The sequence below is a fragment of the Companilactobacillus tucceti DSM 20183 genome, assembly GCF_001434665.1.
Taxonomy (GTDB): Bacteria; Bacillota; Bacilli; order Lactobacillales; family Lactobacillaceae; genus Companilactobacillus; species Companilactobacillus tucceti.
The window spans coordinates 1-41,482 of record NZ_AZDG01000021.1 but is presented as its reverse complement, the minus strand read 5'-3'; the positions used below and the strand labels follow the sequence as shown (position 1 = coordinate 41,482).

General features: G+C 33.2%; 50 protein-coding genes, 1 other RNA gene and 1 pseudogene. 7 read left to right on the top strand and 45 right to left on the bottom strand.

Annotated elements, in window-relative coordinates; all coding sequences use genetic code 11:
* Positions 1 to 68: 68 nt before the first annotated feature.
* A complete protein-coding gene (locus FC72_RS09025; protein WP_057766964.1) occupies positions 69 to 2,663 on the bottom strand; it encodes a glycoside hydrolase family 3 protein in 2,595 nt (864 codons plus the stop codon).
* A 99-nt stretch (positions 2,664 to 2,762) separates the two neighbouring features.
* Complete coding sequence (locus FC72_RS09020) at positions 2,763 to 2,954, bottom strand: hypothetical protein (RefSeq protein ID WP_057766962.1); 192 nt, start codon at positions 2,952 to 2,954, stop codon at positions 2,763 to 2,765.
* Between the two features lie 81 nt (positions 2,955 to 3,035).
* On the opposite strand from FC72_RS09020, the gene coaBC reads away from it, so the two are divergent.
* A complete protein-coding gene (gene coaBC, locus FC72_RS09015) occupies positions 3,036 to 4,241 on the top strand; it encodes a bifunctional phosphopantothenoylcysteine decarboxylase/phosphopantothenate--cysteine ligase CoaBC (protein WP_057766960.1) in 1,206 nt (401 codons plus the stop codon).
* Positions 4,242 to 4,617: 376 nt separating this feature from the next.
* Positions 4,618 to 6,240, top strand: a complete 1,623-nt coding sequence (locus tag FC72_RS09010) for an APC family permease (protein WP_057766958.1) — start codon at positions 4,618 to 4,620, stop codon at positions 6,238 to 6,240.
* Positions 6,241 to 6,435: 195 nt separating this feature from the next.
* Here FC72_RS09010 and FC72_RS09005 read toward each other — a convergent pair whose 3' ends face one another.
* A complete protein-coding gene (locus FC72_RS09005) occupies positions 6,436 to 9,459 on the bottom strand; it encodes an MMPL family transporter (RefSeq protein WP_057766956.1) in 3,024 nt (1,007 codons plus the stop codon).
* Positions 9,460 to 9,754: 295 nt separating this feature from the next.
* Here FC72_RS09005 and FC72_RS09000 point away from each other — a divergent pair, with 295 nt between their 5' ends.
* The gene (locus tag FC72_RS09000; RefSeq protein ID WP_057766954.1) at positions 9,755 to 10,333 is read left to right on the top strand and encodes a TetR/AcrR family transcriptional regulator; all 579 of its coding nucleotides are present in this window, start codon (positions 9,755 to 9,757) and stop codon (positions 10,331 to 10,333) included.
* Positions 10,334 to 10,397: 64 nt separating this feature from the next.
* Positions 10,398 to 10,753: pseudogene (locus tag FC72_RS08995) on the top strand (bacteriocin immunity protein).
* 65 nt (positions 10,754 to 10,818) lie between these two features.
* Here FC72_RS08995 and FC72_RS08990 read toward each other — a convergent pair.
* From FC72_RS08990 to FC72_RS08945, 10 genes are all read right to left on the bottom strand, one after another.
* On the bottom strand, positions 10,819 to 11,007 hold the full coding sequence (locus tag FC72_RS08990) for a PspC domain-containing protein (protein ID WP_057766952.1): 189 nt from the start codon (positions 11,005 to 11,007) through the stop codon (positions 10,819 to 10,821).
* Positions 11,008 to 11,016: 9 nt separating this feature from the next.
* Positions 11,017 to 11,202: a PspC domain-containing protein gene (locus tag FC72_RS08985; protein WP_057766950.1), complete on the bottom strand. Its 186-nt coding sequence runs from the start codon at positions 11,200 to 11,202 to the stop codon at positions 11,017 to 11,019.
* 93 nt (positions 11,203 to 11,295) lie between these two features.
* Positions 11,296 to 11,985, bottom strand: coding sequence for a hypothetical protein (locus FC72_RS08980; protein WP_057766948.1), 690 nt, complete (start codon positions 11,983 to 11,985; stop codon positions 11,296 to 11,298).
* 108 nt (positions 11,986 to 12,093) lie between these two features.
* Complete coding sequence (locus FC72_RS08975) at positions 12,094 to 12,783, bottom strand: methionine ABC transporter permease (RefSeq protein ID WP_057766946.1); 690 nt, start codon at positions 12,781 to 12,783, stop codon at positions 12,094 to 12,096.
* A gap of 2 nt (positions 12,784 to 12,785) precedes the next feature.
* On the bottom strand, positions 12,786 to 13,829 hold the full coding sequence (locus FC72_RS08970; RefSeq protein WP_057766971.1) for a methionine ABC transporter ATP-binding protein: 1,044 nt from the start codon (positions 13,827 to 13,829) through the stop codon (positions 12,786 to 12,788).
* 51 nt (positions 13,830 to 13,880) lie between these two features.
* Positions 13,881 to 14,711 carry a MetQ/NlpA family ABC transporter substrate-binding protein gene (locus FC72_RS08965; RefSeq protein WP_057766944.1) on the bottom strand — a complete coding sequence of 277 codons (831 nt, stop codon included), beginning with the start codon at positions 14,709 to 14,711 and terminating at the stop codon, positions 13,881 to 13,883.
* 26 nt (positions 14,712 to 14,737) lie between these two features.
* A complete protein-coding gene (locus FC72_RS08960) occupies positions 14,738 to 15,553 on the bottom strand; it encodes a MetQ/NlpA family ABC transporter substrate-binding protein (protein WP_057766942.1) in 816 nt (271 codons plus the stop codon).
* A 553-nt stretch (positions 15,554 to 16,106) separates the two neighbouring features.
* A complete protein-coding gene (locus FC72_RS08955; RefSeq protein ID WP_057766940.1) occupies positions 16,107 to 16,625 on the bottom strand; it encodes a hypothetical protein in 519 nt (172 codons plus the stop codon).
* A 22-nt stretch (positions 16,626 to 16,647) separates the two neighbouring features.
* Positions 16,648 to 17,115, bottom strand: coding sequence for a hypothetical protein (locus FC72_RS08950; RefSeq protein ID WP_057766938.1), 468 nt, complete (start codon positions 17,113 to 17,115; stop codon positions 16,648 to 16,650).
* A 67-nt stretch (positions 17,116 to 17,182) separates the two neighbouring features.
* On the bottom strand, positions 17,183 to 17,944 hold the full coding sequence (locus tag FC72_RS08945; protein ID WP_057766936.1) for a hypothetical protein: 762 nt from the start codon (positions 17,942 to 17,944) through the stop codon (positions 17,183 to 17,185).
* 159 nt (positions 17,945 to 18,103) lie between these two features.
* Here FC72_RS08945 and FC72_RS08940 point away from each other — a divergent pair, with 159 nt between their 5' ends.
* Positions 18,104 to 18,445 (top strand): helix-turn-helix domain-containing protein, encoded by a 342-nt coding sequence (locus tag FC72_RS08940; RefSeq protein WP_235805171.1) that lies wholly within the window; start codon positions 18,104 to 18,106, stop codon positions 18,443 to 18,445.
* A gap of 29 nt (positions 18,446 to 18,474) precedes the next feature.
* Here the strand turns inward: FC72_RS08940 and FC72_RS08935 are convergent, their stop codons facing one another.
* Both FC72_RS08935 and FC72_RS08930 read right to left on the bottom strand, forming a co-directional pair.
* Complete coding sequence (locus FC72_RS08935; RefSeq protein ID WP_057766935.1) at positions 18,475 to 19,314, bottom strand: hypothetical protein; 840 nt, start codon at positions 19,312 to 19,314, stop codon at positions 18,475 to 18,477.
* Positions 19,315 to 19,630: 316 nt separating this feature from the next.
* Positions 19,631 to 20,296, bottom strand: a complete 666-nt coding sequence (locus FC72_RS08930; RefSeq protein ID WP_057766933.1) for a LysM peptidoglycan-binding domain-containing protein — start codon at positions 20,294 to 20,296, stop codon at positions 19,631 to 19,633.
* 224 nt (positions 20,297 to 20,520) lie between these two features.
* Between FC72_RS08930 and FC72_RS08925 the strand changes: the two genes are divergently transcribed.
* On the top strand, positions 20,521 to 21,123 hold the full coding sequence (locus tag FC72_RS08925; RefSeq protein WP_083480797.1) for a YitT family protein: 603 nt from the start codon (positions 20,521 to 20,523) through the stop codon (positions 21,121 to 21,123).
* A 52-nt stretch (positions 21,124 to 21,175) separates the two neighbouring features.
* Here FC72_RS08925 and FC72_RS08920 read toward each other — a convergent pair whose 3' ends face one another.
* The 14 genes from FC72_RS08920 to FC72_RS08860 all read right to left on the bottom strand — a co-directional run bounded on the left by FC72_RS08920 (position 21,176) and on the right by FC72_RS08860 (position 32,526).
* Positions 21,176 to 21,487: a rhodanese-like domain-containing protein gene (locus FC72_RS08920; protein WP_057766928.1), complete on the bottom strand. Its 312-nt coding sequence runs from the start codon at positions 21,485 to 21,487 to the stop codon at positions 21,176 to 21,178.
* 247 nt (positions 21,488 to 21,734) lie between these two features.
* On the bottom strand, positions 21,735 to 21,908 hold the full coding sequence (locus tag FC72_RS10840; protein ID WP_157051146.1) for a hypothetical protein: 174 nt from the start codon (positions 21,906 to 21,908) through the stop codon (positions 21,735 to 21,737).
* Between the two features lie 9 nt (positions 21,909 to 21,917).
* Positions 21,918 to 22,781, bottom strand: a complete 864-nt coding sequence (locus tag FC72_RS08915; RefSeq protein WP_057766926.1) for a nucleoside hydrolase — start codon at positions 22,779 to 22,781, stop codon at positions 21,918 to 21,920.
* Entirely contained in the window at positions 22,781 to 23,410 is a 630-nt protein-coding gene (locus FC72_RS08910; RefSeq protein ID WP_057766924.1) for a TIGR04282 family arsenosugar biosynthesis glycosyltransferase, read from the bottom strand. Before FC72_RS08910 ends, FC72_RS08915 begins: the two co-directional genes overlap by 1 nt.
* Positions 23,407 to 24,408, bottom strand: coding sequence for an aminoglycoside phosphotransferase family protein (locus FC72_RS08905; protein ID WP_057766922.1), 1,002 nt, complete (start codon positions 24,406 to 24,408; stop codon positions 23,407 to 23,409). Before FC72_RS08905 ends, FC72_RS08910 begins: the two co-directional genes overlap by 4 nt.
* Before the next feature lies 1 nt (position 24,409).
* On the bottom strand, positions 24,410 to 25,081 hold the full coding sequence (locus FC72_RS08900; protein ID WP_057766919.1) for a TIGR04283 family arsenosugar biosynthesis glycosyltransferase: 672 nt from the start codon (positions 25,079 to 25,081) through the stop codon (positions 24,410 to 24,412).
* Positions 25,082 to 26,068, bottom strand: a complete 987-nt coding sequence (locus FC72_RS08895) for an ABC transporter ATP-binding protein (RefSeq protein ID WP_057766917.1) — start codon at positions 26,066 to 26,068, stop codon at positions 25,082 to 25,084. It abuts the gene before it with no gap.
* Positions 26,068 to 26,862, bottom strand: a complete 795-nt coding sequence (locus tag FC72_RS08890; RefSeq protein WP_057766915.1) for an ABC transporter permease — start codon at positions 26,860 to 26,862, stop codon at positions 26,068 to 26,070. Before FC72_RS08890 ends, FC72_RS08895 begins: the two co-directional genes overlap by 1 nt.
* Positions 26,852 to 27,589, bottom strand: a complete 738-nt coding sequence (locus tag FC72_RS08885; protein ID WP_235805170.1) for an ABC transporter permease — start codon at positions 27,587 to 27,589, stop codon at positions 26,852 to 26,854. The genes FC72_RS08890 and FC72_RS08885 overlap by 11 nt, the downstream gene beginning before the upstream one ends.
* Before the next feature lie 127 nt (positions 27,590 to 27,716).
* On the bottom strand, positions 27,717 to 28,961 hold the full coding sequence (locus FC72_RS08880) for an ABC transporter substrate-binding protein (RefSeq protein WP_057766911.1): 1,245 nt from the start codon (positions 28,959 to 28,961) through the stop codon (positions 27,717 to 27,719).
* Between the two features lie 12 nt (positions 28,962 to 28,973).
* The gene (locus FC72_RS08875; protein WP_057766909.1) at positions 28,974 to 29,627 is read right to left on the bottom strand and encodes a TVP38/TMEM64 family protein; all 654 of its coding nucleotides are present in this window, start codon (positions 29,625 to 29,627) and stop codon (positions 28,974 to 28,976) included.
* Between the two features lie 33 nt (positions 29,628 to 29,660).
* Positions 29,661 to 30,800: a TVP38/TMEM64 family protein gene (locus FC72_RS11025; RefSeq protein WP_235805169.1), complete on the bottom strand. Its 1,140-nt coding sequence runs from the start codon at positions 30,798 to 30,800 to the stop codon at positions 29,661 to 29,663.
* 28 nt (positions 30,801 to 30,828) lie between these two features.
* Positions 30,829 to 31,461 (bottom strand): YdjY domain-containing protein, encoded by a 633-nt coding sequence (locus FC72_RS08865; protein ID WP_057766906.1) that lies wholly within the window; start codon positions 31,459 to 31,461, stop codon positions 30,829 to 30,831.
* A 24-nt stretch (positions 31,462 to 31,485) separates the two neighbouring features.
* Positions 31,486 to 32,526: a sulfurtransferase gene (locus FC72_RS08860; protein WP_057766904.1), complete on the bottom strand. Its 1,041-nt coding sequence runs from the start codon at positions 32,524 to 32,526 to the stop codon at positions 31,486 to 31,488.
* 800 nt (positions 32,527 to 33,326) lie between these two features.
* Between FC72_RS08860 and ssrA the strand changes: the two genes are divergently transcribed.
* Positions 33,327 to 33,693: a transfer-messenger RNA gene (gene ssrA, locus FC72_RS10685) on the top strand.
* Between the two features lie 277 nt (positions 33,694 to 33,970).
* Here the strand turns inward: ssrA and FC72_RS08855 are convergent.
* The 16 genes from FC72_RS08855 to FC72_RS10880 all read right to left on the bottom strand — a co-directional run.
* A complete protein-coding gene (locus FC72_RS08855; protein ID WP_057766902.1) occupies positions 33,971 to 34,156 on the bottom strand; it encodes a CsbD family protein in 186 nt (61 codons plus the stop codon).
* A 25-nt stretch (positions 34,157 to 34,181) separates the two neighbouring features.
* Complete coding sequence (locus tag FC72_RS10910) at positions 34,182 to 34,319, bottom strand: hypothetical protein (protein WP_157051145.1); 138 nt, start codon at positions 34,317 to 34,319, stop codon at positions 34,182 to 34,184.
* A gap of 12 nt (positions 34,320 to 34,331) precedes the next feature.
* Positions 34,332 to 34,577 carry a GlsB/YeaQ/YmgE family stress response membrane protein gene (locus tag FC72_RS08850; protein WP_057766900.1) on the bottom strand — a complete coding sequence of 82 codons (246 nt, stop codon included), beginning with the start codon at positions 34,575 to 34,577 and terminating at the stop codon, positions 34,332 to 34,334.
* Between the two features lie 183 nt (positions 34,578 to 34,760).
* A complete protein-coding gene (locus tag FC72_RS08845; RefSeq protein WP_057766898.1) occupies positions 34,761 to 34,949 on the bottom strand; it encodes a hypothetical protein in 189 nt (62 codons plus the stop codon).
* A gap of 18 nt (positions 34,950 to 34,967) precedes the next feature.
* A complete protein-coding gene (locus FC72_RS08840; RefSeq protein WP_057766896.1) occupies positions 34,968 to 35,432 on the bottom strand; it encodes a type II toxin-antitoxin system death-on-curing family toxin in 465 nt (154 codons plus the stop codon).
* Positions 35,419 to 35,673: a hypothetical protein gene (locus FC72_RS08835; RefSeq protein WP_057766894.1), complete on the bottom strand. Its 255-nt coding sequence runs from the start codon at positions 35,671 to 35,673 to the stop codon at positions 35,419 to 35,421. The genes FC72_RS08840 and FC72_RS08835 overlap by 14 nt, the downstream gene beginning before the upstream one ends.
* Before the next feature lie 1,123 nt (positions 35,674 to 36,796).
* Positions 36,797 to 36,982: a CsbD family protein gene (locus FC72_RS08830; protein ID WP_057766891.1), complete on the bottom strand. Its 186-nt coding sequence runs from the start codon at positions 36,980 to 36,982 to the stop codon at positions 36,797 to 36,799.
* A gap of 26 nt (positions 36,983 to 37,008) precedes the next feature.
* Positions 37,009 to 37,146 carry a hypothetical protein gene (locus FC72_RS10905; RefSeq protein ID WP_125706000.1) on the bottom strand — a complete coding sequence of 46 codons (138 nt, stop codon included), beginning with the start codon at positions 37,144 to 37,146 and terminating at the stop codon, positions 37,009 to 37,011.
* A gap of 12 nt (positions 37,147 to 37,158) precedes the next feature.
* Positions 37,159 to 37,404 (bottom strand): GlsB/YeaQ/YmgE family stress response membrane protein, encoded by a 246-nt coding sequence (locus tag FC72_RS08825; protein WP_057766889.1) that lies wholly within the window; start codon positions 37,402 to 37,404, stop codon positions 37,159 to 37,161.
* Positions 37,405 to 37,532: 128 nt separating this feature from the next.
* Entirely contained in the window at positions 37,533 to 37,949 is a 417-nt protein-coding gene (locus tag FC72_RS08820) for a protein-export chaperone SecB (protein WP_057766887.1), read from the bottom strand.
* Position 37,950: 1 nt separating this feature from the next.
* A complete protein-coding gene (locus FC72_RS08815) occupies positions 37,951 to 38,175 on the bottom strand; it encodes a hypothetical protein (RefSeq protein ID WP_057766885.1) in 225 nt (74 codons plus the stop codon).
* A gap of 22 nt (positions 38,176 to 38,197) precedes the next feature.
* On the bottom strand, positions 38,198 to 38,743 hold the full coding sequence (locus FC72_RS08810) for a hypothetical protein (protein WP_057766883.1): 546 nt from the start codon (positions 38,741 to 38,743) through the stop codon (positions 38,198 to 38,200).
* A 100-nt stretch (positions 38,744 to 38,843) separates the two neighbouring features.
* Positions 38,844 to 39,968: a GH25 family lysozyme gene (locus FC72_RS08805; RefSeq protein WP_057766880.1), complete on the bottom strand. Its 1,125-nt coding sequence runs from the start codon at positions 39,966 to 39,968 to the stop codon at positions 38,844 to 38,846.
* Entirely contained in the window at positions 39,949 to 40,182 is a 234-nt protein-coding gene (locus FC72_RS08800; RefSeq protein ID WP_057766878.1) for a phage holin, read from the bottom strand. Before FC72_RS08800 ends, FC72_RS08805 begins: the two co-directional genes overlap by 20 nt.
* Positions 40,169 to 40,474, bottom strand: coding sequence for a hypothetical protein (locus tag FC72_RS08795; protein ID WP_057766876.1), 306 nt, complete (start codon positions 40,472 to 40,474; stop codon positions 40,169 to 40,171). Before FC72_RS08795 ends, FC72_RS08800 begins: the two co-directional genes overlap by 14 nt.
* A 541-nt stretch (positions 40,475 to 41,015) precedes the next feature.
* Positions 41,016 to 41,482, bottom strand: a 467-nt coding sequence (locus FC72_RS10880) for a hypothetical protein (protein WP_162253530.1), incomplete at its 5' end; no start/stop codon positions are given.

Sequence of the window (41,482 nt, the reverse complement as noted above, 5' to 3'; positions counted from 1 at the left end):
AGAGACAGATTCAACTTTATAATATTTCATCTGTCAACTTGACAGGGACTAGTGCATTGTTCCTTTTTTTATGCCATTAAACTTTTAAATTTATCTGTTTTCATAATAGTTTCAAGTATATGGATCGCTGATTTTTGAATATCGCCTAAATTTAAATCATTGTTATCTTTCCATTTACCTTGAATAATTATATGACTATCATCTAATACTTGAATACTTCCAGAATAAAATAGTTCTTTAACTTTCTCGCTAATTTTATCAGATGATACTTTAACTTTAATTAAAACATTTCCATCTACATCGGGAATAAAGTCATTCCATAATTCTATGGTATCTAATTTCATCTCAGCAGGATTCAAAACTTGTTTAGTCGCAATACTACCATCTTCATTGAATTTTGGTTTTAGATCGTCGATAGCCGCAAATAAAGTATCTTTAGAAGCACCTGGCATAATTAAATCGTTACCAGCATGCATACTTTCTCTAGGATCTGCGGCACTGAACCAGTCAGTCATAACTAATCCTTCAAAGTTCCATTCGTCGCGAAGTATATTAGTTAAAGCTTCAAAATTGGCCCCTGAAAAGTAATTATTGACCATATTATATGAAGACATGATTGCTAAAGGTTGTTCTTCTTCTATAGCAATTTCAAAATTCTTCAAATATATCTCTCTCAATGCCTGTTCGCCTATAATACTGTTACCAGTATTGCGATAACTTTCTTGATTGTTACCCAAGAAATGCTTGATCGTAACTCCCAATCCTGAATGACTTTGAACCCCCTTAGTTTCTGAGGCTGCCATAATCCCTGATAGTAAAGGATCTTCTGAAAAGTATTCAAAATTACGTCCACCTAATGGATCTCGATGAATATTCATCCCTGGAGCTAACCAAAGTGTCACTCCACAACGTTTCATCTCTTCACCAATTGCAGATCCCATTTCCTGGCCCAATTTCGTATTCCACGTTTGAGCTATCAAAGTTCCAATCGGCCACGCAGTATTATTGTAACTTTTATCCAATCGTAAGCCTGCTGGTCCATCAGCATTCACCGTTTCCGGAATTCCACGTTTTTTATTTTCAACAGTTTGCCCAGCAGCTCCTTTTACGAGACTTGAAGCGTTTCCGATTATGCTGTCATTACTTTCTTCCAAGCTTCCTTCCACCAAGTCAACTAATTCTTTGTTATCTAAATTAGCAACAAATGTTTCAATAGAAACTTTTTTATTGTAGACATCTGATAACTTTAAATTGTTTACCTTAGTCTTAGTGATGGTCTTTTCATTAAAATACTTACCTGGCAATTTTTTGTCATCAACTGTATAAGTTACCACTTCAGAAAAATCGTGATACTTGATTGGATCACCCTGATCAAAATTTTCTGATTTTAGTAAAAAGAACGGTACACCTGATGTTCTTTGTAATTTAACTTTATTCTTTCTGAGTTTCGTAGGATCAAATTGTGGACATACTTTATGCTCCACTTTTTTAATGATCGTTTTTCTATCCAATTTCATTTCTGCAACCACTTTAGTATTACGAGAACTATTACCAACACGTAATATATATATACCAGGTGTAAGTACAAAGGCAGCGTTTCGTTCGTCAAAAATTACTAAATCTTCAGTTTTTATCGTAAGATCTAGTTCTTGTGATTCATGTGGCTTTAAAATCTTAGTCTTACCAAATGCACGTAATACCTGATATGGAGTAGGTATATCTGATTGAGGATTAGAAATATAAACTTGCACTACTTCTTGCCCACGATATTTTTCACTATCGTTTCTAACTTCTACTTTTATGGAAATTTCTTTTTCATTAACTGAAACTCTCTTAGTTTTAATATCAAATTGTGCATAACTTAATCCAAATCCAAATTCGTATCTCGATTTAATTTGAAAACTATCAAAATATCTATACCCAACATAAATTCCTTCAGAATACTCTGGATTTTTAACTCCAAAATTATTAATTGCAGGATATTTTTGATAATCCGCCCATGTATCGGATAATTTACCTGATGGAGTCTTAGTACCATCTAGTATCTCTGTGACTGCATCACCAGCTGTCATCCCAGGCTGTGAGATCAACAAAATACTATCTAGTAACGGACAAGAGTCAACAAAACTTGTATCAATTATTCCACCAACATTTAATAGTAAAACACTGTTTTCATAGTATTCACTTAAACGTTGTATATTTGAAAGTTCATTTTCAGATAATTGAAAATCACCAGCCTCATTTTTGCGATCAAAACCTTCACCTGAACTTCTAGAAATTACATAAATTCCGACTGGAGCTTCATTAAAGTCACTAATTTCTGGATCATCCATACTAAATGCTGGAGATAATATATTAGTATCTTTACTATATTCAGCCTCTTTTGCTTGATAGTATCTTTGAAATCGATTCAACCAGGCTTTAGTTGTAACAGTGAATCCTGAATTCTCTAAACCTTCCACAATTGAAGTAGTTCTTTGATTAACATCACCTGAACCTGTACCACCCTTCACTGTTGCAAATGCGCCACTGCCATATACAGCAACTGTTTTTGTTTTTAAAGGTAATACATGATGGTTATTTTGTAATAAAACCATCCCTTCTTGAGCAATTTTTTTAGACAAAACAGTATTAGAGATACCATTTGAATTTGTATTTTCCATCTTCTCACTACTCCTTTGGTGGAAATATATCTACTATTAATTTTACACTTCTCTGTTACAAAAAAAGAGTCATCATCAATAATATATTGATAAGACTCCTTATTTTTTATCAAAAATTTTCTTCAAAATAAATTTATAAATCAAGAAAACAACTAATAAGATAATAATTCCAATTATTACTTCACTTGCCCAAAAGTTTAATCCAAGATTTTGAAAAGTACTTAACAAAAAATTGTTACTAACCATGAATAGCAAAATGGCAATAATTATAACAATAGTTGACGTATACATGCTGATCCCCCTGTTACTAAAAATTTTATCATATAATAAAACATGTATAATAGAGGAAAGAAAAGCTTTTGAGGTGAACATATGTTAAAAGATAAGCATGTAACACTTTACGTTTCAGGTGGTATTGCAGCCTACAAGGCACTAAGTGTCGTCAGAGAATTGATAAAAGCGGAGGCTTGTGTTCAAGTAGTTATGACAGAGGCGGCTCAAAAATTTGTAACTCCGCTGACTTTTGCTACTCTTAGTCAAAGACCAGTTTTAACTGATAATTTCACAGCACAATCTAGTAACGACGACTTTATCCCTCACATTAAATTAGCTCGTTGGACTGATTTAGCAATTATCCTTCCAGCAACAGCTAACATAATTGCCAAAATCTCAAATGGTATAGCTGATGATTTAGCTACTACAACTTTATTGGCAACAGATGCACCCAAAATTGTTTTTCCAGCAATGAATACGACTATGTGGGAAAACCCTGCTGTTCAAAAAAATCTTAGAACGTTAGCATTAATGGATATTACCGTTGTGCAACCTGATTCTGGTTTTCTTGCTGAAGGAGAAACCGGTAAAGGACGATTACCTGACCTTCAAAATATCATGGTAGAGATCTATAAGACTTTTACTAAGCCAGTACTAGCTGGAACTAACGTAATTGTAACAGCAGGCGGAACTCAAGAAGCCATTGATCCAGTTCGTTTTATTGGAAATAGGTCTTCTGGAAAAATGGGAATTGCACTTGCTAACGTAGCTGCTGACATGGGAGCGCATGTTACATTGATAAGCACCGTTCATGATCCAATAAGTTCTCCTAATATTGAAGAAGTTCATGTATCAACCGCAATTGAGATGCAAAAAAAACTAGAAGAAACCTTTGCCATGACTGATGTTTTAGTAATGGCAGCAGCTGTTTCCGACTTTAGGCCCGTCCACAAAGCCGAACAAAAGATAAAAAAGAATAATGATGAAGATATTTACACGATCAAACTTCAGAAGAATCCTGACATCTTGAAAGAAATTTCAAAGAAAAAAACAGATCAATTCGTTGTAGGATTTGCCGCAGAAACAGAAAATCTAATTCCATATGCTCAAAAAAAGTTACATGAAAAAAACGTAGATATGATTTTAGCAAACGACGTATCAAAAGTTGGTTCAGGATTTAATACCGATACAAATGAGATAACGGTAATACAAAATAATAAAGAACCAGTAACTTGGCCTTTGATGTCAAAAGATGATGTTGCTGCTAAATTCTGGAAGTTCTACGAAAAAAATATTAAAAAATAAAAGTTCATACAAAGCAACTGAGAAAGACTAATAAGTTTTGCTCAGTTGTTTTTTTGTGTATACATTAAAACATCCCTTAGTAATTGTGAAATATATATCATTATCATTTATTCAATGAAGTCACACAAAAAATATACAAGCAATGAATATAAATGATAATAAAGATTGAATATACATTTTTGATATTTCTTGTTATCCATTAAAGCTCTTGTCCTAGAGTAATGGAAACGTTTACAACTTTTTGACTTTTTTTAGTAAAATCTATTGTATTAACACTGAAAAATTGATATAAAAATATATGTTGTAACTAATTTGAGACCACAAATTATTTAAACATTAATTCACAAATCTGTTTAAGTGATTGGGGGCTTTCATTATGAAAGATCCAAATAAAAAATACATTAACTGGCCTACGCTTGCATTAATGGGGTTTGTTACGGTTGTTGGGTTCGATGACCTAATTTATAATTTTCAAAATCAAGGATTAAGCGTAATAATATCTTGGATCCTAATGATAGTATTATATGTTGTCCCCTATTCAATGATGGTTGGACATCTAGGGTCAGCATTCAACCATGAAACTGGCGGTCTTTCATCATGGGTACGAGGTACCAACGGCGATTTTATGGGATATTTAACCGCTTGGACTCATTGGGCAGCATCAATTCCTTATATTGTAGATACTGCTAATACGATTGTTATCGGTATTGGTTGGTTGATAAATGGGACTGCTAATTTACAAGATCAATTATCAAATAGTGGATTTGCTCTTTTAACTTTGGTAGTTTTTATCGTCTTTATTTACATTCAATCTAAATTTAAAAATTCAATGGAATTTCTTAGCAAAGTTGGCGGAATAGCAATGTTCAGCATGACTGTTTTATTTGTTGTTATGACTTTTACAGCCTTGTCTATGGGTGGACATATTGAAACAGAGCCAATAACAGCAAAGGCATTAATGCCAAAATTCGACTTCCATTATCTAACAACCATTGGTTTATTGATTTATGGAATCAACGGTGCAGAATCTATCGCTCCTTTTATAACTAAAATGCGTAATCCACAAAAAGAATTCCCGAAAGCCATGATCATGTTAGCAGCAATGACTGGGTTTTTAACGATTTTCGGTTCTTTTTCTTTAAGTGTTTTCTTCAATGCTTATCATCTACCAACCGATTTAAAGATGAATGGATCTTACTACGCATTTCAAGCTCTAGGTCAACATTTTCATCTTGGAAATATTTTTATGTATATTTTTGCTCTTACAGAAATACTTTATTTATCAGCCCTACTTGCAGTCTTACTTGATGCAATGACTAGGATGCTTATTTCAGATACCGGAAGTAAATACATACCAAAAATACTTCAAAAAACTACCGCATCAGGACTTCCAATTAATGGTTACCTCTTAACCTGCGGACTTAGTGCTTTCATCATGATGCTTGGAATATTTTTACCAAGTATGTTGGATGTATTTGATTGGTTACTTAATTTGAACGGAATAATTTCTCCTGGAGTAACTTGTTGGGTATTCTTTGCTTTTATTCAAGTACGTAGAAGAAGTAATGAATTTCCATCCGATTACACTTTTATCAAAAATGACAAAATAGCCCAAATTATTGGTTGGTGGTGTTTGCTAATTACTCTGGCTGCAACTATTTTTGGAATGGGTCCAAAGGATGTACCATCAATGTCAGCTACTTGGTGGTACGAACTAATAATTAATATTGTTGCAATTGCTTCTCTAGTAGGATTAGGCGCTATATTGCCTTACTTAACTAAACGTGAAGATCGTAGTAATAAAGGAGCTGCCTTTACTCAACGTCAATGGATCGGTATCACCATTGCTTTACTTGCTACTATCGTTGGAGACCTTTATATTGGCGGCACACATGCTCGTAATTCTATTTGGCTAATGATTGTTATAACTGTCATCGGATGCACTTTAATATACCTTTGTGGTCACAAGCAACACGATTTAAAAGAAGTCGAGATATAATCTATGCTTACAAAAAATAGGGGTCGTGACATAAGTCACAACCCCTATTTTCGTCTACAAACTTTTATATCCTAAACGTGCAACAAAAAGCTGCAACCTCCACATAGCTACGAACCACAAATGATTGATAGTGCCAATCATTCGTGTCTCTAGGCTATGTTCCGGTGGCAAACCGCCTTTTGTCACACTCCTTATTTAATCAGTTGTTTCTGATTTCTTTTTCTTACGATTATTAATACCTTTTTTAGGTTGAGTTACTCGATGAATTCTATTTTCATGCCAAGTAGTCATACTGATCAATGATGATAGTGTCAATGGAAGGAATATTACTAAAATAATCAATCCAAAGATAACACCTAAAGCAACCTGGATCAAAGTTGTTACGCCTGATGGTATCAAAGCAGCAAATGTACCACTCAAAATAATTGCTGCTGAAATAACGACTGAACCTATAGCGGTTGCGGCATTTAGCATTCTAACCTTCAAATCAGATTCCTTTTCATCCTTGAAACGAACCATTAAGAAGATACTATAATCAACACCTAAAGCCATTAACATAATAAATGTAAAGAATGGTGTATTCCAACTCAACATTGAGTCTCCTAATGCTACACGAGATACAAAGCGAGTTATTCCCATTGAAGCTTCATATGTTAATAACAATGTTCCAATAATCGTCATTGGTTGCAAGATCGACTCTGTAACAACTATCAAAGCAATCCCAATACCAATTGTCATAATAATTGCTGTACGTCCAAAGTCTCCGTTAGCTAACTTACGTAGATCATTGTTTTCAGAAGTTTGTCCACCAACTGCAACTTTAGCGTTCTTTAGAGCACCATGTTTTAATCTAGACTTCATATCCGATTGAATAGTCTTCAATTGTCCAGAAACTTTTTCACTATTTGGATCACCCTTAAAGACAAGTGTCAATTCAGCAATCTTACGATCCTTATCCATATAAGCATCTAATGATGGTTTAAAGACAGGACTCTTAATAGAAGCTTTTGGAAGATAGAAATCATTTCCAATATATGACTTTTGCAATTCGCCTAAGTATGATTTCATACTTGAATTACCTTGTGCCAAAGTATCAAGACCATCACTAGCACTTGTTAGACCATCTTCTAATTCTGTAATTTGTGCAGCCATTGCTTGAAGTTGAGTATTCATTTGTTGAACACCACTATTAACCGTTGCAGCTCCACTAGCAACACTTTGACCACCACTTGTTAATGTTGGACTTGTAGCTGCCAAAGTACTTGTACCATTTGATAAAGTAGACATACCAGAAGTTAATGCTGGTACTTGACTTTGTAGTTGTGTCATACCACCAGAAATTGCAGCAGAACCAGATGATAATTGACTAATTGCGCTTTGCAAAGCACCCATTTGAGATGCCATAGCAGAAGTATTTTGTCCTGAACTTGCTAACATAGCCATAATTTGACTAGCTTGAGCAGATAATCCACTAACTTGGCTTTGTAATTGTGACAAACCTGAAGTTAATTGTTGAGAACTGCTTGCCAAAGTTGATACTCCGCTTGTCAAAGCTGGTAATGAACTATTAGCACTTTGAAGTCCACTATTTACACTTGAAACTCCACTAGTATATTCATTAATACCGCTTGATAATTGTTGAGCACCACTTTGTAGTTGACTAGTACCATTAGCCAATTGTTGTACTTGAGCTGTACTTCCACTAATATTTGAAGCTTTTAGTTGGTTATTAGCAGAATTCAAACCAGCTTTTATTTCTGCAATACCTTTTTCTGAAGCAGTTAAACCATTATTAATAGTATCTAATTGATCCTTTAGATACATACTCTTAATTTTACTACCACCTGGTTGTGTAGCTGAGGCTACAGTTTTAACACCAGGTTCTTTTTTAAGATATTGAGTTAAATCATCAATAGCAGCAAGTTTTTCTTGAGTATTCAACTTAGAATCACTTTGAATATAAACTGTTGCTGGAGCTGACATTCCTTTACTAAAGTGATCTTGAATAACTTCATAACCACGTTTTGCTTGATATGTATTTGGAACCTCATCGGCATTATTAAAGTTCAAATGTGAATTTGAATTTATTAAGAATGGAATACCCATTACAGCAACAACAGCAATAATAACAACTGGATATGCTAAAGCTGAACGAGATAATCCATACCAGATACGACTCTTACCAGAACCGCTACCGATTTTACTTGGCCAAAACATCTTAGCGCCAAGCGTTTCCATAAAGAACATGTTCAAAGTTAATAACACTGCTAGTAATACTAGAACACCGATTGCAACGGCAACCGCACTTTGATAGAACTCGAATTTAGCTAATGCTAAAACCGTAAATCCAATCAAAACTGATATTCCACTGTAGAGGATCGTACGTCCACCGTGTCGCTGCGCATCATGAGCAGCTTCTACAGCCGACATTCCTCTAGAAAGCGCACCCTTAAAGTAATTATAGAGCAAGATATTGTAATCAGTACCAATTCCGAATAGAACAACCACCAAGAATACTTGGGTAAAGTTAGAAATTGGAAAATTAGCCTTTTCCGCTAAATTCATTACGATACTCAATGCGGTAATAAATGAAACACCAACATTTAATAATGAAATCAAAGGTACAATAGGTGATCTGAAAACTAAGATCAAAACAATGAAGATAAAGATAACCGCGATGACCTCAGTCTTTTGGATACCCTTTTCAGTAACTGTTGTAAAGTCATCATTCAAAGCATCAGAACCTGTAACATATGTCTTGATACCAGAAATCTTTAATTGACTTTGTAATTCATCAACTTGCTTACTTATCTCTCCACTGCTCTTAACAGTAATTTGTGCTAATTGTGTTGTCTTATCCTTAGCAATCAATTGCTTTTTAGTTTGAGCATTATCGCTTGGACCCATTACCTTATTGATCTTAAGATAACTTGTATTTTGTAATTGATTTAATTTGTCAGTAATATCTTCAGACTGTTTTTTAGATAATTTTGTGTTATCCGTATCATTAAAAACAGCTGTATAAGTCCTTACTGACTTATTTCCATTAGCCTTTTTCTCAATCTTTTTAGCCTTTTGGCTCTCAGTATAACTTGGTAATGTAATTGCACCATTATCACGAACTAACTGAGAAACATTTGGCATTGCAAAGATTGCGGCCAAAACAACAACGACCCATAAAATCAGTGCTGCTGTATATTTTTTAGTAATCCACTTCATTCCTATACTCCCAATCCCATAATCAATTCAAGTGTAAAATAATTGACAGTTGTCAAACACAAAGATAATAATAAAATTATTTTCTACTATAGGCAAGGGACAATCACTAAATTACTGTTAAAATTTAGACATATTTATCCAAAGTGCAAAAAAGTGAAAACCCTTTTCCTAGTTAACTTGAAAAATCAAAAATTTATTGAAAATTTAAATCGGTTACATTTTTGCACTTGTAAAAATATAAACATATGTTAAGGTCAAATTATTGAGATATATTTATATTAGGGTGAGATGAAAAATGAAAATCGACGTAACTCAGCACCTGACACTAGGCGCAAAGCGAACACTTAAAGCCTTTCGCGTGGCTCTATTTGAAGCGTTAAGCGAAAAAGAATTCGACAAAATAACCGTGAATGATATTTGCATAAAAAGTGAATATCCACGTGCCACTTTCTATAATTATTTTGATGACAAGTATGATTTACTCCAATACTTTTGGTCTTATATTGGAAAAGATATTCTGTCTAAAATTTCAGACGATTCAGATGATGAAGAAGGAATCACGAGCATATTCAATTTACTATTAGATTTTTTCAACCGTCATCAAAATTTAGTAAAAAACATAACTAAAAATAATGGTGTCGATTCAAATCTTTGGCACAGCATGTCAGGATACTTACGTCAAGAAGCAAACAATCTTGTTTACGATTACTGTGAAACAAATACTCAAATAGAGGTACCAGCAAAATTACTTGCACGGTTTTATAGTGACTTAATAATTGCTGTATTAGAGTGGTGCCTATTTGAACAACCCGATATTGATACTAAAACTGCTGACAAATATTTAGTTTCATTATTAAATGGTGACTTTAGATAAATTGATTAATATCAATTTTTATTTTAAAATTAGTATTGGTATTGCATAAATCCATAGGGGGAAAATTATGACTGAAGTAAAAACCAGTTCAGATGCAAAGTTAGTAATCGAAAGTCTAGTTAAGGGGTTATTATCATACGAAAATCAATCACCTAAATTACTAGATATTATCGATGTTTTAAATCAGGTAGAAAAAAAATCGATACGAACAAAAATCCTGAATCACTAGTTATCAAAATGATAAATTACATCCGTAGTATGGCTTTAAAGGGTAAAATTCATTTTCTAAAACCAGAAGAAGATCTTATCATTGACCTTGGATATTTTGGTCAAAAGGCTGGACTAAACGGACAATACATGGCTGACTTCTCGGATAAATCACAATTCTATAGTTTCACTGAACAAATACCACATCACTAGAAAAATAAGCACGGTCAATAATTCAAAAAATTGAATTATTGACCGTGCTTATTTTAATAATTATTTTATTCTGGTTTTTCCATCAAAAGCCATAGTAATAAGTAAACGATAATTCCAGGAAATACAGGTGTAATCGTCAATACTACATACAAAACTCGACCAATTGCTGGATCCCAGTCATAGTGTTCACAAAGACCAGCTACAACTCCACCAAAAATTTGATTTGTTTTTGAACGTTTAATTGGAATATGCATGATTACCTCCTATTCTGGATTCTCCATTAGCATCCATAGAACTAAATAAGCAATAATTCCTGGAAGTGGTGTTAGGGCAATTATTACCCAGAGTACACGTGCAATTGCGGCATTCCAGCCATAATGTTCAGCAATACCACCGACAACACCTGCGATAATTCTATTATTTTTTGATCTCTTAATTGGAATATGCATAATTAAATCCCCCTTGTCTTTATTAATAATATAATTGATTCAGTAGTCTAAGTACATTCAAGACACTTACAATCGTCTTACATTTTTGTCACATTATTTAGTTTTGACAACAACTTGTCCTGACCCACTATTTATCTTCAATTGATGATTTTTGTGGTCATTATAAGTTTTGTTGGAACTTATTTTTTTTACTCCATTTAAAGTAAAACCACCATTTTTGATAGAAACTGATAATCCATTAACATTTACTCCATCTAAAGAAGTTTTACCATTCTTCTTAGTAATTGTACCTCTATCATCTATCTTTAGATTATCAGCTATAGTTGAACCATTTTGATGATCAATCGCTAAATTTTCAACTTCTAAATCTTTAAGATTTAAAGTCCCATTTAATTGATTTATCTTAATTCTCTTCAAATTATCAGGAACTGTAATAGTAATTTCTGATGATTTACCAATTTCTAAATTGTGAGTTGAACTATTCTTTTGCACAATTGTTAATTTATGATTATCGTTTATAACTTTGTATTGATCATCCGAAACATTTTTTAAACTGAGTTTTAAAGCATCCCCACTAACAATCTTAACTTTAGAAGTCCGCGTTGTTACCGAAATACTATCCAAATTACTGGAAAGAGCATACTTTCTATCAGTCAATCTACTAATCGAAAAGTCATTTATATTCATTCTTCTATTAGTATTGGTAGTCCACATTACTAGTCCTAATATTATTAATACTAAAGCAACAATAATTATTAATCCCTTTAACATTATATTTTTCATCTTACCCTCCGCAACTTAATGAATGAATTATAATTATATTCATTCATTAAGTCAACAAAAAAACTAGCAATTAAATTGCTAGTTTTATTTTTCATTCTAAATTTTAAATTAATGTTCTAACTTGCGAACCAGTAGATCACCAATTCCTTGAATAATAAAGACTAATATCAAGATAAAGATCATCGAGACAATGGTTACATCATTTTCAAATCGTTGATAACCAACAGCAATAGCCATGTTACCAAGACCACCACCACCAACAGCACCGGCCATGGCAGTTAATCCAATCAAACTAATAGTTGTGAAAGTTCCAGAACGAATTAGTTCAGGAAGACCTTCTTTTAAATAAACTCTAAAGATGATCTTCATAGGTGATAATCCCATGGCTTCAGCAGCTTCGATAACACCATGATCAACTTCAACCAATGCTAATTGCACTTGTCTAGCAAAGAATGGAGCTGTACCAATAATCAATGGTACTAATGCACCCTTTGGTCCAATTGTTTGACCCACTACTAATTTAGTAAATGGTCCAATTACAGCTAGTAAGATAACGAAAGGAATCGAACGGAATAGATTGACTAACTTATCTAAAACATTATAGAAATTTTTGTGAGGTGTAATTCCATCATCTGTTGTAACTACTAATAAGATACCAAGAATAATACCGAAGATACCGGCAAATATAGCACTGACAAAAGTCATATATAATGTTTGCCAAATTGCAACTACAAATCCGTTATCTCCTTCCCAGTTTGCTACAACATTAGGAAGATATGTATTAATAAAATTGGTCACGTTTAGTCCTCCTCACTTTCTGTAATATCAATTTCTTTAACATTAACGTTTAAACTATTCAAATACTCGATTGCTGCACTGACTTTATCATCGTCACCAGTTAAAGCAAACAACATAATACCAACTGTTGTACTTTGTAATCTTTCAATGTTACTAAACAAGATGTTAGCTTCAACATTGAACTTCTTATATAGCTCAACAACTAATGGTTCATTAGTTACGTTACCAATATAATTCAATTCAACTAGACGACCAGAAAGTGATTTAACAATTCCGCTTTCTTTTATTTCATCTAATACTGAACTAATTTGAGTTGAAGTATCAACAAAGTCTTTAGTTAACTTCTTCTTTGGACTACCAAAGATAGTTAACAAGTCACCCTCTTCAATCAATTTACCATCTTCCATAACTGCTACTCGATTACAGATCTGTTTGATAGCATCCATTTCGTGGGTAATGATAACAATTGTAATCCCTAATTCTTTATTTAAACGTCCCAAAAGGTTCAATATTTCAGTCGTCGTTTTAGGATCTAGGGCACTTGTTGCCTCATCTGATATTAGGATTTCTGGATCACTGGCTAATGCACGAGCAATGGCTACACGTTGTTTTTGACCACCAGAAAGTTGTGAAGGATAATTATTAGCACGATCTTCCAGTCCAACCAGACTTAATAACTTATTTACTTTCTCTTTACGTTCTTGTTTTGATAATTTAGAATCTCTCAATGGAAAATCTATATTGCCAAAAACTGTTAATGAGCGCATTAAATTAAAATGCTGAAAAATCATACCGATATTTTTACGTTCTTTACGTAGATCTTTGACACTTAATTTAGTTAAATTCTTATCATTAACAATAACTTCACCTGACGTGGGTTTTTGCAATAAGTTAATAACACGTACTAAAGTACTTTTTCCTGCGCCGGAATAACCAATAACGCCAAAGATATCGCCTTTATTTACGTTAATGGATACATTCTTAACAGCTTCGATCGTCTTTCCTTCGTTATGGAAAGTAACATCAATATTTTTAAGCTGAATTATTCCGCCTTTTTCTACCATCAAATTACTCCTCACTTAATTTCTGATAATATATTAAAACTTGTAGTTCCATGCTGCATATGTTGATCCATTATAAACTTCTTTGATCTTCTTAGCAGTAGCTTCAGTTTGATAAGCTTTTACAACTTTCTTATATGTCTTATTGTCCTTATTCTTCTTAGTTGTAGCAACAATATTTACATATGGTTTTGATTCTTTAGTGATTTTTTCCTTATAAATAGCAGAACTTGGTTCCAATTTAGCATCTTGGGCAACATCATTATTAACGACTGCGATTGCAACGTCAGTAAGTGAATGTGCTGTTTGTGCTGCATCTAGTGGTGTTATCTTTAATTTCTTTGGATTATCAGTTACATCTTTGGTAGTTAAAAGCGATGATTTATCCTTCAACTTGATCAAACCTGCTTGTTGTAGAACTCTTAATCCACGATCTTCATTTGTTGAATCACTAGGAATAGCAACTTTTGAACCATCTTTTAATTCACTGATATTCTTTAATGATTTTGAATAAACTCTCAATGGTGCAATATATGTATCACCGATCGAAACAATATCACCTTTATTGGCCTTGTTCCAATCATTCATGAAGTGATAATTTTGGAAAGCATTAATATCTAGTTCTCCAGATTCCAAAGCTTTATTAGGAGTATTGTAATCATTAAATTCAACTATTTTTAAAGTGATACCTTGCTTCTTCAACTTGCTGACAATTGGTTTCCAAACACGATCATCTGATCCATAGATACCAATTTTAACCGTCTTATTTGCTGAATCTTTTTGTTGTCCACAACCTACTAGTGCGAAAATTGAGAAAAATGAAATTGCTAGTAATAAAACTTTTGTTAGTTTATTTAACTTCTTCATATTTAGTTCCCCCTATTTAAGGTCATCTATTTTAAATCATTGTTCCAGGCTGGAATTGCGCTTCCGCCATAAACTTTTTTAATTTCTTTAGCAACAGCTTTTGTTTGGAATGCTTTAACAACTTTCTTGTAATCTTTGTTATCTTTGTTCTTCTTATCTACAACGATAATATTGATCCATGGTTTAGATTTATCATTAACTTTTTCTGTATAAATTGCTTTTTTAGGATCTAACTTAGCATCACTGGCAACATTTCCGTTAACAATTGCTACGTCAACGTCATCTAATGAACGTGCTGTTTGTGCTGCATCTAAAGGTGTAAATTTAAGATTTAATTTATTTTGCTTAATATTCTTAGTTGTAGGCATCTTTACACTGTCGTCCAACTTGATGATGCCGGCTGATTCTAGTAATTGCAATGCACGACCTCCATTAGAAGCATCGTTTGGAATTGCAATCTTAGCGCCCTCCTTCAATTGGTCTAGATTGGTTATCTTATGTGAAAAGGCAGCCATTGGTTGAATAACTGTATCTCCAATTGGAACTAGATCTGTATGATGTGACTTATTCCATGAATCAAGGAAGTATCTATGTTGATAGGCATTCATATCAATTTCACCTTGTGCAAGTGCTGTGTTTGGTTGATTATAATCACTAAACTCAACGATTTTAAGATTGATTCCCTTTTTCTTGGCATTTTTCTTAACAACTTTCCAAATTTCAGTATCAGAATTGTTAATCCCTACCTTAATAGTTGTTTCTTTATTTTGATTTCCACAACCAGCTAATACAAAAACGAATACTGCTGTAAAAATTAATAATAATACTTTCTTAAACTTCATCTTCTTATCCCCACCCATATAAATTATTGTCAATAAATCATTAACAGAAACAAAAAAAGCCGCTTCTGTAAAACATCAATTGATGTTTTTAGAAGCGACTGATCGCGGTACCATTCTAATTCAAAATAAGCTTACACTTATTTTCTCAACAACACACGGAAATTATCTATGTGCGTGTACTGTAAAGGGTACCAACCATTACGTCTTTATCCATTAGGACTCAGAGTACCAATCACAGGTCATTTTCATTTAAGTTGTAAGTCCTCTTCTCAACAGCCGAGGCTTTCTGTGCAAACAACTGTAAATTACTTCCCCTGATCTCTTTGTTTGAAGTTATTGATTTATTAATCGTTGACAAGATAATACAATCTACGAATTAAAATGTCAACTGGTTTATTAGAAATAATTAACATTAAAGTTATTTGTTATATTAAATATAATCATTTTAAAGTTCTAAATTGCCGCTATAACGGGATTCAAAGATTTTCAATCAAAATTAAAAAATACAAATTTTCAATAGGTATAAATTTGATTTATTAAAATAAAAATAGGATTAAGCATGTAGTGTGAATTCCTTTGAATTGGACATTTCAAAATTATCTTCTATGTCACTTAAAGTTATTTTACCTGTATCAAAACCATCACCAATTCCAACTATTTCATTATCATCTTTTATTTCTTTATAAAAATATCCGTGTGCTTGCGTAGAAACAAATACATAAAAATATCTGTCCGCTTTTGGAACTTCAATTTTAGCTAAATAAAATGTAACGAGTGGTGAACTCTGTCCACTTAATGTTAAGGAAAATTTATATGAGTCTTCAGAGTCGTTATGCATTAATGTAGCTTTAGTTTTAGTAATATTTCCATACTCCGCAAGTACAAATTGACCATTAAATGCTGAACATTCATCAAATCTATCTATTGCTTTTTGAGCTTCTCTTTCATCCTTACTTACCTCTGGATCAGCAGAGGTTGCACTATTACTTGAACTGTCTGATTGACTTGAACATGCTGTTGTCACCAACATCAACAACATAACCATTATTACTCCCCAAACTCTTTTTTTCATTAACATCCATCCCCTTTATACATTATTTTTTCAAAGTTAAAACGTAATCTTTTTCAGTACTTTTATCCCCAAATGAATAAATAAAACGCGCTTTCTTGTTACCATCAGATAATCTTAGTTTGACGCCCGTAACATCGTTCTTGTAGTTATCGTAAACATCGTCACGATCAATCACTAAATCGTTTCCTTCCTTTGAGTAATAAACCGTTCTAAAATCAGAATCATCATAGTCATTCGCAAAATTGACTGACATCTCATTATTGCTTAGGATCTCAACTTCATATCTAGGTTGATATTTAGAATAATATTCATTACCAATGATGTATGTCTTGTTGAGAGCAACTTGCGATTTAACACCTATAAGTAAAGCCATCAAAATCACCGAAGTCATTATCTTTTTTAAGTTTGGACTTTCATCGTAATAAGCGTTTGCTGCAAATACTATGAATATCAAAACCACCCATAAACCTATACTATATACCCAAAACATATTTCTATCCCCCGTTATTTTTAGCTATAAAAAAATTGTGTTATCAAACTAACACAATTTTTTAAGTCTATAGACCACCTACATTAGGATTGATATTATTTAATCTTCTGCTTAAGTCTCCAATATCGCTACCACTATAATTTGATATTGTAGATTGTTCATTGATAACGTCATCTGGAATTGACTCTAGAGCATCCCAATCACAACCCATTTCATATAATGCTTCTCTCATATCATCTGCAGATTCTCCCTGATACTCACCAATTGGTCTGAATCCGTATACTTGTTCAACTTTGCCTAAGTTACCCGATACTTTAACTAAATCTCCGACCATCCAGCCGTGTGTTGAAACTTGATAGTATACTAATCCTGTATCTGATTGAACGATTCTTCCAACTTTAAAGGCAGAACCTGCTGGAGCATTAGTTACTTCTTGAGTTCGATCATCAAATATTGGTGCCCCCCATGGTAAATCTACACTAACTGTGACACCGGCATTTGGATTTTGATCATTATTAGGCTTTTCTGTAGGTGTTGTTGAATTAGGCGCCTCATATGTGACGCTACCTTCTTTAACAAATTCGTTTGTCGAAACTTGATATAAGGTCTCGCCGTTAACTTGAATAATATCTCCAACTTGCCATGGAGTATTTGGTGCTAAGGCTCGAGTATTGATCATTTCCCCAGTTCTTGTAAAAAGAAATGTTGTTGCATCTTTTGTATGAACCACACCACTAGCTGAGACATTAGTGACATTGTTAAAAACTGCAAAAGACGTTGCAGCAATTGCTCCTGTAAAAACACTTAATAAAATACGTTTTTTATTCATTATTAATTACTCCTCTTTTTAAATATTTAATTAAATACTATATTTCTTCATTAAATAGGTATTATTTTGCATATAAAATCAAAAAAAAACCAATATTTTCTATTCAAAATGCCTTCACCCTCAATTATGCTTTGCTAAGAAGTAAATTGAGGTGTTTATATGACCAATGAATTTAACCCTATGAACAAAATAGGTATGGTAGTACGTTTTAAGCGTAAATCTTTAAATTTAACTATCGAACAATTAGCAGAAAGGGCAGATGTCAGTGAAAGTTTAGTTTCACAAATAGAACGTGGTGTTAATAACAATATTTCTTTAAAGAAGTTAGATCAAATATTAACTGCTCTTAATTTAAAAATATCTACGATTTTTTCTGAATCACATGACAGCGGAATTCATTACTTAGAACTAATCAATTATCTAATATCAAAGCCAATGGATAAAAGAGATGAACTATCAAAAAGAATTGTAGATTTGCTTAAGTATATGGACGAAAATTAGAAACTCTTCGGGGTTTCTTTTTTTATATCCTAAAAGCCTGAATCATCAGAATCAGATGGAGAATTATACGAAGAATTAATCACACTTCCATCATATAAAATTGTTTCAGATGTAGTACCACCAAGTGCATCAGTGGTGTAAACATAAAATCCTCCATTAACTGGTTCAGCATAAACATCTCTCATTGGCATATGCCAATCTTGTTTAAATTTTGCAATTGCTTGATCTGATGTATTAATAACATTAACTGAGGAATTATTATCTTGTGAATTCGTCTGTTGACTATTTTGCTGATTAGTATTCTCAGTCGTTGTGGAAGAATTAGTATTATTAACAGAATTATCAGTAGTACTTGCTTGTGAGTCATCATCAGCTTTTTTCTTGTTAAACTTTTTAGCTGCACTATCACTTAAATTATCTGAAATGGCACCTTTATCACTGGTTGAATCATAGAAATATGCCAATCGGTAATTCTTATTCAAATAATAATAGGCTCCTTGACCATCAATAACATCTTTTGAGACATTCTCAAACATTTGTTTGATGGTCTTTTTTTGTCCAGACTTTAATGTAATAGTTTGTTTCTGACTTGAAGTAACCTTGGTCTCTTCATCATATGGATTCATCATAAAGAACTTCGACAAACTTAATTTAATACTCTTAGTACCATTGTTCTTCACTGTTGTATCAACAATGTAATTTGTATTAGAACCATCAGTAGAATCGTCTTCTACTGCTTTAAAAGTAAAATCGATTTTTTGTCTATCTGACTTAGATAAATCCTGATAATACTCAGTTTCTTCTTGTTGTGTATCAGGCTTCTGAATACTCTCTTTAGACTGATTAGAACAAGCTGTTGCAAAGATCATCAATGCTGCTGATATAATTATTCCCTTAAAAACTTTTTTTAATTTTATAATTATCCCCCCTTGTCTTCAAACAATACTATAATACTTATGTTGTTTGTTATAAAGTAATACTTTATTACTATAGTTATTAATTTCTATGAATTCGTTACTTTGTTACCGATTTCATACCTTTTCCAATTAATACTTTACTACTGAAAACAGATTATTAATAGAGATTTTATGTAAAATAATACTTTTTTTTAGAATTAATAAGTATTATTAAACTTAAAAGAAACAAAAAAAGAACTCCTTTCGGAGTTCTCATTAATTTAATCTATTAAACAATTTCAACTGTGGCTGTTGTAACACCATATGAAGGAATTGATGAACTTGGCATAGCAACATCTAATTGTTGTGAGTTGCTGTTAGCAAATGTACCTGTATCATTAACCGTTCTGTACATTACAGTACCATCTGACAATGTGATCTTAAGTTGTGTTCCCTTAGGGAATACTGATAAGTTAGCGGCAACACCACTGTAACCCATATTTGAACCTAATACGGCTGGATCATAGAAACTGATCTTAAATGTTCCTTGTGATGTACCTGTTGTACTTGATTGTGTTGTTGTATTAGCAGTATTTACTTGTGTAGATTGTGTTGCTTGTGATGCTGTATTTGTTGTATCAGTTGTTGCTTGTTGTGTTTGTGTTGCTTGTGTATTTGTATTTTGTGTAGATGAAGTATTTGATGTTGCTGATGGTAATGTTACTGTTTCACCAGGGAAGATCAAATCAAATCCACCGACTTCTTTATTATTAGCTTGTTCAAGTGCTGAAACTGAAACGCCATTTGCTTCAGCGATACTCTTAAATGAATCACCTGATTCAACTTTAACATGTGTACTATCAATTGTAGTTGCGGCATCGACTGTATTTGATGTTGCTCCAATTGCTGTTAGTGCTACTGTACTTAATAATGCGATTGATAATAATTTTTTCATAAATTTATTTACATCCTTATATTTAATATTTATATTTTGTTGCTCATCAACTTAACGATACCTATACTAACAGGCTAATGTTACATAGCCACAAACACAGGGTTACAATTTCGTCTATTTTTGTAACCTTAGTAACATTATTGCAACAACAACCGCTATAAGTCTTGGTACACAGGCAATCTTCATTATTGTGTAAGTCCTATATACTATGGTATATTTTTAATATGACGAATAAAAAACTTAGAATTATCGCGAAAATCTTCATAATGTTCATTGCATTGGAGCTTATAGCCTTCAGTTTGAACATGTTTTTTGAACCAAATAAAGTTGCAGCAGGAGGTGCTACAGGAATTGCCATTCTCTTATATGAAGGATGGTCGATACCAACATCATTATCTGTTTTCATTATCAACATCATCATGCTTATCTTCTCTTACTTCCATTTAGATAAGATGACAACTGTTAAATTAGTCTTTGGTAGTTTTATGTTGCCAGTATTATTATATTTAACACCGGTTTACAATATCATCCCTGGAAATAGATTAGTTTCTATAATAGTAGGAAGTATCATTTTCGGTATTGGTGTAGCCATTTTATACACCTTGGACATGTCTAGTGGTGGGACTACTGTTCCTCCAATGATCATTCATAAGAGTTTTGGAATTGATAAATACATTAGTCTTTTTGTTATCGACGGTCTAGTTTGCTTTGGAAACATAGCTTTAACTGGATTTATGTCATTCTTCCTTGCCCTTATGTCAGTGGGAATTTCTAGCGCCGCAATAAAACTAGTTACTATAATAGAAGACAAGTATGCTGATGCTTAATAATGAAAAAGGAGTTGATCAATATGATCAGCTCCTTTTATTCATCAAATTTTTATGCTTCTTTACCTTTGTTAACTTCATAAGGCCATTTGATCATACCACCTACGATATTAACAACGTCATAACCTTTGGCTGTTAATTTCTTAGCGGACTTAACACTGTTAACACCTGAGTGGCACATGATGTATGTCTTCCCCTTAGGTACAAAGTGCTTAATAGTCTTATAAGGGACATTGATAGCCCCAGGAATATGTCCGGCTTCGTATTCTTCAGGAAAACGAACGTCGATCACATTTGGATGTTCTGGTAATAATTTATGAAAGTCATCGATTGAGATATTATCTATTTTTGTAAAAATTGACATGTTAAAAACCCCTTTTGATTGATTTTCTTATTTTAAATACTAGTAACAAGTTAATGAGAGCTATGACACTAAAACACATTAGGTCGTAATAATATAGTGGACTTTCGCTTCCAATGTGCAAAATACCGAAGGTGGATAATCCAGTTATCAAAACGATCCAAAGCTCCATAAGATATGGAAATGCTTTTTTGACTCGTCTTTGTCTTGTAAGTTCAATAAAGCAAATCACCAACGCCACCATCAAAATTCAAAATATCCATTTACTAACACTGACTGGATAAGACTCGTTCATAAATAAAATTTGTCTCATAAACCCTAGTCTTGTGTCATACAGATCTTGAAATTCCATTGGCAACCATAGTAATACAACTTGCAAGATCATAGCCAAGCCATACAAAAATCCACTAATTATTCTCTTCATACAAACACCTTAATATTTATTTAATGTCTCAACTAACATTGAATTCAATTTAGCTAAATCTTTGATTTCAGTTAAAACCTTTGCAGGCCGCTTATCTGGAAGGTCAGTTTCTTCGATCAATCCTGTTTCCATATCAGCTGCACTCGTTCTTAGTCGAGTATCCTTAAAGACAAATTCTTCCGGATTTAATAGAGCAAATGCCGTAATACCATCCCAATTAATAAAGCCATCGACATCCCAAATACCCTTGGTGTAGTCGATCCAATCTTTAATAACCTTCTTCAACCAAACAAATTTTTCTTCAGTTGAATCCTTGATGGTATCAAGATCATCATAACTGAATAAAGCTCCAGCAATATACTGACCACTAGAAACAATTAATTTAGCGTTACTATTAACTACTTTATGAGCAGCTTTATCTGAAATTGAAAAATTCAATTCCGTTACAGCTGTTTTATTAATATACATTTGGCCAAAGCGACCGCCCATAACGACGATCTCTTTAACTAAGTCAAAAAATTTAGGTTCAATTTCTGCTGCTTCTGACAAGTTATTCAAACTTCCGGTAGCCAAAATAGTAATTTCATTAGGAGCATCACGAACACTTTTTGCTAAAAATTCGGCTGCTGGTGAATGTTCTTTTTGTGAATCATACTTTTCTTTACCGCGATAAGTTTCCACATTAAGTGAAAAGAGTTTTTTCAGATTGTCAGTCTGCTGGACTACTTGTTCAACCGTTCCGTTACCAAAGGTCAATGTGACTCCCAGTAATTCCACATTGGTCTGTTGATAGAGATAGAGCAGTGTTAAACCATCATCGACATCTTTACCATGTATACCGATAGTATTGTCGCAATCATAGATTAATTTCATTAATTTTCCTTTATAAATTCGATATTTTTATCTAAATCAGCTTTAAAATCGACATCTAAAAGTTTAGGCATCAATTCTACTGTCTTACCATCATCTTGCAAAAGCTTAATAGTGGTATCCAAAACACTAGCTGTACTCCAAGATATATCAGCATCTAAAAATTCTTCAACTGATAATTGACCTGCACCAAACATATAATAACCACCATCATATGATGGGCCTAAAACTACGTCATGGTCTAATAACGCTTTTTTAGCATCTTCAATTGTCTTAGGAGTAAGTTGCGGTATATCGCCACCTGTCAAAATAACTCTTTTGTACCCTTGTTCTTGAACCGTTTCAATCGCTCCACTCATCTTTTTACCTATACTTCCTTCCACTTGTGGAAAAGAATGGATCCATTCAGGTAGGTTGTTCAAAAATTCGGTGGTTATTGCATCATCATGCCCTTTATACACAAAGAAAATATCCGTTGAACTCTTAATTTTTTTACTCACGCTAATTAATTTATCCAACATCAATGCTTGAATATTTGCAGCTTCTACTGCCGAAAGATCAGGTTCTAGCCTAGTCTTTACATATCCAGCTTCTGGTATTTTGGAAAAAATAATGTATGCATCTTCGATCAAAGGATCACCCCGTATTTTTGTAGTAATGGTAAAGCAAAATCTGGTTTTAAGTACATTTGGCAACGATTGTAAATATATTCATTCTTGATAGGTTTATCATCGTACGTACTTATTAACATACCACACCATGATAAAGCTCTAAGTAATAAGAATGGCATATATATTTTAATATTCTCTTCAATTCTTTCAAGATGCTGCCCTGTTAACTCGGCATACTCCGTCAAAAAATCTTTGATCTGTTTCTCAGATAATTTTTCATCAGTTCGCCATAAAGTCGTAGTATCTGACATAAATTGAGTTAAGTCTTGAACTGCATTACTTATAACAGGCTTTTCCCAATCTATCAACCAACCATAATCAGAAGTAATTAAGAAGTTATTAGAATTAACTTCAGTATTAACTAAACATTGATTTTGACCGATGAAATGTTCATCAGCATTATGCGACTGACACCAATCATAGAGATCATATAAAATTTGTGCACTTTCAGGTGCTAATTTTTGATTCTCTTTAATTGGTTTTAGTAACTGCCAGGCTTCATGCAATCGGTCTGAACAGATACTATTTTCAACAATCAATTGTTTATAAGCCGAATCATCTAGTTTTAGATTATGAATTGAAGCAAATATTTGTGCCGCTTTCTTTAAATCACGGCGATAAACGAGTGGCTCACCTGGTAAAAATTTTTCAATTAAAATATCATGCTCAAAGAAATCTTCTGAATCATCTAACCAAAGCGGCTCTGGAGTATGATGACTGTTCGATAATATCTTTAAAGCTTGATACTCATAGCGAGCTTGCTTTTTAACATTTATTTGCGAACCATAATTGATTCTAAAAACCACTTTTTGATTATTTTTATCAGTAACCAAAAAATTACGATTATATTCGCCTTGAGCCAAAAAAGAAATATCTTTTAATTCAGCTAAGTTTAATTTATTTAAAATATCATTCTGATCGAGATAGGTTTGAATTTTTTTTATAACTTCTTCTGTCACTTTATCCTCTCCTGTAATACATTCTCTTCAGAATTTCTGGATCGATACCCATTCTATAAAAGAATCTTATTTTTTGCATTCTAAAAAATGTTTTAAAATGCCCTTCATTTTGATATTTTCTAGCACTGGTCATAATTGGCATATTAAATTGAGTAAAATCAATATGAAGTTTACTTAAATTACGACTAAATTCATAATCTTCCATCAATGGCAAAACTGGAAAACCACCTGCCATTTGGTAAATTCTCTTAGTCACAAATAAACCTTGATCCCCAAATATAAGTTTTAACTTTTTAGCCCTGATATTTGAACTAAATGCCAGTACTTTAAAGAACAATGCTGAATCATCAAAATGAATTCTAAAAAATCCAATCTGTGCCGTTGTTTTCTTTAACAATTTTAATGGAGACCCATTGATGAAGTGAGAATCCGCATGTAAAAATAACAACTTATTAGCTTGAGCCTTTTTTGCTCCCAATTTCAATTGATAACCTCGATTAGCTTTACTACTCAAATAAGTTACCATTTCAGGAAGCCAAGTAGGCCGAGTTCTTTTTTCACCATCAACGACAATAACTTCGACGTCTTTTGGCTGCCAACTTTTTATTTCATTAATGATTTTTTTTAATGATTTATCATCATGATAAGTTGGAATTATTATTGTTAACCACATTTAAAACACCACTGGTAATTTCGAAAAGTAAAATTGATAAACTTGATTTTCAGAAACACTCTCTGAAGCCAAATCACAATATACCGTCTCTTGATTAATTTTTATCGTAACACGTTCCAAATTACTGCCCATCCATTTCTTTTCTACAACGTTACCTTTAAAAGCTGGATAGTCAGTTTGATCTAATTGTAATTGTCCAGAAAACGGTAAATATAATTTACCCTCTTCTGCCACAACATTGACCTTACCTGAATAAACAGGCGAACTAAAGTTATCACTAGACAAACTACCCTCAATAAAATTAGCTTGTCCCAAAAACTTAGCCACGTCAAAGTTTTGTGGATTACTTTCCAATTTTTTTGGAGCATCGACTTGCATAATCTGACCGTTGATCAAAATAGCAACTTTATTAGATAGCATGTAAGCTTCAGTTTTGTAATGAGTAACAAAAATGATCGTTAATTGAAATTTTCGCTGTAATTCTTTAACAAAATCAAGCATTTCAATTCTTAAAGCCTCATCTAAACTAGAAAAAGGCTCATCCATCAAAAGTAATTTGGGATTAAGTATCAAAGCGCGAGCTAAAGCCACTCTTTGTTGTTGACCACCAGATAATTCATCAGGATAACGATTGATCAATTCAGAAATACCCATGGTTTTCATAATATTTTCTGCTCGTTGTTTTATCTCCGAGTTTTTTGCTTTTTTAACTTTAAGTCCAAAGGTGATATTTTGGAAAACAGTCATATGTGGAAAAAGCCGGTAATCTTGAAAAACCATGATTCCTTTTTCCACTTGTCCATCTTCATTTAAAAAATTACCGTCAGTTGGACGATCGATCCCTGCCAAAATATTTAACAAGGTCGTTTTACCACTTCCAGAAGGCCCCAGAATAGCGAAAATACTGTTTTCATCAATATTTAAATTGATACCGCGCAGTATTTGAGTATTTCCCTTTTTTTGAGAAATATTATCTAAATGATACATTAAGCTATCTTCCTTCCTTTATGTGTGACCCAAATATCGATCAAATATAGAGGTATTAACGTTACTAGCATAAACGTTATTCCATAAACCGCTGCCATCCGATATTTCCCAGAGGTTGTGAATGGAAACATTCTGACTGATAAAGTTAAATAGTTGCCGTCACCGATCAAAAGAGTTGAAAGGTACTGTGTCATTGAAACAATGTATGTCATCATGACCGCACCTTGTAAACCATTTTTATTCATAGGTACTGTTACTTTGAAAAATGTTTGTAACGATGAAGCACCTAGATTACGACTTGCTACCTCATATTTGTCTTTCCATAATATTAAATTATCATATAACAATTTAACTGCATACGGTAAACAGAATAACGTATGCACACTAACCACACCAAAAAAACTTCCATTTAAGCCATATTTGATCATAATAAAATCCATATTTGTTAATAGAGCAATGCTAGGTATTATTAAAGGTAGATAAACTAAAACGTTCAACAACTTTTTACCTTTAAAATCGTAATAAGACAAAGCCATTGCGGTTGGATATGCAATAGCTATCGTCAAAATCACGGTTCCTATTGCTAATTCCAAGCTAGAAATCAGTGAAGACTGTACTTCCTTACTTTTGAATAAGAAACGGAAATAATATCCCCAATCGACCCATTTAGGCCAAAGTGATGGATAACTCCAAGTTTTACTAATTGCCAGCATGAAAATCACAAATAACGGCATTAAAATCAATACAGCAAATATTAGATAAACTACTAATTTAGTGATTTTCTTAGATTCCACCTGTATGACCTCCTGGTAAATGTTTACTCAACCACAAAACTATTCCAGCAAATGCAATTGAGAAAACAGATAATATCAAGTTCAAACTCATGATCATTGGCAACTGTGTATAGTCACCTTGAACATAGAGGTCATAAATATAAACTGGTAGCAATTCTTTAGTTTGATTTCCTAATAAATAAAGAACTTCATATGCACCAAAATTAAACGAGAAGTTAATAATAAAAGCATTAACTATCGCCGGCATGAGTAAGGGTAACGATACCCTCCAAAATGTCTGCCACTTGGTTGCTCCTAAGTTTTCAGAAACAATGCGATAACGATTATCCATTTGTCGTAATACCAAAACTAATGACACTATAACAAAAGGAACCTCCTTCCATAAATATGTCAGGATAATTCCTATTTGCCACTGATCGTTCAATAGTAGTGGAAAACTATTATAAGAATGTATAATACCAATTTTAGTCAACAAACTTGATACTAAACCTGTTTGACTAAGTAACTGCAATAATGCCAACACGATAAAAATATGTGGCAGCATTACTGGTAATTGGGCGAGTTTAAAGAAAGGCTTAGTAAAGGTATTATCATTCTTTTTAAACAAGAACGCCAATACAACCCCAAAAAAGCACGCCATTACTGCACTAAATAAAGCAAAGATAAATGTTCTAAAAAATATTTTCAAGAAGACTTTGTTATTTAATGCATCAGTATAATAATGCAAACTAAACTTCTCCATCCCCATCAACGGATAATAACCAAAACTAGTTATTAAAGATTTAGCTAGGGCGCTGAAAAAGAAGAATAACATAAACAGACAAAACGGACTTAGCAGCAAAATAAGTTTTCTTTTAGTCAGCATTCAAAACATGTTCTTTCCACAAGTCTTCAATAATAGGAATCTTCTTAGCAGAAACTTCTGGAACACGTTTCTTAGATAATTCATCCATTGTCAAAGTATTGTTTTCTTTAGCTTCACCATTTAATTCATTAGTGATGCTTGCTGGAACTTTACTTCCAGAATATGGAGGAATACTTGAACCATATTTAGCTTTTAGACGTTGTGTTTGAGCTTTTTTACTCAACATTGTATTAATAAGAACAGCCGCAGCAGCCTTATTATCGGATGTCTTTGGAACAGCAAGATAACTGTAGTTACCTACGGTACCTTTATCAAACACGAATGTTTGAGCATCATCAGTAAACTTGCCATCAGCTCTTTGAGTTGCGGCATACATTTGATTGTACGAGAATGTCATAGCAATTTGATGATCAGCAAACATCTTATCCATTTGAGCACTTGTCTTAGGATAAGTCTTACCTTCTTGCCATAGATATGGTTTCAATTCATTTAAGTAATCCAAACTTGGTTTGATTGCCTTATAAACTCCAGCTTTAGTTGCTGGTGCTTTATTAATAGCATCAAATCCAACTGTTTCATAAATAATATTTCTAATGAAGGCACTACCAGTGAAATCTGGTGGAGCAACATATGTTAATTTACCAGGATTTTCCTTAGCCCATGAAAGTAATTTTTCTGAACTAGTTGGATAATCTCCATTAAACATTTGTTTACTACCAATCATAACTAATTGAGCATTTCCAAAAGGAACCTCCATGTTATTGATCTTAGTACCCATATCACTCTTAGCATCAGGATCATTACCTGAAATATAAGTCTTCATATTTGGAATCAAAGAATTATCCAAATTGCCAGATAATAGTGATAATTTCTTAGCTGTATAGAAGTTTTCACCATTTATCCAAACAACATCAATATTTCCAGACTTCTTGTTGGCCTCTTTTTCATTAGTCAACTTCTTAAGAATATCTTCGATATTCATTGGAACACGTTTAACTTTAATACCTTTTTCTTTCATCATTGGAGTAACAACGTCGTCAACCCAACGATTCTGTGTATCTGAACCACCGTAACCATAAAATGTCACAGTTTTACCTTTTGCTTCTTTCAAAGCTGTTTTATAACTAGTTGGCATTTCTGATCCCTTAGAATCATTACTCTTATTAGAGCAGCCTCCTAGTACCAACAAAGGAAGTAAAAATGCTAATAACACTATTAGCTTTTTGCCTCTCATAATATCCCCTCACTATATCATCTTTTTATGTTGTCCAATTTTCTTTGGAATATATGTTAACAAGAAGAGAATTATGCCAAAAATAGCAAATTTGATCGACAACGATGTCGACAATCCTTCCGTCAGAATATCTGAAGCCATGTAGGCATAGATAAAACAAGCCGGTAACATTGTTAAACCAGATATCGTTGAAAATTTCCAAAATCCCATAGGCGTTAGTGCGTAAGCATAGCTTTGCAATGCGTATGGAAAGATAGGAACTAATCTTGTCAAAATCAAAAATGAAACACCATTTTCATTTACACCATTCATAATCTTATTAAAGGTGGGTTTATCACCATATTTTTTTATTACTTCATCTCTAAGCAAGGTTCTACCCAGAACAAATGAAATACTTGCCCCTACTGTGCTGCCAATAACGGTCAATAGTCCGCCTAAGAATCCACCATAGGCGATTCCGGCAACGATAGCCAATAATCCTCCTGGTAGCATAAAGACGGCAGTAATAATACACAATAGAATGAACGCAAAGTATCCCAGAAAACCTTGCTGCTGAAACCATGTTTGCATAGCTGAAACATTTTGTAATTCATCTATCAAACCTGTTTCATAAAAGAAGATAATTCCTACGATCATCAAACCGATAAAAATTACTACTTTTTTCATTCCTACACCTCATAATTACAGTCACACCATCAATTATTTGGACATATTTAGCTTTTTGTTTTGTTGTTTATTCATCATTACTTTACGTACGACCATTGAAACCACGATCAAGATAATAAAGGCAATCAAACCAATAAACATCATCATCTTGCTTCCACCTAGGCTTCCGCCGACAAATGAATAGACAATAGTAGCAGGAAGTTGACCAATTCCGGTAGCTATCAAGAACTTACCGACCTTCATATCGGTAAAACCTGCACCATAACTAACTTCGTCAAAAGAAACAAATGGTAGTAAACGTAAAATCACAATCGTATAATCACCATACTCATCGAAAAATCCATCCATTTTTGCTAGAGCTCTTTTAGTGATTATTTTTTCAGCTAATGGACGGCCAATACCTCTGGCAATGTAGAAGCACAACAATGCACCTAACATAGCACTACCCCAGGATAATGCTGCACCAAAGTACCATCCATATAGATACGCATTAGCGAATGTTAGAACAAACGCTGGAAGTGGAGCTAAAACAGATTGGAAAACCATCAATAATGTTGAAATGAAAGGTCCCCACATACCAAAGCTATCGATATAATCTCTAACACCTTTGATATCTAATTTTGCTAATAAAGCAGTCATTGTATCAATGAAATCCTTATAAGCGGGAATCCAATAATAAAAGCCAATCAAAAGACCCAAGAAAACAATTGTTAAAACCAAACTGATCTTACTTTGAGTAGTTAATTTATTGATCTTATCTCCTGATTCGATTTTTGCAATTGGATGTTTTCTACTATCAACATATAAAGCAATCAACCAAACGATTAAGACGGCAAAAACAATTCCAGAAGTGATTCCAAACGACCACTGTGCATGGAATATCTCACGAATAGTTGCTCCCAGTACAACAACAAGTGGTTGCCATCTATATGTCATTAATAATATCAGAAATGAGACGACTGTAATTCCTAACGTTTCTGGGAACCTAAAGATTGCCCAGTTTTGTTGCAGATGCTTACCATAATAAATGTAGCAAAGGTAAACAATAATCGCCACGATAGGTATGATCCATCCTAAAGGAATACGCATTTGAAGCCAAGTCGACTTCCAAGCCATTAAAGAACAGAGAATACCTATGACGACTCCGTTATAAAGAATTCGTAACCTCGTCATCTAATTTTCCTCACTTTATTAAATTACATTATTTAACTTGCATAATAACTTTAACTTGTTTGCCATCCTTTGGTAGAACACTTGATTTACCAGTGAAATGTTCACCATATTCTGTACCATACTTAGAACCTGAAACAGTACCTACAGCACAACTATCGAAACATAGAACACAACCAGTCTTCATCTTGTTATTCATAGCCATGTTTCCACCAAACTTGAAGTCAAGATTCTTTACATCTTTACCATTAACTTGAACAGCTTTTTCTGCTCTCATTTTCTTACCGTTGATTACGAAATAAACTTTAACTTTTGTACCCTTAACTTTTGTACCTGGTTTTGATTGTTTTGTAACATTGTCACCTGGTTTTGCACCAAGTTTTTTAAGATCTTTATAAACTTGTTTTGGTTGAACATCAGTCTTCAAAAGTGACTTGTTACCATTTGTACCATCAGAGTTAACAATTACGTGACGCGTACCTTGTGTAAAGTATGTACCGTTAACTGTTGTTAACATAGTGATAGTCTTTTTCTTTTTATTCATTTGAATAGGATTATCTGATGATAATTTTGCTGCCGGTGCAGTAACATCTGAAACTGCAAACATACCAATAATTACTAATAAACTAGCAAAAAAACTAATTAGAAGGCTCTTTTTTTTCATTATAATATTCCTACCTATATTATTTTATTTTAAGATTTTAACGTCTTTTGAACGTGGATCTCCTACTTGAACTTGATACTTAGATGGATTCTTCTTATGAGCTTTGTCCCATGCGAACCAGCCTCCATCGTATACATGAACGTTCTTCCAGCCTGCTTGATATGTAATAAAGAAGGCTGTAGTTGCACGCCAACCAGTACCACAATAGAAATCAATATTACTGTCTGGTTTGATACCCCATTTTTCCCAAGTTGGAGCAATTTCTGAAGCTGATTTAACAGTTCCATCTTTATGTAATAAGTAAGCTACATCAGCACTTGTTTTACTTGATTTAGCATAAACAGCGCCTTTTGGTTCACCCTTATCTTTAATATATGAGTAACCACTTGTCTTACCAATAAATTCTTTCCATGAACGAGTACTTGCTAAAATAACATTAGGATCTTCTTTTTGTTGCTTCTTGAAATCAGCAGGTGTCTTGATTTCATATTTAGCGTTATCTGAGTTCTTTACGCCAAAGTCTTTAGCTGCTTTGACATTCTTGGCAGCACCTTTTTGTACTTTATAATTGCTCTTTGTCCATCCTTTGTATCCACCATCAACGATCTTGATATTATCAACACCAGTAGTGAATGCAGCAAAAGCAACTCTTGAAGCAGCATTGACATCTGTTGAATAAACGATCAATGTTGTCTTGCTTGTTACACCATTCTTCAATAGAAGCTTCTTGATCTTATTAGTTGAAAGAAGGTTCCATTGATTAGCTTCTGACTCTACAGAGTTAGTGTTAATGTGGATAGCACCAGGAATGTGACCTTTCTTGAAAGTCTTGTCATTACCATATGATGCTTCAAAGATCTTATAGTTCTTGACATCGGTCTTTCCTTTTATTACTTTGTTGGTCCATTTTGGACTAACAAATACTCTTGGACCGTCGGTTTGTTCAGTGTCGTCATTAGATGCAATTGCATCGGCATTAACAACACTGGTGTTCAATGCTGCAGCCAAACCAACACCGGCCAAAAGTAATGTTGCAGTTACGAAAAGTTTTTTAAACTTTTTCATAAGCCATTCCCCCAATTTTTTAATGTACATTACAAAACAAGAGATTCACAATATCTGCTAACATATCAAAAAAACACTTAATGATTTACCCAGATTTAAACCAAAAAATATTGTACTTGATTAGTAAACATACATTGTTAATTTCTTCATTTGTAGCGCTTCCATTATATCATTGTCAAAAATATTTTTATATAGTGTAAGCAAATTAATTGACAATTTGTCATTTTTGAACATTCTGACTGAACAACTTTCCATATAATAGAAACCGGTCAATAAAAAAGGAAAAAATATTACTTTCTTATATAGAGAATATTTCACATTCTGTGTAAATAGCGTGAACACTTGATTTAATAGATCTTATTTCCCCTTTTATTTCAAACGATTTCGCAGTTTTTATTTTAAACGATGATAATTTACATAGTGAAATTGCGAAATGAAAATGATATTTTGAGAGACTCTGAATTATAAAATTGTAAATTTAAATATAACTAAACAAAAAAATATAAATCGACATTTTCAAATTTCATCAACTTTTTTCTTCTCTTATGAATCATATTTCAAATATTTTTAACAATTGACTTAATTGTGAATTATGCATACAACTTGGATGTAAGATTCTATTGTTATTATCAAATTTGTTCAAATTTCCGGTTGTGTTTTTAAAAGAAAACCTCAAGATATTATCAATATACAATAGTGAAAATTTGTACTTTTATTTATTTTGATTAAATTGAATAATTCCTAAATTCTTTTTATTTGATTAAATTCTAAAAATTGAGTATTATAGTAGGGAACATCTTGGGGATGTTCTGGATTCGACATGTGTGATAGCGTGTAGACTGCACTTCGGTTTTCGTGTCCCGTAAAAACACACAGTTTATTATAACTGCAAAAAATAATAATTCTTACGCATTAGCTGCCTAAAAACAGTCTAAGCGTGATCCGTCTGATTTTGCTCAAGGGTCAGAGCCGGGTCTCAAATTAATTGAGCTACGTTTAAATTGTGCAGCCTGAACAGTTTAAAAAGAGATAATCGGGGTTAGTCGCTATGGCTAGCCAGGTTGTGCGGCGTTCATAGTGGCGAAATTAAAAATAGTACAACTATGAGTGTAGAAGTTTACATTGCATCATGCTTGGACAGGGGTTCGATTCCCCTCATCTCCATTTTTTACATTTCATTACGTTTTATAAGGGCGCAAACCCTTGATAACACAACGTTTTTATTTTTTGAGGTTTTACGAAATTTCGTAGAATTTCATACTCATGGTACTCAAATGGTACTCAAAAAAATAGTAATGTGGGAACAGCGAAGCAATAGCGAATGAAAAACACGTCTAAAATAGGCGTGTTTTTTTGTTTCAATTATTAAAAATAGTGTTAACATGAACAAAGTTGCACAAACAAAAAATCCACATCTATATTAGTAGATGTGGCTGATTTGATATTACTTCTCAGACCTGTTGTTAATTTTTTCAGCAACTTTATCAACTATGTCATCTGTCTTTTCTTTTGCTTGACTAACCTTTTCTTGTATCTTGCCTTTTAATTCCTTTTTATCATCGCCAGTTGCTTTACCGACCGTCTCATTTGTTTTACCTTTGATCATATCTTTTTTACTATCAATACTCATTTTAAAGTCTCCTTGTCTATATATTTTAGTGAATTTTTTCTTGTAACTTATCTCCAGCAGAATCTACACCCTTTGCTGCAATGATTGTGCCTGCAACTAGGACACCTCCAACTATTAAAGTGCTAACTGCCATGAAAGTAAAAGCTCCTTTTAATACATTCATCTTTTATCCTCCTCATGCTATTTTTTTAGTAACAAAGGATACAATTAATACAAGTACGATTGCTCCGAGTAATGAAGGAATGATTGCCATTCCTGCAAGTTGTGGTCCCCATGATCCAAGTATTCCTTCACCAATAAATGATCCAACGATCCCCGCTGCAATATTAGCAATCCATCCCATGGATTTTCCTCTATTAGTGATGGCTCCAGCAATTGCTCCAATAATCGCGCCTACAATAAGAACCCATAACCAATGCATAAAATCACTCCTTCTCTTTAATTGTATTTAAATATTATTATATTACGAAAATTATTTCAAATTATATGCACAAAAAAATACCCACACCTAAATTGGTAGGTGTGGGATATTTTTATAACATTTCTGAATTTATTAATATATTTATTTGTTTTTTCTATCGTTAAATACTAGGCATAAATAGAATTATATCTCTGAAAGTCTTTGAACAACTGATGAAACTCTGGGATTCTTTAAAATGTCATTCACATTTTCTTCAATGTCTTTTCGATTATTAGGAGACTTTTGGGAAAAGTTTAAAACCTCAAATTGAACTATCTCGCCCTTCGTTAAAGGAGTTTTTAAATTAATCGCAGGCATCTTTACTTTTTTCATAATCATATTCCTCCCTTTTTAGTGTATTATACTATCTGAATTTGTAAACACAAGTGCTTGAGAATAACTAAATTCACCGCTGTCCAATGTACTTGCCATGTTATCATAATTTAACGATATATGACTATTAATAAATTTCTCTATATAATTTGCATTTATTTTCTTATTTGCCGCTTGTAACGATATTTCATACATCAAATTGGCATCAGTCACATCAAACGTATAAAAATTCCCAATGAGCAAATATAAAGCCGATAGAAAGGCGGTTCTTTTATTACCATTTTGAAAAAATTGGTTAGTAGCTATTTTATACCACAACGCTGCAGCCTTAGATGAAACAGTAGGATATGGGTCATATGCACCAAAGCCTCCGTAAATAGAATTATTTACTCTATCTAGGCCATTTTTATCTTTAATTCCATAAATTGTTTCTTCTTTAAATAATTTTTCCGATTGTTCGTTTAAAACTTCATAAATATTCATTGTCAATTTGAATGATTGTAAAGCAACATAGAAATGCCCAACAAGCTCTTTTTTTTACATAAACATCTAATGTATAAGCATCACCTTTTTTAGATAATTTTCTCATTTGCAAATGTCGTTTGTCTTTTTCGACACCCTGAAGATTATCAGCTGTAAACAACCGTTTAAATTGATTTATTTGCCTTTTAGAATTCCCGGAACAGATCAAAAATCCATCGAAAGTATCATCATGTTTATTCATAAGATCCATCTCTTTCACTCAACTGTATTCATATCTTAGTTTATTATACAGTAATAAAAAAGCCCACACCTAAATTAATAGATGATGGGTTTTTATTTAACTAAAAAAGCCACGCATCAGCGTGACTTTCCAACAAACGTGAGGTGTTAACATATAACACTTACTATTATAATAGCTCATTGCCTGTTTATCAGAGTTTTCTCTGTACAACTATCATAAGCTTTTTTTTCTAAAATATCAATAAGGATCCCTCCAAAGGATCACATTACATTCTTCGAATATTTCTTTAAGAATGGTAGTTTCATCACGATAATGACAAAATTTAGTATTTGCTAATAAATCTGCAATTTGTATTTCACAATAAAATTGATATCTTTTTGACTATCAATTATTAATCGATTTAACGGAACATCTTGAGAATTAAACTTCATATACTTTCCTTAAAAAAATAACCGCCCTTCAGATGAAAGACGGTCAATAATTTACGATACCGAATTGGAATAGTCTCCAATTGGGACTAGGGGTAGATTTAAGCCTCTACCTAGCAACGTAGCGTATCGCCAACTACATTATATACTGAACGACATTAAGCAAGAGGCATTTATAAACGACTTGCTTCAACAAACATATTAACAGGTAGTTAATCAATTTTCAAATTTTTTTGATCATAAACGTTACACTGATGAACAAAAAAAATCAAGAAATTATCCTCAATTCAAGTTTAATAAAACTCTCATCACTTATATAACAAAAAAAGACCCACACCTGAATTTATAGATGTGGGTATTATAATTGTTCAAATAAAAAAAGCCCGACTTGACAACAGCATATGGCAAGCTAGGCTTCTGAAACGGGCAAGACTACTGAGCTTTGTAGTCAAGAGGTACTAAACATTCAAAACTTAATACAATTTTTTGTTACACATTGATTCGAGTTGTTCACATTTGGCATAGCTATCATTGCCGAGTTATTAATCGCAATTTTTATTCATTAGTCAGCAGTGCGGCAGATGTGGGATTGAGCCCCCGCATCTGCTTCTTTTGTGTTGACACAATAACACATACTTTAATTTATATCCAATAAAAAAACCAAACCTAATTTAATAGGTATGGTTAATTCAATATTACTTTTCAGACTTCTTGTTAATTTTTTCAGCAACCTTATCAACAATATTGTCGGTTTTTTCTTTGGCTTGTCCAGTCTTTTCTTGAATCTTACCTTTTAACTCTTTCTTATCATCGTCAGTTGCTTTTCCAACTGTCTCATTAGTTTTTCCTTTAATCATATCCTTTTTGCTTTCAATACTCATATTAACATCTCCTTTTGAATGTATTCTTAATGAACCTTTTTTTGTAATTCATCGCCAGCTTTATCTATACCTTTAGCAGCAACAACAGTTCCTCCTATAAGTACACCTCCAACTACTAAAGTACTAACTGCCATGAAAGTAAAAACGCCTTTTAATACATTCATCTTTTATCCTCCTCAAGCTTTTTTTCTTACTACTAAGGATACAATCAATACAAGAATGATTGCTCCAATCAACGATGGAACGATTGCCATTCCTGCAAGTTGCGGACCCCATGATCCTAATATTCCTTCACCAATGAAGGATCCCACAATACCAGCTATTATGTTAGCAATCCACCCCATAGATTCTCCTCTATTGGTAACTGCGCCAGCGATTGCACCAATAACTGCACCTACTATTAGAACCCATAACCAATGCATAAAATCACTCCTTTTTATATTTATAATTAGATGCTAATATATTGAGACTATTTTTGCAAATTATACACAAAAAAACCCACACCTAACTTAATAGATGTGGGTAAATAATGATTAAGATTTCAAAAAATCTAATCATCGGATTTCTTGCTTTGTGTAAAATTCATAAATGGTAAATGCAATGTTGAAAACTTCGAACGATCTGTTACTTCAACGACCAGAGTTCTAATGTATGAAAACAATAGTGAAGATGCATTGACCTTCAATAGCTCCTCAATAACCGATTCTTCTAAATTCTTCTCATATCGAAAATCAGCGGTCATTGTTACCTCTATATAAAAGGGATAATCTTCATTTTCTTTATTTAGTAACAATGTCAATTTAACGTTAGAAGATTTGTCATCTATTCTATTTATATTACTGCTCAATTCGATATTAACTTTACCATCATAATCATCATTAATAAAATTATCGTTTGAAACAAATTTCATGTTCTCTAAATGTGGTTCATTGAAATATAAGGAATTACTCTTTTTTACATCTGACATATTAAGCCGCACACTCTAATGTGATACTCATTTCATTACTGACATCATAAGTTATGTTAGATTTTTTTTCAGGAACTTTAACTGTTTCAATTATTTTTACCCCTTCAATCTCTGGAGTAATATATTTTTTTTGAATCAGTTTAAGTCTATCAAACGAAGCATCCATCATACCCTCATCAAGTGAATCTATATACTCTTTTGTTAACTCAATTAAGCTCTTCTTCATTTGAACCACCTCCACAGATTTATTATATTAGTTGCCGGCTTGATAGTCGAGTATTTTCTCTGACACAAATTATAACTTTTGCACTTTCATCTACACTTGGATAGTTTTTCGAAACATAAATTGTATTACCACTTTTAGATTTGGGCCTATAGGTGGCGATGATCTTAACTATTTCTTTATCAGTCATAATTTCGGATATAATAAAATCTATTTTTGCACTAGCAGGAACATACCCAATTGCTGATTTCCCGTAACATTTTTTGTACGCGTTTTCTAACATTTGCCATGCGTTATTAAAAGCTATTCTAGTATTTTTATCAGTCAAATCTAATATTGAGTCATCATTATACATTAATTTTGCCTTACAAATTAAAAATGAGTTATCATTTCCCCTATTCTCTCGCTGCTTTTTCCAATAGTATGCATTAGATATATTGTCCCAAAAATACATTCCAGAACCAGCCCACTCACCGTGATCATGGGAATTATAAAAGCCATTATTATTTACAAACTCTTCTACGATGTCTCTATCATTTACATGGTAAACAGGTATACAGTATTCTTCCATAACCAAACCTTAAGTATTATTAAAAATCTGTTCTAATTGTACGCTATTATAACAAAAAAGCCCACACCTAAATTAATAGATGTGGGTATTATTGTATCTTTTATCCCTTGAATCCAGAACCTTGCTGGAATTTAACTGGGATATATTCATCTGTGGAAACTTGGTAGCACCAGCCAACGTTGTTGATATACGTTAACTTATCAACTGTTGCCCATTCAGTACCACCCTTAAATCTAGTATTACTATCCTTGATACTTTGACCTTTTTTATTGTACGCATTAACTCCATAATCTGAACGATAGTTAATTACTACTTTCCTATTGAATGTAGTTTTATTTTGTGGAATATACGTATTCAGACCAATGTAGTAATAAGGCAGTCCAGCAACTTCAATAATACCTGCTGATTGCCAGTCGGTCCCACTTAATACATCTGTACCTTCATTGGCTTGTCCTTCTTTTGTATAAGTAGAATAAGCTTTGTATTTATTGCCTTTTACAGATACAACATTGTTGATTGATTGTCTTGGATCAACAAGCGCTTGTGATTGTCCGGTGTAAAAATTGTCATATAGTTGCGATACGTCAAAATTACCATACGAACCAGCAAACTGGTAAGTACTCCCCCACTGCCATGCATGGTTATTTGAGTACCATTGTTTACCACTTGCGTTATATGGATAACTGGCAATCCAACCACCCGCATTAAAATCCATAACTGAACCTAACCAACTGGACATTGTGTAAACATCAGAACGATATCCGTATTGTTTGATAGTATTCATGAAGGCTTGATTGTTTATGTTGTTTTGGTAGCGTGATACGCCTCGTTGCTGACTAGCTTCCACATCAGCAACGATTACTGAACCGATTGGCAATCCGTCAGCTTTTGCCATTTGTGCTGCGTAATTTGCTTCGTTAACTGCGCCTTGATACGTTGTGTATCTAGCGAAATGGTAAGCATTAATATATAGACCTGCTTGCTGTGCAGTATAAATATTATTTTTTGCTGTGTAGTCGTGGTAATAAGTTCCTTCGGTCACTTTAGTTACCACAGCTTTAACGCCGTAGTTATTTCTCATGTCAATAAAATTTGCTGTAGTCATATATCCATTATGGTTACTAACATCAACCATATCAGTGTTAGCAGCCTTAGTGTTTCCTACAACAAAAAAGCCTGTTACCAACAGTAACAGACCAATTAAATTAATTACTTTCTTTTTCATTTTTATCCCCGTTTGATGTGTCATAAATAATTCCCATCAATCCGCCTAATGCTAACAGTGAATTGACTACATTCATTATTTCTGTATCCAATCCTGCTGGCATGTCCACACCAAATATTTTAAGCACCTGCTGTATCAGTACCAGAATGATGGACACCACTGATACCCACCAAACTTTAGAATGATAATCTAAAGTTAATTTACCTTTGTTCATCTGCTTGCTCCCAATCTTGAAATTTACTATTCAAGGCACTCATTTGCCTTGTTAATTGATCAATGATTTTACTTTGTTCATCAATTTTTGCATTTAGTTTTATAACTTGTTCTTTCAACTCGTCCCGTTCATCAGTTATCTTATCTAATCTATCCCACATGATATCAGTATGTTCAGCGTATACAGATTCATTTGAACTAGCGTTCTTTAGCTTCTGTCCCCAAACGCCAAACACGCCCGATACGATAGCACCACCAATAGCCGAGATAATAATTTTAAGCATATCGTTCAATGTGGTACGCCCCAAACGGCTTCGACCATCACACGCAAAACAATGAAACCTGTGATGATAGTTGTGTATCTGGGGATAGTAAAAGGACCAACTATATCATGTAGTAAAAAGATTATGAAATAGAAGGTCCAAATAAATAGAAGTGTAAATGTAACAACTGCCTTGTTTGCTTTCGTAAAATGTTTAGACATTGATATGAGTGTAACGTAAAATCCCACAATCATTAATACGATGGCAAACGGTGGGTCATCCTCCACTTTGACGAATAAGGGCATGTGCAGGGGTTGACCAACAAAATTATTATTTAACCCGAAGAACATTCCTAGGGTAAAAGTCTCCAATCCTGTGATAGTCCAGAACCTGTTCTCTCGCACGTATTTCATGTTGTCACCTTCTTTAGTAGACTTCTACAGAATCAATGAGTGGCAATACAGTGTAATTAGCAGAGCCCATATGTTGCCATAGATATCCATATCCAAACGTAATTTCTACGGTAATGTCTTCTAAAATGATCTATTTTTTCTTTCATATATGTCCACCGCTATACCGCATCTCTTTGATCTACATATTCATTTGTAGAAATCCTGAAGCCATAAATGGTGTTACCATTATTATCAATACCATTAATAGAAGCGTCTACATGGAAAGTGCCGCTAATTGATCTAGAAACATTTTGTAGATAATCATTATATAATCTTGGATTTGAGGCTGTAATCTTTACATCATTATAATTACCCTTGATAACTTTAGTCACATCATAACCTTTGATCCATTCATCAGTTGAAATTTGATAATAGTGTTCTCCGTTATAAGTTCCATAGTGTGACACCTGGAAATCTTGTCCTGCTGATATCGTTCTGCCAGGCACTCCTGATTTACTAATAACTTTTGAATCTCTAATAACACCAAGTTTTTCCAGATTGGAGCTGGTCTTACCTATCCCAGTAATAACAATTGTACCAGTATTTCCTCCAGTATTTCCAGTTGTACCAGTATTTCCTCCAGTAT

Coding starts and splice junctions, on each gene's coding strand:
- FC72_RS08960 (WP_057766942.1), bottom strand. CDS start 15,553: ATGAAGTTTAAGAAAGTATTATTATTAATTTTTACAGCAGTATTCGTT.
- FC72_RS09025 (WP_057766964.1), bottom strand. CDS start 2,663: ATGGAAAATACAAATTCAAATGGTATCTCTAATACTGTTTTGTCTAAA.
- FC72_RS08800 (WP_057766878.1), bottom strand. CDS start 40,182: ATGAACAAAGGTAAATTAACTTTAGATTATCATTCTAAAGTTTGGTGG.
- FC72_RS08845 (WP_057766898.1), bottom strand. CDS start 34,949: ATGAAAAAAGTAAAGATGCCTGCGATTAATTTAAAAACTCCTTTAACG.
- FC72_RS08875 (WP_057766909.1), bottom strand. CDS start 29,627: ATGAAAAAAGTAGTAATTTTTATCGGTTTGATGATCGTAGGAATTATC.
- FC72_RS08895 (WP_057766917.1), bottom strand. CDS start 26,068: ATGTATCATTTAGATAATATTTCTCAAAAAAAGGGAAATACTCAAATA.
- FC72_RS08980 (WP_057766948.1), bottom strand. CDS start 11,985: ATGAAAAATATAATGTTAAAGGGATTAATAATTATTGTTGCTTTAGTA.
- FC72_RS10905 (WP_125706000.1), bottom strand. CDS start 37,146: ATGAATGTATTAAAAGGCGTTTTTACTTTCATGGCAGTTAGTACTTTA.
- FC72_RS08950 (WP_057766938.1), bottom strand. CDS start 17,115: ATGTTTTGGGTATATAGTATAGGTTTATGGGTGGTTTTGATATTCATA.
- FC72_RS10840 (WP_157051146.1), bottom strand. CDS start 21,908: ATGAAGAGAATAATTAGTGGATTTTTGTATGGCTTGGCTATGATCTTG.
- FC72_RS09020 (WP_057766962.1), bottom strand. CDS start 2,954: ATGTATACGTCAACTATTGTTATAATTATTGCCATTTTGCTATTCATG.
- FC72_RS08915 (WP_057766926.1), bottom strand. CDS start 22,781: ATGAAATTAATCTATGATTGCGACAATACTATCGGTATACATGGTAAA.
- FC72_RS08860 (WP_057766904.1), bottom strand. CDS start 32,526: ATGAAAAAGTTTAAAAAACTTTTCGTAACTGCAACATTACTTTTGGCC.
- FC72_RS08815 (WP_057766885.1), bottom strand. CDS start 38,175: ATGAAGAAGAGCTTAATTGAGTTAACAAAAGAGTATATAGATTCACTT.
- FC72_RS10910 (WP_157051145.1), bottom strand. CDS start 34,319: ATGAATGTATTAAAAGGAGCTTTTACTTTCATGGCAGTTAGCACTTTA.
- FC72_RS08820 (WP_057766887.1), bottom strand. CDS start 37,949: ATGTCAGATGTAAAAAAGAGTAATTCCTTATATTTCAATGAACCACAT.
- FC72_RS08840 (WP_057766896.1), bottom strand. CDS start 35,432: ATGAATATTTATGAAGTTTTAAACGAACAATCGGAAAAATTATTTAAA.
- FC72_RS09000 (WP_057766954.1), top strand. CDS start 9,755: ATGAAAATCGACGTAACTCAGCACCTGACACTAGGCGCAAAGCGAACA.
- FC72_RS08835 (WP_057766894.1), bottom strand. CDS start 35,673: ATGAATAAACATGATGATACTTTCGATGGATTTTTGATCTGTTCCGGG.
- FC72_RS08830 (WP_057766891.1), bottom strand. CDS start 36,982: ATGAGTATTGAAAGCAAAAAGGATATGATTAAAGGAAAAACTAATGAG.
- FC72_RS08805 (WP_057766880.1), bottom strand. CDS start 39,968: ATGAAAAAGAAAGTAATTAATTTAATTGGTCTGTTACTGTTGGTAACA.
- FC72_RS08965 (WP_057766944.1), bottom strand. CDS start 14,711: ATGAAGAAGTTAAATAAACTAACAAAAGTTTTATTACTAGCAATTTCA.
- FC72_RS08855 (WP_057766902.1), bottom strand. CDS start 34,156: ATGAGTATTGATAGTAAAAAAGATATGATCAAAGGTAAAACAAATGAG.
- FC72_RS08810 (WP_057766883.1), bottom strand. CDS start 38,743: ATGGAAGAATACTGTATACCTGTTTACCATGTAAATGATAGAGACATC.
- FC72_RS08865 (WP_057766906.1), bottom strand. CDS start 31,461: ATGAAAAAAAAGAGCCTTCTAATTAGTTTTTTTGCTAGTTTATTAGTA.
- FC72_RS08925 (WP_083480797.1), top strand. CDS start 20,521: ATGACGAATAAAAAACTTAGAATTATCGCGAAAATCTTCATAATGTTC.
- FC72_RS08850 (WP_057766900.1), bottom strand. CDS start 34,577: ATGCATTGGTTATGGGTTCTTATTGTAGGCGCGATTATTGGAGCAATT.
- FC72_RS08920 (WP_057766928.1), bottom strand. CDS start 21,487: ATGTCAATTTTTACAAAAATAGATAATATCTCAATCGATGACTTTCAT.
- FC72_RS08930 (WP_057766933.1), bottom strand. CDS start 20,296: ATGAAAAAATTATTATCAATCGCATTATTAAGTACAGTAGCACTAACA.
- FC72_RS09005 (WP_057766956.1), bottom strand. CDS start 9,459: ATGAAGTGGATTACTAAAAAATATACAGCAGCACTGATTTTATGGGTC.
- coaBC (WP_057766960.1), top strand. CDS start 3,036: ATGTTAAAAGATAAGCATGTAACACTTTACGTTTCAGGTGGTATTGCA.
- FC72_RS08940 (WP_235805171.1), top strand. CDS start 18,104: ATGACCAATGAATTTAACCCTATGAACAAAATAGGTATGGTAGTACGT.
- FC72_RS08955 (WP_057766940.1), bottom strand. CDS start 16,625: ATGAAAAAAAGAGTTTGGGGAGTAATAATGGTTATGTTGTTGATGTTG.
- FC72_RS08985 (WP_057766950.1), bottom strand. CDS start 11,202: ATGCATATTCCAATTAAGAGATCAAAAAATAATAGAATTATCGCAGGT.
- FC72_RS08945 (WP_057766936.1), bottom strand. CDS start 17,944: ATGAATAAAAAACGTATTTTATTAAGTGTTTTTACAGGAGCAATTGCT.
- FC72_RS08880 (WP_057766911.1), bottom strand. CDS start 28,961: ATGAGAGGCAAAAAGCTAATAGTGTTATTAGCATTTTTACTTCCTTTG.
- FC72_RS08990 (WP_057766952.1), bottom strand. CDS start 11,007: ATGCATATTCCAATTAAACGTTCAAAAACAAATCAAATTTTTGGTGGA.
- FC72_RS08900 (WP_057766919.1), bottom strand. CDS start 25,081: ATGTGGTTAACAATAATAATTCCAACTTATCATGATGATAAATCATTA.
- FC72_RS11025 (WP_235805169.1), bottom strand. CDS start 30,800: ATGACGAGGTTACGAATTCTTTATAACGGAGTCGTCATAGGTATTCTC.
- FC72_RS08935 (WP_057766935.1), bottom strand. CDS start 19,314: ATGATCTTTGCAACAGCTTGTTCTAATCAGTCTAAAGAGAGTATTCAG.
- FC72_RS08825 (WP_057766889.1), bottom strand. CDS start 37,404: ATGCATTGGTTATGGGTTCTAATAGTAGGTGCAGTTATTGGTGCAATC.
- FC72_RS09010 (WP_057766958.1), top strand. CDS start 4,618: ATGAAAGATCCAAATAAAAAATACATTAACTGGCCTACGCTTGCATTA.